This is a genomic window from Bacillus sp. EKM202B (assembly GCF_011066025.1).
Classification (GTDB): Bacteria; Bacillota; Bacilli; order Bacillales; family Bacillaceae_G; genus Bacillus_A; species Bacillus_A toyonensis.
In genome coordinates this window covers 1-57,671 of sequence record NZ_JAAMNK010000011.1, presented here as the reverse complement: position 1 = coordinate 57,671, position 57,671 = coordinate 1, and the positions used below count along the sequence as shown (strand labels likewise).

Here is a 57,671-nt window from a genome sequence, read left to right as displayed (position 1 = left end):
GAAAAGGGTTTTGAACCTTCATTACTTTCCCTCCTAAGACGAGTCAAAATGAAACAAATAAAATCCATTATAACATACTCATAAGGTTCAGATGGAAGGGACACACTAAAGGGGAATTGAAGCAAGGAGGGACAATTATGGCAGAGCGTCAATCACTTGAATCGTATATTACACAGGCGGAACAAGCGGTGGAATATGCGAAAGAGCAATTAGATCTTGGTATGAGACAAGAGCATTACAATACGATGGAGTATTCAGATGCACAGTTACAATTAGAACAAGCATATAACGATTTACAAACGATGCAACAACATGCGAATGATGAGCAACGTGAGCAGTTAAATAGAGCACGTATGGCAATTCGCCAATTGCAACACCAAATGATTATTACACCGCACTAATAAGGAGTGAATGTAATGGCGAAACGTTCAGATCAAAATAACCCAGAGCAAAAAACACAAAATGGACATAACGCTGAGTTTTCGAATGAGCTTGATCCAGTTGTGCAAGTGAAACAGCGCAACAGTAAAAAAGGACAACCTCAAAGATCGAAGCAATCAGAGTAGACCAGGTCGCAATATGACCTGGTTTTATTTTATTATATTACAATAATGTAAGATTCCTGTAAGGTTAACCGATAGTTACGATTGTCCTTTTCCAGTAGAGTAAGGAAGGATTAAATTTTATACAAGGAGTTGCTTTATGGGGAACAATATTACAAACAAACGAATTGATGAGTTAGATTACATTCGTGGTTTCGCACTACTGGGGATTATTTTAGTAAATATTCTTGCACTACTTAATATTAAAATTCCAGACCCTAATACAGTGGATGCAAGTTATCAAAGGTTTCTATACTTATTTGTAGAAGGTCGTTTCTTCTCAATCTTCTCATTCTTATTTGGAGTAGGATTCTATATCTTTATAACGAGAGCAATTGCGAAAGGGAAGAATGGATATGTTCTATTTCTACGCCGAGTAGTTGCACTATTTATTTTCGGTTTGATTCATTACATGTTTCAGCCAGGAGAGGCATTAACGTTATATGCAATTTGCGGGTTAATCGTTTTACCATTTTATAAAGCGAAAAAAGAAGTGAATTTAGTAATTGGTCTTATTCTTACAATAGCTTTTAGTATTATGGCTTTTAAGGAACTATTACCATTAGGATTAATTTTATTAGGCCTTGCTGCAGGGCAGTATAAAGTATTTGAAAACCTTTCAGCGAAAATTAAACAAGTCGCTATTTTTACAGGCATTATGTTTGTATTAAGTGTTGCAGCGTTATGGTATCAATATGGGCACGTTCCTGCTGAGCCATTCGTAAATATGATAATCATGAATGAAGATGGAACAATAGATGCTACAGGTCAATTCTTAAAAATTGGTGTTACAGTCGGACCGATTATTTCAGCTTTCTATGTCGGAGCATTAATTTTATTACTTCAGCTAAAACCAGTTCAAACATTGTTAGCACCACTGAAATACTACGGTCGTATGGCGTTAACAAATTATATTGGACAAACTGCAATGATCTTAATTGCAGGTAGTGTATTTAACTTTGTAGGAAACTTAACATACATGCAGACGTTATATGTTTGTATCGCAATTTATGCAATTCAAATTGTTTTTAGTGTAATTTGGATGAAAATCTTTAAAATGGGTCCACTAGAATGGATTTGGCGTGTTATTACGTATTGGACGGTAACACCTTTAAAGAAATAAAGAGAGAAGTCGGCTGTTCCTTTTGTGGAACAGCCTATTTTTATTGTTATCTTTTGTCGGTAAGTCGATATATTTTGAAAATCACTGATAAAAATTCATTTACGAACGAACCTTACACACGCCCGTTTTTTATATTACAAAAGTGTAAGGTAAATGTAATGTTAACAAATAGCAGTTCCCCTCCAAAAAGCGCAAAATAGGTAATGGAAAAACAAGCATAGGAGGATATATATGACGAAACCAGTTGTAGACGTGAAAAACGTTCAAAAAGTGTACGGTAAAAAAGGTGAGAACCAATCACACGCGTTAAAAGGTGTATCATTCTCAATTCAAGAGGGTGAGTTTGTAGGAATTATGGGACCATCTGGTTCTGGTAAAACGACATTATTAAATGTAATTTCAACGTTAGATAAAGCAACAGGCGGCGTTGTTGAAATTGCGGGTACGGATATTACAAAAATGAAGCAAGGTGAGCTTTCAGATTTCCGTTCACAAAAGTTAGGATTCATCTTCCAAGACTTTAACTTATTAGAGAACTTATCTATTTACGAAAACATTGCACTTCCACTTTCACTTCAAGGTGTTTCATCACGTAACATTGGACCGAAAGTAGAAAAAGTAGCAGATATGTTAGGAATCACAGAAATACTTCAAAAGTATCCATCTGAAGTATCTGGTGGACAAAAGCAACGTTCGGCAGCAGCGCGCGCTTTAGTACATGAGCCAGCAATTATTTTAGGGGACGAGCCAACAGGAGCGCTTGATTCTAAAAATGCAGCGAGTTTACTTGATGCGATGACAAACTTAAATGAAGATCAAGGTGTATCTATTATGATGGTTACACATGATCCGTATAGTGCAAGTTACTGTCAGCGTATTTTATTCATTCAAGATGGTGAGCTATATAAAGAAATTCACCGTGGTGGTACACGTGAAGAGTTTTATAAAGAAATTTTAGATGTGCTTGCAGACTTAGGCACACAAAAAGCGTAGGAAAGGAGACTTTGGCATGTTATTCAAACTTTCCATGTCAGGGCTAAAAAGTAAGCTGAAAGATTATATCGTCTTACTGGTTGGTCTTGTCATGTCGATTTCAATTTTTTATATGTTCCAAACGTTAGCGTTAAACGAGGCCTTCCTTAAGGAAAATTCTACTATTGGTCAAATTGGATTTGTATTCCAAGCAGGTTCATTTTTACTAGCTATTATAACGTTCTTCTATATTTTGTATGCGAACTCTTTCTTACTATCTCTTCGTCAAAAAGAGTTTGGTATGTATATGATGTTAGGAGCAAAAAAACATAAAGTTACATTACTTATGTTTATTGAAACAATCGTATTAGGTGCTGCGTCTCTTGCGATTGGTATTATAGTTGGTGTAGGACTTGCAGAAGGTATCGGACAGTTATTAATGAAACAATTAGAATTTGCTGGTGAAGGCTATAAAGCATTTTATTTACCATCTATGACTGTTACTTGCATCTTCTTCTTTGCACTATTTGTATTATCAGCAATTATGAATAGTATTAAATTATCTCGTATTTCTGTATTACAACTTGTACATGCAGATGCACAAACAGAACGTGTTGCGGTAAAAGGGAAAATGACAGGTTTAGTTGCATTCCTTGCGGTTATTTTATTAGGTATTGGCTATGCATCAATGATTTATATGGAAAAACTAAGAGAAATGGGAATCATTATTGCATTAATTACAACAACAGCTGGTACTTACATGCTATTTGGATCGCTTCTTCCTGTTATTATTAAAAAGTTAAAAAGTAATAAAAAACGAAGCGAAAAAGGGCTTAACGCTTTTACTTTTGCACAATTAAACTTCCGTATTAATAGTTTAACGAAAGTGCTTGCGACAGTAGCAATGTTAGTTGCTCTTGGAGCGGGTGCAATTTCAGGTGGTATGGCGTTTAAAAATAATGTTATAAAAATGGTAGATGGTTTAGTAATATATGATTCAGTAGTTCATAACCCAACAGCTGAAGAAAAGAAAATTTTAGACGGTATTACATTTAAAGAGAAAAACGAATATCGTTACAAAGTAGATGATAAATACGTTTACTATATAAAAGAGGATTTAGAGAAAAATCGTCCTTTAGTAAAAGATATGGCAAACATGAAATCGATGAAAGATTTAGTGAATACGAAGAAAGCTTCAGAGGAACTACCAGTAGGTGCAGTTTCTAGAGACATGAATGAAACAGATGCGAACGCTAAAGAACTTCCAAAAGAATGGGTTGATGCTTTTAGTACAATCCATCCATATTATATATACGAAGATCATGCGATTAAAATTGTAGATCAAAAAATGTACGATGGGATAAATGGTAAAGAAGGTATAGCATTTATCGGAAAAGTAGATGATTTCTTAACATATACAAAAGAATGGAAAAAACTTGACGAGTTGCAGCTAGATAAATATAAAAATGTAACGGCTGAAAGAATGAACAGTAAATATCAAGCTTACGACATGTTCTACGGTTTTGCGAGTGGAACAGTGTTTATGGGCTTCTTCCTTGGCATTGCTTTCTTAGCGATGATGGCAAGTTGCTTAATGTTTAAAATTCTGTCTGGTGCATCAAAAGATATTACGCGTTATCAAATGCTTCGTAAAATCGGGGTGCGCCGTGAATTATTAACAAAATCTATTTATAAAGAGTTATTCTTAGTATTCTTATTCCCGGCAATTGTCGGTATTGCTCACGTATTAGTTGGTATGAATATTTTCGGATTTATTTTACTTGATCCGTACTTCCGTATTTGGGTACCAATTGTAATTTTCGTAGTTATTTATGCGATTTATTACTTCATTACAGTTCAATTGTATAAAGGAATTGTTCTTCCGAAAGAGGACTAATAACAAAAATACCGAGCGTAGGGTGCTCGGTATTTTTGTTATTTTCAGAAAAAATAACGAAAAACATTGATATGTTACTTAATTATGTTATAAAATATAATTAAGTAACATAAACTAAACATATAAAGTAGCAGGAAATGAAAGGAGGAATCCAACTTGCAGAAAGAAGATGGATCTTTATTTGAAGTTATAAGTATAGCGCTAAGGTCCAAAGAAGTTTTACTATTTTCATCTTTATTCCTCGTTATTTTTCTAACCGCAACGTATTTTTACAATAGTAAGTTTCCAAATCATAAATATCCAGAATTTTTAGGTGCATTAAAGTATATCGCTTCAATTGTATAGCGTAAAAAATTTAAAAGGAAATGGATAATACATGGAATTCCCATAGCATGATAAGGTAAAATGGACAACATGATGAGAAAATTACCGTTCATAAGATGAGGAGAATACATGTATGGAAGTTGTAGAGGCATTAAAAGATATAAGCCAAATTGAGGCTATGAAAAAATATTTGAAAGAGCATTCCCAGCGAGATTATCTTTTATTCGTTATTGGAATTAACACGGGTTTAAAAATTACTGAGCTCCTTAGTATGAAGTTTGAAGATGTATTAAATGAAGATGGAACTGCTAAAGAGTTTTATTCTCTTCCTGTGAAAGATGAAAAATTTAAACAAGATATTTATTTAAATACAAAAGTAAAGGAAGCGCTTTTAGCGTACGTACAATCTTTTGATGCTCAAAGAGAAAACTACGTATTTCAATCTAATAAAACGACAAATTCAATTACGCGTCAACAAGCTTATCGGGTGATTCATAATGCTGCGGAAGCAGTTGGAATTGTTGGGAAGATTGGAACGAATTCAATGAGAAAAACATTTGGGTTTCACGCGTACAAAAGAGGAATAGCGATTGCGCTACTGCAAAAACATTTCCATCACGCAACGCCATCAGAAACGCTCAAATATTTAGGTATTTCAAAAGATGAAAAGTTTAAAACGGAGATCGATGTAGATTTGTAAAAGCCGTAACTAAAAATTTTAGGAGGCGGAAAATATGAATATTAGAGAAAGTGAACTTCCGGGTATTGGTTGTAAGTTTGAAGTAATTACGAAAGGTAATGAAAAAATGGTTATCGTTATTCATGATGATGGAAGAAGAGAAATGTATCATTTTGATGTGGATCATGATGAGAGTATTTCAAGCATTTCTCTTCGCGATTCTGAAGCGAGACAAATTGCAGCTATATTAGGTGGAATGGTCTATAGGCCACAAGCGTTAGACACGATTGAGATGGCTTTTGAAGGATTATCAATTGAGTGGTTTAAAATAGAAAATAACGCACCAGTCGTACAAAAGACAATTGGTAGTTTACATGTTCGAAAAACATATAACGTAACAATCATTGCTATTTTGAAAAAGAATATGAAGAAATTTTTCAATCCAGGTCCAGATTCTATCATTGAGGCTGGTGATATGCTCGTATTATCGGGTGAAAGACATGAAGTGAAGAGAATTATTAATGAGTTGCTTTCAGCGGGAGGTGACTCATAATCGATGGATACTTTAGTCTTTGAAGTTGGAACTGCGTTAGTATTAGTAGCTTTTGCAACAATTCTCGCTGCAAAGTTAAAGTTTTCGATTATTCCGTTTCTCATTATACTTGGTATGCTAGTGGGGCCTCATGCCCCAGATTTAGGGCTTATCGATTTAAGGTTTATTGAAAGCGGAGAAGTAATTTCCTTCCTCGGCCGTGTTGGCGTCATATTCCTCCTATTCTATTTAGGCTTAGAATTCTCAATAAAAAAATTAATTAAATCAGGAAAGTCGATTGCTTTTGGGGGAACTGTTCATATATCGCTTAATTTTATATTAGGTTTGCTTTACGGATATATAATGGGTTTCCCCTTATTAGAAACATTAATTATTGCCGGAATCATAACAATTTCCTCGAGTGCAATTGTCGCAAAAGTAATTGTTGATTTAAGGCGATCTGGTAATAAAGAGACGGAGCTAATTTTAGGAATCATTATGTTTGATGATATCTTTTTAGCTGTATATTTGTCAGTTGTTTCAGGGTTAGTACTCGGAGGTGCAACGTCATTTATAGGTGCTCTTACATCTGTTTTAATCGCAGTAGGCTATATGTTATTGTTCTTTATAATCGCTCGAAAAGCTACGCCGTTCCTAAATAAAGTATTAGATATTTCGTCTAACGAAATTTTTATTATCGTAATATTCGCTATTTTATTCTTTGTGGCTGGTTTTTCAGAAACGATTCATGTTGCTGAGGCGATTGGAGCGTTATTATTAGGGCTTGTCTTTTCTGAAACAGAGCATAGTGATCGAATCGAGCATCTTGTCGTTCCGTTTCGTGATTTCTTTGGAGCTATATTCTTTTTCAGTTTCGGTTTAAGTATAGATCCATTTTCTCTTGGAGGAGCCGTGTGGTTGGCCTTAGGAGCAGTTTTCATTACTCTCATCGGTAATTTTATCGCTGGAATGGCTGCGGGACGTAAAGCAGGGTTATCACATAAGGCATCTACGAATATCGGATTAACGCTTGTATCACGCGGAGAGTTCTCCATTATTGTAGCCAATATCGGTATTGCGGGTGGCTTAATGGCAGCGATTAAACCGTTCTCTGCACTGTACGTTTTAATATTAGCATCGTTAGGTCCGTTATTAACGAAAGAGTCTGGGAGAATATACTCTCTATTAGATAAGATATTTAAATGGAGTGCTAAAGAACGTGCGAAGCGAGAAAAAGAAGTTGGATAGTTATAAAAAAGGGGAGACTGCATGAACTTCATGTAGCCTCCCCTTTCTTATATATTGTTACTGATGTCCTTTTTTGTCGGTAAGTCGATATATTTTTAAGTGGCAATCAATATAATTTCATTTACCAACATACCGTTATCTGAATTTCATCAACTATTAATCAGTTGCCTTCCTATTTAAAAACGACTACAATTTTACTGTTATATATGAACGAAAAAAATAGAATAGGAGGGGAGAATATGCCAAGGAAAGTATGGCTATTAGTAGCTGGGATGATTATTAATGTCACGGGTGCTTCTTTTTTATGGCCTTTTAATACAATTTATTTGCATGATCATCTAGGGAAATCTTTATCAGTGGCTGGAATGGTATTAATGATCAACTCGCTTACTGGTGTAATCGGAAACTTGCTCGGCGGTGTTTTATTTGATAAATGGGGCGGTTATAAATCAATTTTAGTAGGAATTGTCATTACACTCGTATCGATTTTAGGTCTTGTGTTCTTCCATGGTTGGCCGTTATATGTTGTATGGCTAGCATTAATTGGCTTTGGTTCTGGAATGGTCTTTCCATCGATGTATGCGATGGTTGGTACAGTTTGGCCAGAGGGCGGAAGACGAGCATTTAATGCGATGTATGTTGGACAAAACGTTGGTATTGCGATTGGAACAGCGTGCGGTGGCTTAGTTGCGTCGTATCGTTTTGATTATATTTTCTTAGCGAACTTTATTTTATACTTTGTTTTCTTCTTAATTGCTTTTATTGGATTCCGTGGTATGGAAGACAAAAAAGGGTCAGAGGTACAAAAAGAAGTCGAAACGAAAAAAGGGTGGTCACTTACACCGGGATTCAAAGCACTTCTTATTGTGTGTGTAGCATATGCTTTATGCTGGGTTACATACGTACAGTGGCAAGGGGCGATTGCAACACATATGCAAGAATTAAATATTAGCCTTCGTCACTATAGTTTATTATGGACGATAAACGGAGCGATGATCGTTTGTGCGCAGCCGCTCGTTAGTATGCTAATTCGCTGGATGAAGCGTTCTTTAAAACAACAAATTATGATTGGGATTTTCATTTTTGCGGCTTCATTCATTGTGTTAAGTCAAGCGCAGCAATTTACGATGTTCCTCGTTGCGATGGTAACATTAACGATTGGTGAGTTATTCGTATGGCCAGCGGTTCCGACCATTGCAAATATACTTGCGCCGAAAGATAAATTAGGATTTTATCAAGGGGTCGTAAATAGTGCGGCGACTGTAGGGAAAATGTTCGGACCAGTCGTCGGCGGAGCAATTGTTGATTTATACAATATGGAAGTATTGTTTATCGCGATCATGGTAATGCTTGTAGTAGCGCTTATAGCAACGAGCATTTATGACAAACGAGTAAAAGTAGAAGAAACAGTTGAAGAAAAAATTGCAGTTTAGTTTGACGGAACATGTAACATGTTTTAGAATATATTTAATTAACTCATATTTGTAATAACAGTGAAAAGGAGTAGTAGTAATAGAAGCGGGTTTAGAGAGTTGACGGTCGGTGCAAGTCAATCCACGTTTCGTTATGAACTCGCCTTTGAGTTGCAGTTGTGAAACTAATAGTAGCAATTGCCGTTAATCCACGTTACGGATCTAAGCGAATGTATATTTTACATTAATTTAGGGTGGTACCGCGGGAATCTATAACCTCTCGTCCCTTTCTAGGGATGAGAGGTTTTTTGTATTTTGGGCGGTGAAAATAAATAGAATTTCAAGGAGGGTATCTCATGAGCTTTAATCATCAAGAAATTGAGAAGAAGTGGCAAGGATATTGGGAAGAGAATAAAACATTCCGTACGCCAGATGAGACAGAAAAACCAAAATTTTATGCACTAGATATGTTTCCATATCCATCAGGTGCAGGCTTACACGTAGGACATCCAGAAGGTTATACAGCGACAGATATTTTATCTCGTATGAAGCGTATGCAAGGATATAACGTTCTTCATCCAATGGGATGGGATGCATTCGGTCTTCCAGCAGAGCAATATGCACTTGATACTGGAAATAGCCCGGCAGAATTTACAGAGCTTAATATTAATACGTTCCGTAATCAAATTAAAGCATTAGGCTTCTCTTATGATTGGGATCGTGAAGTAAATACAACGGATCCAAACTACTACAAGTGGACACAATGGATCTTCTTAAAACTATTTGAAAAAGGCTTAGCTTACGTTGATGAAGTACCTGTAAACTGGTGTCCAGCGCTTGGTACAGTACTTGCAAACGAAGAAATCATTGATGGTAAGAGTGAGCGCGGTGGGCATCCGGTTGAGCGTCGTCCGATGAGACAGTGGATGTTAAAAATTACAGCTTACGGAGATCGTCTATTAGAAGATCTAGATGAGCTTGATTGGCCAGAAAGCTTAAAAGATATGCAACGTAACTGGATTGGTCGTTCTGAAGGTGCAGAAGTACACTTTAACATCGACGGTACAGATGAAAAATTCACAGTTTTCACAACGCGTCCTGATACACTATTCGGTGCAAGCTACTGTGTACTTGCTCCAGAGCATGCACTTGTTGCTGACATTACAACTGCTGAGCAAAAAGAAGCTGTAGAAGCTTACATTAATTCTGTAAAAATGAAGAGTGATTTAGAGCGTACAGAACTTGCGAAAGAGAAAACTGGTGTATTCACTGGTGCTTACGCAGTTAACCCAGTAAACGGTGAGAAATTACCAATCTGGATCGCTGATTACGTTCTTGCAACTTACGGAACAGGTGCTGTAATGGCGGTTCCAGCTCACGATGAGCGTGACTATGAATTCGCATCAACGTTCAATCTTCCAATGAAGGAAGTTGTAAAAGGCGGAGACATTACGAAAGAAGCATACACAGGTGATGGTGCACACGTAAACTCAGCATTCCTTGATGGTTTAAATAAAGAAGAAGCAATCGCAAAAATGATTGAATGGCTTGAAGTGACGAGCGCAGGAAATCAAAAAGTAACGTACCGTCTACGTGACTGGTTATTTAGCCGTCAACGTTACTGGGGTGAGCCAATTCCAGTAATCCACTGGGAAGATGGCACAATGACAGCTGTGAAAGAAGAAGAATTACCATTAGTTCTTCCGAAAACAGAAAACATCCGTCCTTCAGGTACAGGTGAATCACCACTTGCTAACATTGACGAGTGGGTAAATGTTGTTGATCCTGAAACTGGTAAAAAAGGTCGTCGTGAAACGAACACAATGCCACAATGGGCTGGTAGCTGTTGGTACTACTTACGCTACATGGATCCAAATAATAACGAAGCACTTGTAGATCCTGAAAAAGTAAAACAATGGCTTCCAGTTGATATTTATATCGGCGGTGCAGAGCACGCTGTACTTCACTTACTATATGCTCGTTTCTGGCATAAAGTATTATATGATATCGGTGTAGTTCCAACGAAAGAGCCGTTCCAACAATTATTCAACCAAGGTATGATTCTAGGTGAAAACAACGAGAAAATGAGTAAATCAAAAGGTAACGTTGTAAACCCTGATGATATCGTAGCGAGCCATGGTGCAGATACACTTCGTCTATACGAAATGTTCATGGGACCATTAGATGCTTCAATCGCTTGGTCTGAAAATGGTCTTGACGGAGCTCGTCGTTTCCTAGACCGCGTATGGCGCCTATTCGTTCAAGATAACGGTGAATTAAGTGAGAAAATTACTGATGCACCAAATAAAGAGCTTGAAAAAGCTTACCATCAAACAGTGAAGAAAGTAACAGAAGACTATGCAGAGCTTCGCTTCAACACAGCGATTTCTCAAATGATGGTATTCATCAACGATGCATACAAAGCTAATACACTTCCGAAAGAATATGTAGAAGGTTTCGTAAAAATGATTGCACCAGTTGCACCTCATATCGGGGAAGAACTTTGGAGCAAGCTTGGTTACAATGAAACAATCACATATGCAAGCTGGCCAACATTTGATGAGTCTAAACTTGTAGAAGATGAAGTTGAAATCGTTGTTCAAATTATGGGCAAAGTTCGCGCAAAATTAACAATGAGTAAAGACGCATCAAAAGAAGAAATGGAACAACTTGCACTTGAAGCAATTAAAGAACAAATCGAAGGAAAAACAGTTCGTAAAGTAATTGTCGTTCCTGGCAAACTTGTTAACGTTGTTGCAAACTAATGAATGAAAGAAAAGCTCAGAGCCTTTATGCTCTGAGCTTTTTTATATAGAAAATAATTTCTGGATCACCTTCATCTAAGTTTTCAATTATTCCACTACGCATAAATCCATTCGCTTTAAAAACTTTTTGCATATTTGCATTCGATTCGTTCGTTGAAGAAAAAATTTTTTGCGTAGGAGAATTACTTAACATATAGGAGATTAATGAGCTTGCATGGCCTTGTCTTCTTTTTGTTGGCGAAACAATGATTAATGAGAGGAACGTGTAGCTAAAGAAGTTCGTATCATACGTCAGAAAACCTAAAATAGAATTGTCTTCTTTTACAATGATGCATTTCTCCTCATCAATAGCGTGTTTAATATAATTTCGTCTACTATCGTCTCCGATTACATCAATATCTATATGTAAGATTGAATCTAAATCGTCGTTTGAAGCTTTTGTAACGTTTCTCAATAGAAATGCCTCCTTTTAAAGTGGTGAAAGAATAATCAGTCAATTGATTCTATCACGAATGAGGAAAAAGGTTAGGAATTCTTATGCAGACAAACACCTATTTTTAACTAGGAAATATGATACAAAAGGTAGGTTAAATTGAAAACAAGGGGTGAAAGGAATGAAAGGGATGGACAATAATGCACCGCATGGCTTCTTCGGAGGTGGATCGGATAGTTATGAACAAATGATGTTAATGGGAGGAGCAGGGCAACAAGGATACGGTGGAATTCCGAGCTGGATGGGTGGAGCACATGGAGGATTTCCAACATCAGTAGCAGGCATGCAAACTGGAATTCCAACGTTAACGGGAGGATTTCCGACATCAGTAGCTGGCGCACAAACTGGAATTCCAGTAGGAGTACCAACTACATTTCCTTCTTTCGTTGGAGGGGGACAGACAGGATTCCCTGTACCAGGAGTAGGTGTTGTAGCAGGAGGAGTAGGTGGGTATCCGCAAGTCATACACGGTCATCACCACCATCAAGGTCAACATGGCCATCACGGTCATCACCACCATCAAGGTCAACACGGCCATCAAGGTCAACACGGCCATCAAGGTCATCACCACCATCAAGGTCAACATGGCCATCACGGTCATCACCACCATCAAGGTCAACACGGCCATCAAGGTCAACACAGCCATCAAGGTCATCACCAACAACAAGTACATCACCAAGGTCACCACCACATTCATCCGCAAGCTGTTCTTTATCAAACTCACCAAGGCCAACACGGTCATCAAGGCCAACATGGTCACCATGGACATCACCACCAAGGCCAACATCATGGACACCAAGGCCAACATCATCACCAAGGTCAACACCACCACCAAGGTCAACACCACCACCAAGGTCAACAGCATCATCAAGGTCAACAGCATCATCAAGGTCAACACCATCACCAAGGTCAACATCATCACCAAGGCCAACAGCATCATCAAGGCCAACAACAATATCAGCAATATCAACAACAGCAACAATCGTCTCCTTGGACAGGGGGAATTGGAGCAGGAGGAGCAGGGGCAGCAGCAGGAGCAGCTAGTATTAGTGGAGCAGCAGGACACGCGGGGCACGTGGGTCATTAATGAGCTGCAGAAAAAAAGACATAATAAAAAACTGCTAGGAAATCCTAGCAGTTTTTTTCAGCTTCTTGGCGCTGACGTTCAATTTCAGCACGAAGTTGTGGTTCTGGTGCTTGCCAGCCTTCTGGTTTTAAAATTTTGCCGTCGCCTTCACGGAATCGAGGTTTCCCATCAGGGAATAGTTTTGCCATGTTTGCGTTGTTTACAATCTCGAATCCTTTATCTGGACGTACGCCCATTTCTGCAAACGTTCCGAATGCAAAGTAAATAAGGTCAATAAGTGCATCGTATTGATCTTCAACAGTAGTTGCTTCTAGAAATTCTTCTAGCTCTTCTTGCATAAAACTTGCACGGATTTTTGCGCGCTCTTCTGTTAGTTTTGTTGGAGTATTTGTTACAGGATGTCCGAAATCTTCATGCATTTTTGCAACAAGCTCGTACCCTTTATCTAAACCTTTTTCGTTTGTCATGTTGTTTCATCCTTTCTCACTTTGTGCCGAATTTCATTGTAACATAAGGTGATTATTAAATAAAAAAGGATGTTCTAAAAATATATTGAAACATTCTCTTCTTAGTATGGGTTGTTACTATTGTCAATTTTTGTAGGTAAATCGATATTTTGTGTCGAATCGTTGATATATTTTGAGTTATGGTAGATATATTTGAAAAATCGTTGATATAAATTCATGTACTGTAGCGCTGATTCCAAAATAGAAAATAAAAAGGATGTCATCTAGTCAAAAATCTCGACTTATGAGACATCCTCGCTCGTTATTCTTCTTTTTTTATTAAAATGGATAAAATAAGGTCGATGCCGAACATACCAACGAGTAACATCGGTATAACGACAAGTAAATAACGTGTGAAGGAAACATTTTTTAAGTATGTATGAGCAAATAAAAAGACGCCGAGAAATAAAATACCGTTTAAAATAGGCTTTACTAATTTTTTAGACATAAGCTCCCCCATAAATATCTTCTCTCTCTATCTAAAATAAAAACTCCTCTATCCGTTGTATCATGCCGGAGAGAGGAGTTCAATCATTTCTCATTCAATTACACCAGAATTTGTAATGTTTACGGTGTATTTTATATGAATCGGAACATCTTTGTACATTTGTCTCCACTCTTCTAATTTGAAGGGGCGATAATGGTGTTTATATTTTGCTCCTAGCCCGAGGGGATCGACGCCTAAAGATTTGAACTGCTTAATTAATTTGGCAGCCTGTACGTCCAATTGTTTTTGTACATTTTTTTCAATGTTTTTTGTGTTCTTGTTATTTTCTAAGTTAATTTGTTTTGATAATTCTTGAATACGTGCATCAAGATGAACGTGAATGAAAAAAGAAGGCTTTCCGTTTTTAATCTTTATATCGTAAGTTGGAACAGAACGAATATTATTAATCATTACGTACGCAGAATCTGTTTTAAATTCATGTGAATCTAATTTATGTTTTTCTAACAGTCCTTTAAATATGAACATATCTTTTTGCGCAATTTTACCGATATATTTATCTTTTTTAAAAAGACCAATTCCGGTGATTTTTATTTTATCACCATGTTTCTTTAAAATTGGAATATAGTAGTCTTGCCCTTCTTGATAATAACGGAATGCTCCTACATGCAGATTATCCGTTGGTAAAGGACCGGTCTCCATATTATGTTCTAGCAACTTTTTTATATAAATTGCAACGTTATATGAAGTTGTATATTTGCCTTTTAAAAGTTCGGTACCATTCCCCTCTAATAAAGCAACATATAAAGCGTTTCCTATATTCACATCTCGAAGTAATGTATCGAATGAAGTAGACATTCCTTTTTTTGCAAGTCTTATCGTATATAGAGCGACACGCATTTGTCCGCTAGCAAACGGTTGAGAAGACTCTAAAGATGTGTCTGCTTTTACTTGTTTTACCGCATTTGCGCTGCCTTCAAAAACTTGAACTTTATTTCCTTTTTTCTGAATGGGACAAACGAATGTCACTTTTAATTTATTATCTTTTGCTACATCAAAAACGCTTCCTTGAATAAGTTGTACATCATCGATAATATTTTTTTGTAAACATCCAGTTAAACTGAAGAATGTTATACAAGAAATAAGTATTAATTTGCTTTTGATTTTTTCCATTTTCTTTTCACCCACACAATAATAAATAGAATTGGGATGTATACATAAATGAGCCAAAAACTAACTTTTGATGCATTACTAATAAAGTTATTAATATCGTGTCTGTTTGTTAAAAGTTGTGAAACAATGAGGGTGATAAGGATGAAAGCAATTAAAACACCTCTTTGTTTTACGCGAAATATTTCGTGAGTTCCTCTCACTGCAGCCCATAAGGGGAGGATGAAACTAGTGACAATAACGAGTGCATAAGCTGAAATTGCAATATATTCTAGTCTTTCTATAAATGGTAATTGGATTACTTGGGTCATAGAAAGTTGCGACCATATCGTTTTTAACAATTGTTTTTCACTAAAAAATGCAAAGGCTAAAAGGGTACTAAATAAATATAGAAGATTTGAAAATAGTGCCCCGTATTGAGCGTATTTATGAGATTGCATAGGTTTTTTCACAAATGGATAAACCATGAGGTAAATCTCAAAACCGGTCATACTGTAGATGGACAGTTGAGAGGCTTTTAAAATATCTGAAAAAGAATGTGTGAATATAGGAAGTAGATTATCCCAATGTGAGTATTTCAAAACAAATAGGCTAAGCAATAAATATCCCAATGTACCACCAACAGATATAACACAAATACCAGTAATGACACGAAAGCCAGAAGAAATAATGTAGTAGCTAACTAAGCATAAAAAAAGTGTTAACATCCAAGTTGAAGCGGTAGGAAACATCCACACTTGAATAATTTCAACGTATGTTCGAATGACGGAAATACTGACGATTAAAAAATAAGCAGCAAAGATGATATTAATACAGTCCCCAAGCCATTTTCCAAATGTTTGCCGATGTAAATCAATTAAATTACCGTTTGTTTCTTTTAATAAGACATACATCATCCATATAAGAATATGGATACAGAATCCTGTGATTAAAACTCCCATCCAGCCGTCGTATCCAGCAGCTTTTGCAATAATTCGAGCGAATCCGAGAACTCCGGCACCAAATTGTGCACTGTGAATTAAGAAGAAAACAAAGACAGGAGATATTTGATATTTTTCTTGAACTTTACTCATCAATGCACCTCATTTCTTAATCATCAAAGTCCGATCTATGTTTTGTTGAAATTCCTTTCGCTGCTTTTTTTACATGTTGTGGTCTTGCTTGCACATCTCTTGTATCAATCATTGTTAAAGGGAAACGAATCCAAGAATCTTTAACGGATTGTTGTCTTGTCGGATAAAACAAAGCGTACGGCTTACGTAAGGACGTAAGCCTGAATAGATGAGTAAATAAGAAGATAAATCCAAGAGAAATCCCGAAAAGTCCTCCTATTTCTGCAAACATAAGAAAAGGAAAGCGTAGTAATCGAACAGCGTTACCCATTTTATAAATAGGTGTAATAAAAGAAGCGAGTGCTGATAATGCAACAATAATTAATAAAATATTACTCGTTAAACCAGCTTGTACAGATGCTTGTCCGATTACGATACCGCCTACAATACCGAGTGTTTGACCGACCTTCATCGGTAACCTTGCACCAGCTTCTCTTAATAAATCGATTGCAAGTTCTAAAAAGAGCGCTTCAATTAAAGGTGGAAACGGTACTTGTGCCCTTGATAAAATCAAAGTTTCAAGTAAGTCACTTGGAATGAGTTCATAATGATAATTTAAGACTGCAACGTATAACGGTGTAGCGCAGATTGAAAATAGAACGGCGATTAATCTTAAAATCCTTGAAAATGTAGCGTACATCCAGGAGACGTTATAGTCTTCTGGTGAAATGAAAAAATCGAAATAGGATACTGGAGTAAGTAGCACGCTTGGAGAACCATCAACAAAAATAGCGATTTTTCCATCAATGAGTGCTTTTGTAACTCTATCAGTGCGTTCTGTATTGATATAGAGAGGGAAAATCGATTTTTCACCCATCAATTCTTGTATATAAGCACTATCATTAATTTGATCATATTCAAGAGCGCGTAATGATTCCTCGAGAAAATCTACATTATCTTTTTCAGCGAGGTTGTCTAAATACATCATGACAACTTTTGTTTTGGAAAACTCGCCGATAATCATTTCTTTTGTTTGTAAATCTAAAACAGGAAGACGTTTTCGAACTAAATTAATGTTTGTATCAATATCCTCTACGAAACCTTCTTGTGGTCCAATAACAGTTGATTCGTTTAAAGGAGGGGTTGGTGCACGATAATTATCAATTGCAATGTTTGCAAGCATACATTTTTGATCTTGCTGCTTCAATTGAATAATTGCATGTCCTTTTAAAACCATGTCCTCAATTTTTTGTAAGTCATTCGTAATTGTGATACCACTCATCGGAATATGTTCCTTCAGTTCTTCTAGTGAAGCATTAGGTCGTTCCAAAAGAGTAGGCATTAAATACTTTTGCAATTTCTCCCCATCAAGTGAAGGACGATAGTAAGAAATCCAATATGGCATCGTTTCATCATCAGATGTGTGATAATTAACAAAATCACTAGACTTCTTGAGCTTCTCTATTAAATCTTGTAGTGAATGAATACGGTCTTTTTCTGGCTTCGAAAAATCATAAATACTATTACTTCCAGAGCTTTGTTGTTTATTCTGAGAAGAATCATTTTGTTTCGAGTTTTGCTGTTTCTCATGAGAAGCTTCGTCTTGTTTAGAATTTTGTTGTTTCTTATGAGAGGAATCGTCTTGTTTCAAGTTTTGCTGTTCCTCATGAGAAGAGTCGTCTTGTTTAGAATTTTGTTGTTTCTCATGAGAAGAGTCGTCTTGTTTAGGATTTTGTTGTTTCTCATGAGAAGAGTCGTCTTGCTTAGAATTTTGTTGTTTCTCATGAGAGGAATCGTCTTGTTTCGAGTTTTGTTGTTTCTCATGAGAGGAATCGTCTTGTTTCGAATTTTGCTGTTTCTCATGAGAAGGATCATCTTTTTTAGAATTTTGCTGTTTCTTATGAGAGTAATCATCTTGTTTCGAGTTTTTTTGCTCGCTACTATCACCTTTATTATGTTTCATACTTCTAGTCTGATCTTTGTTCACAATCTCTTGATTACTAGGCTGCTGCTTCGGGTTATCTGCTTCTTTTGTCTCTGTTGAATTTGATTTTTTTTTCTTACGTAGCCAATTCCAAATCATATGTATGCCCTCTTTGATTTTTGTAATATAGTGCTATTTTGTGGCTAATTTTGTATATTATTCATTTATTTATGAAAAGAAGAAGGAGATTGATTTGCATAGAAAAAAACCTTTAGTAAGCAGTTCATACTATAACGGGAAGAGGGAGAGTCTGTGCAAATTGTAAAAAAAGAGAAGTTTGCATTAAATGAGTTTACATTTGAAAATGGTAGGGAAATTCCTGTTCAAATGGGATATGAGACGTATGGTATTTTAAATAGAGAAAGGTCAAATGCCATTTTGGTTTGTCATTATTTTAGTGCAACAAGTCATGCAGCAGGAAAATATACTGTGCATGATGAGGAGTCTGGTTGGTGGGATGGGCTAATTGGACCTGGAAAAGCGATTGATACAAATAAATATTTTGTTATATGTACTGATAATCTTTGTAATGTACAGGTGAAGAACCCGTATGTAATTACAACGGGACCGAAGTCGATTAATCCAGAAACAGGGGAAGAGTATGTTATGGATTTCCCTGTGTTTACCTTTCTTGATGTAGCTCGTATACAATATGAGTTAATAAAAAATATGGGAATCTCAAGGTTACATGCTGTAATAGGGCCGTCGGCGGGTGGAATGATTGCGCAGCAATGGGCTGTTCACTACTCTCATATGGTAGAGCGAATGATTGGCGTTATTACGAACCCGCAAAATCCAATTATAACGTCAGTAAATGTAGCGCAAAATGCGATTGAAGCAATTCAACTAGATCCAAGTTGGAAGGGCGGGAAATATGGAGAAACACAGCCAATGCAGGGGCTTCATTTAGCAAACAGAATGATGTTTATGAACGCTTTTGATGAGCATTTTTATGAAACGGAATTTCCTCGTAACAGTATTGAGGTAGAACCTTATGAAAAGTTTTCTACATTAACATCATTTGAGAAAGAGATAAATAAAGTGACATACAAAAGTATAGAGTTAGTAGATGCAAATTCGTGGATGTACACTGCGAAAGCAGTTTTATTGCATGATATTGCGCATGGATTTTCTTCTTTGGAAGAGGCTCTTTCTAAAATAGAAGCGAATGTACTTATGATTCCGTGTAAACAAGATTTACTTCAGCCGTCTCGTTACAATTATAAAATGGTAGACATTTTGCAAAAACAAGGGAAGTATGCGGAGGTCTATGAAATAGAAAGTATAAATGGGCATATGGCGGGAGCGTTAGATATCCATTTATTTGAAAAGAAAGTTTATGAATTTTTAAATCGGAAAGTGTCTAGTTTTGTGTAGAAAATAAATGATGTGAAAAAGGTGCAATATGTGTAGTAGGCACCTTTTTTTACATGATTTGTAGACGGAAAATATATGTAGCGATTGCTATACCGAAGAACGCTATACTAAGTAATAGAAATAAGAATGACATTTCTTGGGGAGATTTTAACTTTTTATTATTTTTCATGCTGAGTACAATAATTGCGGCGGTTAAAAAAATAATGCTCATAATGAAAAGAAAAAGTGTCATTTTAATCGACTCCTTTCATAAAACAAGTATATTGAGGATACAATGCGATAGAGATGTTTGTAAAGAATAAGTTTTACGGAGAAATTGAGAAATAAATTCTCCATTCTTTGCGTTCCTTCTTTTGCATGCTAAAATTGATTAGAAATGGTTGTTTAAAGAAGAAACGAAAGGTTTTATTGTATATAAGGAGGAACGACATATGACAGAAGTAAAAACAATTACAACAGAAGAAGTACAAGAACGTTTAGAAAATGGAGAAACGTTATTTTTAGTAGATGTAAGGGAAGATGAAGAAGTAGCAGCAGGGAAAATTCCAGAAGCGGTACATATTAAAATGGGTGATATCCCAAATAAAGTAGACTTCTTTAATAAAGAGAATGAATATATCTTTATTTGCCGTTCGGGAATGCGCAGTGAGAATGTATGCCATTATTTAAATGAGCAAGGATTTAAAACAGTGAATATGGTTGGCGGTATGCTTCAATATGAAGGCGAAATGAAATAGTTAATTACTAAAAACTTGAAACGAGTCTGTTTCAAGTTTTTTTCTTTTGCATACAGTATACAAAAGGAGGAGGGGGAAATGGGGATTAATTTGCGTAAAGTAAAAATTATTAATAATACAGGAGCTGTTAATGTCGGCGACTGTTATGATATCTCACCTTTAGCTGTAGCGAAAATATACGCGGGTGCTGGAGGATCGAGTGCGGCTATTTTTTTAAATGGAAAAAGGCAGCCAGAAGCGGTGATTAGAACATCAGTATTCCTTCCGCCATTAGCAACGAGCACACGTACATTAGGTTCGTAGAGGAAAGGTAGAGTGTAATTATGCCTGCGCATATAAAAGAGTTTGTTATTGTTAATAATACTGGGAATATATTTACAGGTGACAATTTGAGTGATACTTCATTTACTGCTACGAAATCGTATAGTGGTTCAATGGGGTGTACTTGGATTGATGTTGTTACAGTAATAGGAACAGAGACGAAGCTTTGTTTACAGCCGGGTGATTCTGTGACGACAACATATACACGAGGTACTCCTGCTGGTACTGTAACAGGAACAAATATGGGGCAAAGTGTAAATGCATCGAGTATAGCGCAAGCTGTCCCGAATACAGATAATATGGATTCAATTGCTGGACTCCCTTAAGGAATTAAGGGAGTTTTTATTATTTAAAATAAAAATAGTCTTGGGGATTATTTTTGTAAATAGATTAAGAAGAAGAGGTTTATTTATTATGAAAAAGTTGGTTTTTAGGTGGTGAAAGTGTGAAAAATCGTGATAATAAAGGGAAACAAAATTCATTAAACTCTAATTTCAGAATTTCACCAAATCTTATTGGCCCTACTTTTCCTCCCGTTCCAACGGGATTTACTGGCATTGGGATTACTGGCCCAACAGGTCCACAAGGTCCGACTGGCCCACAAGGACCAAGAGGATTTCAAGGCACAATGGGGGAGATGGGCCCAACAGGACCTCAAGGTGTGCAAGGAATTCAAGGTCCAGTCGGACCAATAGGTGCGACTGGACCAGAAGGACAGCAGGGGCCACAAGGATTGAGAGGACCACAAGGAGAAACTGGAGCGACAGGTTTACAGGGTGTGCAAGGATTACAAGGGCCCATTGGTCCAACAGGTCCGACTGGAGTACAAGGGATACAGGGTGTACAGGGATTACAGGGGCCGATTGGAGCTACCGGACCTGAGGGTCCTCAAGGAATCCAAGGCGTGCAAGGGATACCGGGAGTAACTGGTCCTCAAGGGATCCAAGGAGCGCAAGGAATCCAAGGGCTACAAGGACCGAGTGGAAGTACGGGTCCGACTGGAGCAACAGGACAGGGACTAACTGGCCCGACAGGAATAACAGGTCCAACAGGGATAACTGGACCTTCAGGAGGCCCTCCAGGTCCAACTGGCCCGACAGGAGCAACAGGTCCTGGGGGTGGACCGAGTGGAAGTACAGGGGTGACAGGACCAACAGGAGCAACTGGAAATACTGGAGCAACAGGTCAGGGGCTAACCGGTCCGACAGGAAGTACAGGAGAAACAGGTGCGCAGGGGCTACAAGGAATACAAGGAATTCAAGGGCCAATTGGCCCAACAGGTCCAGAAGGGCCACAGGGAATTCAAGGTATCCCTGGTCCGACGGGAGTAACTGGTGAGCAAGGGATCCAAGGTGTTCAGGGGATTCAAGGAATAATGGGAGCAACCGGAGATCAAGGCCCACAAGGTATACAGGGAGCTATAGGACCTCAAGGTGTAACAGGAGCAACAGGAGATCAAGGTCCACAAGGTATACAAGGAGTACCAGGTCCATCAGGAGCAACGGGACCACAAGGAGTTCAAGGGATACAAGGTCCGATGGGTGAGATAGGCCCAACAGGTCCAGAAGGCCCAGAGGGACTTCAAGGCCCGCAAGGAATACAAGGAGTGCCAGGTCCAGTTGGAGCAACGGGTCCAGAGGGGCCACAGGGGATACAAGGCATACAAGGACCGGTAGGAGCAACGGGCCCACAAGGCCCACAAGGAATACAGGGAATACAAGGTGTGCAAGGGATAACGGGAGCAACAGGAGCACAAGGAGCAACCGGAATTCAAGGGATACAAGGGGAAATAGGAGCAACCGGTCCAGAGGGCCCGCAAGGAGTGCAAGGTGCTCAAGGGGCAATTGGTCCAACAGGTCCGATGGGGCCACAGGGAGTGCAAGGAATTCAAGGGATTCAAGGAGCAACAGGTGCACAAGGAGTGCAAGGACCACAAGGAATTCAAGGGATACAAGGTCCGACGGGAGCGACAGGAGATACGGGAGCAACTGGGGCGACAGGGGAAGGAACTACAGGTCCAACAGGGGTAACGGGACCTTCAGGAGGACCAGCAGGACCGACTGGCCCAACGGGACCATCAGGTCCGACAGGAGTGACAGGTCCATCCGGTGGGCCACCTGGACCGACCGGAGCAACCGGTTCGACAGGGGCAACCGGAGATACCGGAGCGACAGGGCCGGTTGGAGTGACAGGAGCGACAGGAGAAACGGGAGCAACCGGAGTGACGGGTTTACAGGGTCCACAAGGAATACAAGGTGTGCAAGGAGAAATAGGTCCAACAGGCCCGCAAGGAATTCAAGGTCCACAAGGGATACAAGGAGTAACTGGGGCGACGGGAGATCAAGGTCCACAAGGAATACAAGGTCCTCAAGGAATTCAAGGGCCAACTGGACCACAAGGAATTCAAGGAGAACAAGGTCTACAAGGGATACAAGGAGTAACCGGGGCGACGGGAGCACAAGGACCACAGGGAATTCAAGGGATACAAGGAATCCAAGGTCCGACCGGTCCACAAGGCCCAACTGGAATACAAGGAGTGCAAGGGGAAATAGGTCCAACAGGTCCTCAAGGAGTGCAAGGCTTACAAGGTCCACAAGGCCCAACCGGGGACACGGGTGCAACAGGAGCGCAAGGCCCACAGGGAATTCAAGGACCAACGGGAGTCACGGGAGCGACCGGAGCAACCGGAGCAACAGGGCTACAAGGAATTCAAGGCCCGCAAGGAATTCAAGGTCCAACCGGAGCCACGGGAGTAACCGGTTCACAAGGAATCCAAGGTCCAACAGGCCCAACCGGAGCCACTGGAGCGACCGGGGCGACTGGAGTTAGTACAACTGCAACGTATGCATTTGCGAATAATACATCAGGAAGTGTTATTTCTGTTTTATTAGGCGGTACAAATATCCCATTACCAAACAATCAAAATATTGGACCAGGAATAACCGTTAGTGGTGGAAATACTGTATTTACAGTTGCCAATGCAGGGAATTATTATATAGCCTATACAATTAATTTAACAGCAGGATTACTTGTAAGTTCGCGTATAACTGTAAATGGAAGTCCGCTTGCGGGAACGATAAACTCCCCAGCAGTGGCTACTGGTTCATTTAGTGCAACAATAATTGCTAATTTGCCTGCTGGAGCTGCCGTTAGTTTGCAATTATTTGGAGTAGTTGCACTGGCTACATTATCTACGGCAACGCCAGGAGCTACTCTAACGATTATTAGATTAAGTTAATAAGTAGAAAACCTTGGAACTTTTATGTTTCAAGGTTTTTTTATCCCAGTATTTGAGAGTAACTCTCGCTAATCAGAGGGGAATGGATAACTTCCTATTGTTTAAAGTTTCACTTTATTCACCTTAGCAAAAACATCGCAGTTCGAAAATATATTATAATAGAATGAAAAGAAAGAAATTTGGCAGAAAGGGAGGGTGGCGATGCAGGAGATGGTTAAAGACTTTTTTGGACGCCCACTTCAAGATTTACGCATATCTGTCATTGATCGTTGCAATTTTAGATGTACATATTGTATGCCAGCAGAAGTATTTGGGCCTGATTATGCTTTTTTGAAAGATGAGTTTTTACTGACGTTTGATGAAATTGAACGTTTGGCAAAAGTGTTTGTTAGCATCGGTGTACGAAAAATTAGACTTACTGGTGGCGAACCACTGCTTCGTAAAGATTTAACAAAACTTATTGCACGTCTCGTGAAAATTGACGGGCTAGTAGATATAGGGTTAACGACAAATGCAATTCATTTAACGAAGCAAGCGAAGGCATTAAAAGAAGCTGGATTACATAGAGTGAATGTTAGTTTAGATGCGATAGATGATGATACATTTAGAAATATTAATGGTCGAAATATTAATACGAAACCTGTGATTAAGGGCATTATAGCAGCAAAAGAGGCAGGGCTTGAAGTAAAAGTAAATATGGTTGTGAAAAAAGGGATGAACGATCATCAAGTACTACCGATGGCTGCATATTTTAAAGAACAAGGAATCACGCTTAGATTTATTGAGTTTATGGACGTTGGTAGTACGAATGGATGGAATTTTGATCAAGTAGTTACGAAGCGGGAATTAATTGAGACAATTCATGGAGTGTATCCGCTTGAGCAAGCTGAAGCGCATTATTTTGGTGAAGTTGCGAAACGATATCGGTATGTTGGAACAAATGTAGAGGTCGGTTTTATTACTTCTGTTTCTGAGTCGTTTTGTTCTTCTTGTACGAGAGCGAGAATTTCGGCGGATGGAAAGTTCTATACTTGTTTGTTTGCGACGGAAGGATTGGATATAAGGGAACTTCTTAGAGATAATCTTTCGGATGAAGAGCTATTACATGTTATACAAGATGTATGGATGAATAGAAAAGATAGATATTCAGATGAACGGACAGAAGAAAGTGCAAAAAATCGTCCGAAAATTGAAATGTCTTATATAGGAGGATAAGGAAGGGGGCTATCGTATGCAGGAGCGATATTCAAGACAAATATTATTTCCTGGTGTTGGAGAAGAAGGGCAGCGAAAAATAAGAGAGAAGCATGTGCTTATTATCGGCGCTGGTGCCCTAGGTGCGGCAAATGCAGAAGCGATTGTTAGAGCAGGTGTTGGAAAAGTAACGATTGCAGATCGCGATTATGTAGAATGGAGCAATTTACAAAGACAACAATTATATACAGAAGAAGATGCAAAGCAGTATAAACCGAAGGCGGTAGCGGCAGCAGAACATTTAAAAGCGATTAATTCTGAGGTGGAAATTAATCCAGTTGTAACTGATGTAACGGTGCAAGAAATGGAAGAACTAGTGAATAGTGTAGACTTAATATTAGATGCGACAGATAATTTTGAAACGCGTCTTCTCATTAATGATATTTCACAAAAGTATAATATTCCGTGGATATATGGTGGTTGTGTCGGAAGTTACGGAGTGACTTATACAATTTTACCAGGGAAAACACCGTGTTTCCGCTGTTTAATGGAGCATCCGGCGAGTGGAGCAACATGTGATACAGTTGGTATTATACAGCCAGCGGTGCAGTTAGTAGTTGCGCATCAAATAACAGAAGCGTTGAAAATATTAGTAGAAGACTTTGGTGCGCTTCGTGAAACGATGCTATCGTTTGACCTTTGGAATAATCAGCAGATGGCATTTAAAGTGAATAGGCAGAAAAAAGATACGTGTTTATCTTGTGGAAGATTACGTACATATCCGAGTTTAACATTTGAAGCACAAACGAAAACGGAAGTGTTATGTGGGCGGAATACAGTACAAATTCGTCCAGGGATGCGGAAAGATTTTAATTTAGAAGAAATTAAAAAGCGCTTACAAAAAAGTGTAGAGGTAAAGGCAACACCTTATTTATTATCATTCCCGATAGAAGAATATCGATTTGTTCTATTTACAGATGGTAGGGCGTTTATTCATGGGACAAATGATATGAATGTAGCGAAAAGTTTATATGCAAGATATATAGGTTGAACCTAAAGGAAATCCTTTAGGTTCAACGGAGAGGATTACGAATTTCTCGTATAATCGCCACTTTTTCCACCTGTTTTTTCAAGTAAGTACGTTTCACCAATAATCATACCTTTATCAACAGCTTTACACATATCATACACGGTAAGAGCCGTAGCAGAAGCAGCTGTTAAAGCTTCCATTTCAACGCCAGTGCTACCTTCTGTTTTAACTTTTACTTCAATAAGTAATCGATATTGTTCATTTGATTGTTGCCAATCGAAAGAAACGTCAACACCTTTTAATAATAAAGGATGGCACATTGGGATAATATCAGAAGTGCGTTTTGCAGCCATAATGCCTGCGATTTGGGCAACTGCTAATACGTCACCTTTCCCAATTTCATTGTGAGAGATTTTATCGTAAATTTCTTTCGTAACTACAATGCTAGAGCACGCAATTGCTGTTCGAACGGTTGTTTTTTTGTCGCTTATATCAACCATCTTCGCGCGTCCTTGGTCATTAAAGTGTGTGAATGAAGACATGGAATTCCTCCTTGAAGTAATTTCTGTTTAATATATAAAGTTTAATCGAGATAAAAAAAATTGCAAATATGAGGTGAGAAACGATGGTAGAAAAACGAATTCCAATTCAAGTTGCTGAGGCAGTAGAGCGGGTAATGAAATATGCGAAGCATGGTGAAGTAGAAGAAGTTTCTATTACGGAAAGTTACGGGAGAATTCTTGGGGAAGATGTTGTCTCAGATCATGACGTTCCTCATTTTGATCGTTCTCCTTACGATGGTTTCGCAATTCGAGCAGAAGATACGAAAGAAGCGAATCAAGAGAATCCAGTTGAATTTGAAGTGATAGGAGAAATTGGAGCGGGGTCTGTTTTTGTAGAAGAGGTAGGTTCTTTTGAAGCAGTTCGTATTATGACGGGAGCAGCTATTCCAGAGGATTGCAATGCAGTCGTAATGCTAGAACTGACAGAAGGATTTGAGAAGAACGGAAAAACATATATGAGGTTAAAGCGTCCTTTTAATAGTGGTGACAATGTGTCATTTAAAGGAGAAGATATAAAACAAAATCAAGTTCTCGTTAAGAAAGGTGTTGCAATTAATCCAGGTGTTGCTGCGCTATTAGCGACGTTTGGATATAGTACTGTGAAAGTTGTAAAACAGCCTGTTGTCGGTATTGTAACGACAGGGAGTGAATTACTAGAAGTACACGAGTCGTTAGAACCAGGAAAGATTAGAAATAGTAACTCTTATATGATTGCCGCTCAAATTATGAAAGCTGGTGGAAAGGTCCGATATTATGGCCAACTGGCTGATGAGCTAGATGCATGTTTTACAGCTGTTCAATCGGCGATGGATGAGGTTGATATTTTAATTACAACAGGCGGTGTTTCGGTAGGAGATTATGACTACTTACCAGCTATATATGAAAGATTACAGGCGAATGTCCTCTTTAATAAAATAGCGATGAGACCAGGAAGTGTAACGACAGTAGCTGAAGTTGATGGAAAGTTACTTTTCGGTTTATCAGGGAATCCGTCTGCTTGTTATGTAGGCTTTGAATTATTTGTGCATCCGATTATAAAAACGTATTTGTATGCGAAGGAGCCTCACGTATATAGAGCTGATGCTATTTTACAAAAAGATTTTCCAAAGCCAAATCCATTTACTCGTTTCGTAAGAGCAAACGTGACGATCGTGGATGGGGCATTACAAGCGATGCCGGTCGGTTTAGATAAATCGAGTGCGGTATCTTCACTTGCGGATGCAAATGCGTTTATCGTGTTGCCCGGAGGAACAAGAGGATTTGAGGCAGGGATGAAAGTATCCGTATTATTGTTAGAGCATTCGGAGGGATGTGATTGGCCTTGGGCAAAGCCTCTTCAATCATACAAATAGTAGGGTATCAAAATAGCGGGAAAACAACATTTGTAGAGAAAGTTGTGCATGCTTTAGCCGAAAGCGAAATGAAAGTTGCTACAATTAAACATCACGGGCACGGAGGTTTTCCAGAAGTAGCACAAAAAGATAGTGAAAGACACAGAAAAGCCGGTGCTGTCGTAAGTAGTGTAGAAGGTGCGGGATTACTTTCACTTTCTTCGTTAAGAGAGGAATGGTCCTTACAAGAAATTATTCGCTTATATGAGTTTTTTGAAGTGGATACAATTTTAATAGAGGGCTATAAAAAAGAGAACTATCCGAAAATAGTGTTACTTCGTTCTGCGGAAGACGTTGAACTTGTACATAAAGTAGAAAATGTAGTAGCGGTCATTACGTGGTATAATGCGCCGGTAAATTTACGAGAAGAATATAAAGTATTTCATATAACAGAAGAAAAGTTGTACATAGACTGGTTTTTACAAACGGTTAGGAGTGCGAAATGATAAATACATATTATGAAGTAATTGATACAGAAATCTCGATTGAAGAGGTAGCGAAGAAAGTAATTCGCCGTGAATGCGGTGCTGTTACAACGTTTATTGGAACGGTTAGGGAGTTTACGAAAGGGCGTCGTACATTATACTTAGAGTATGTCGCTTATAAGACGATGGCAGAAAAGATGCTACAGAAAATAGGCTTAGAAGTGAAGGAGAAATGGCCAGATACACACGTTGCGATTACGCATCGCATCGGTACATTGCAAATTTCTGATATCGCGGTTGTTGTGGCTGTTTCAACACCGCATCGTAAAGCGGCCTATGAAGCGAATGAATATATTATGGAACGCATAAAACAAATTGTTCCCATTTGGAAAAAGGAGTTTTGGGAAGATGGTGACTCGTGGATTGGTGACCAATTAGAAAAAACGCCATATCCGGCGGGAGAGCCTGGGAAGGAGTTATAAGTATGATTCGAGTATTGTTATTTGCGCACTTGCAAGAAGAAGCAGGAACAAGTGAATTACGAATAGAGAAAGAAAATATTACGGTTGCAGAGTTAAAAGATATTGTTGCCAATGAATATAATGTACCAGTATCAGCGCCAATTATGGTTGCAATTAATGAAGAATACGCAAATGAAGATGATAAAATTCAATCTGGTGATGTTGTTGCACTCATACCGCCAGTGAGCGGTGGTTAATATTGGATTCATTAAAACGACTTTCCTGAATAGGGGAAGTCGTTTTTTTATGGTATTTTTGAGAACACTAATTTATAGAACAAGGAGGGCATTATGAAAAAAATATGTGTAATGATGACGATGATATGTTCTATCTTTCTCTTTTCTCCAAGCGACTCTTTGGCGACAGAATCGAAAGAACAACTTTTAGAGAGTGCGCTCTTAAATCGATATTACTCCGTTATAAGGCAAGCGACAGAAGATCAATATGAATGTGATTCAGTTATAAATATAAAGCGTCTCGGCAAGAAAGATGAATTCGTTCCTCGATTTGAAGTGACGCTACAATTTCTTACTTTTCAAGGTGCACATAATCCGCCAAATGACAAAGTTACACTTACTTTGGAAGATAATTTAGATCACATAAAGATCAAGAAAGTGGAAAGAGAAAAAAATGTTTCTAGTGCGATCGCAGAAAAGGTTTGCGCACAAGCGAAAGAAAAAATGAAAGCACACTCTAACAGTGTAGAGCGGTAACTGATGACATTTCGTAAAGAAAGGTAATGAGCCATGGATATATTTTTAGCGATTTTACCAGCTATATTTTGGGGAAGTATTGTGCTATTTAACGTGAAACTGGGCGGTGGCCCGTATAGTCAAACGCTTGGCACAACGCTTGGTGCACTTATTTTCTCGATTGTTGTTTATATTTTTGTAAAGCCAGTATTAACTCCTACCGTTATTGGAGTTGGAATTGTGTCAGGTTTATTTTGGGCACTTGGTCAGGCGAATCAATTGAAAAGTATTGATTTAATGGGTGTTTCGAGGACGATGCCAATTTCAACAGGACTGCAATTAGTTGCGACGACTTTATTTGGCGTTATCGTATTTCATGAATGGTCCACGACAATTTCAGTCGTCCTTGGAATTTTAGCGCTCGTTTGTATTCTTATCGGTGTTATTTTAACGTCACTTCAAAGTGAAGAAGAAAAAAATGCAGAGCAAGCAGCAAATTTTAAAAGGGGCATCATAATTTTATTAATTTCAACAGTCGGTTATTTAGTTTACGTAGTAGTTATTAGGCTATTTAACGTAGATGGTTGGTCGGCTTTATTACCACAAGCAGTTGGTATGGTGTTAGGAGGTATTTTACTTACGTTTAAACATCATCCATTTAATAAATATGCGATACGAAATATTATTCCAGGATTAATTTGGGCAGCTGGAAATATGTTTTTATTCATTTCGCAGCCGCGTGTCGGAGTCGCAACAAGCTTTTCACTATCGCAAATGGGAATTGTTATTTCGACGCTTGGCGGGATTCTTATATTAGGCGAAAGAAAAACGAAACGTCAATTAACAGGTATCGTTGTTGGGATCGTTTTTATTATTGCAGCTGGAATTATGTTAGGAATTGCAAAAGGTTAAGGAGGTATTGAAATGTATAGTGATTTAGAAGGGAAAGTCGTCGTTATTACAGGATCAGCAACGGGTCTTGGAAGAGCGATGGGAGTAAGGTTTGCTAAGGAGAAAGCAAAGGTCGTTATTAACTATCGCTCACGAGATTCAGAAGCGAATGATGTGTTAGAAGAAATTAAAAAGGTAGGCGGAGAAGCGATTGCTGTAAAAGGTGATGTGACGGTCGAGGCAGATGTTATGAATCTCATTCAATCTGCTGTGAAAGAGTTTGGTACGCTCGACGTTATGATTAATAATGCAGGAATAGAAAACGCGGTACCGTCGCATGAAATGCCGTTAGAAGATTGGAATAAAGTAATCAATACAAATTTAACAGGCGCTTTTTTAGGAAGCCGTGAAGCGATTAAATATTTTGTGGAACACGACATTAAAGGATCTGTCATTAATATGTCTAGCGTTCATGAGAAAATTCCGTGGCCACTATTCGTGCACTACGCAGCAAGTAAGGGCGGTATTAAACTTATGACAGAAACGTTAGCGTTAGAATATGCACCAAAAGGTATTCGAGTAAATAATATTGGACCAGGTGCAATTAATACGCCAATTAATGCCGAAAAGTTTGCTGATCCAAAACAGCGGGCTGACGTAGAAAGTATGATACCGATGGGCTATATTGGGAAACCGGAAGAAATTGCAGCGGTAGCAACTTGGCTTGCTTCATCAGAGGCGAGTTATGTAACGGGAATTACGCTATTTGCAGATGGTGGAATGACGTTATATCCATCGTTTCAAGCTGGGCGTGGGTAATATAAAAGGACGAAGAGATAAAACTCTTCGTCCTTTTTTTACAAAAAAAATAGCGGCCAGCTATTTTAAATTTAGTGATTAATTGTATCTTGAAGAAATTCTGTTGCTTGATGTTCAGTAACATTTTGTACGAGCGCGACTTCGCTGATCATCATTTTTCGTGCATTATCTAGCATTTGTTTTTCGCTCGCATTTAATGTTCTCTCTTTATTACGGCGAAGTAAATCCCGAACCACTTCTGCGCTATCTTGTAAATTGCCATTTTTCATTTTTTCCATATTCATTGTATATCTTTGTTTCCATGAGAGTGATGGGTCTGACTCCCCGTTTTGAAATTCAAGAAGTATATCATCTAACGTACCTCGATCAACGATATAACGAATACCTGATTTTTTTAATTGTTCCATCGGAAGCATTACTTGCATATCTTTACTAATGATGCGTATCACACAATATTGACGTGAAGTACCTAATATTTCTTTCTCTTCAATTGCTTCGATAATTCCTGCACCGTGCATTGGATAAACGATTTTATCACCAATTTGAAACAAATCATCCACCTCCATATGTGGTAACCACTTTTAATGATAACATAAGTTCGTAAAAATGTCAAATTTTATATAATACCATATTAAATATATTTGAGTCAATATGTAAAAGGTCTTTTTTTATGTATTTTTTTATGGTTTTATGTGAAATAAATATAGGTGACTTTTTTAGAAAAATAGTACAGGGTGAAGAAGGGGCATATCCACTTATTTTTAAGCATAAAATGTAAAATCGCTAATACAATATACCTAAATCCGTTCTTTGCAAAGGAGGGAGAGAAGGTGGGGCACACAATAAAAATTGATATTACAAATAAAGTTGTAGCTAAATTTAGATCAAATTATTTGGAATTATATACGAGTAAATTTATGATAGGTAAGTTTTATGTCTATACTGAAGATAAACAATATGTGTTAGAAGACGGATATATATATGAAAATGGAAAGTTTTATCGCATCATAGATACGCACCGTGGCAATAATCAAGCGGCGGAGGGCTGCGATCTAGGATGGTGTTAACATGATTCGTGTGAAAGTGTTTGATGAAAGTCACGAAAAAGACTTAGAAGACGCTGTAAATGTGTTTTTGAAAAAGATTGATGATAGTCACTTTGTAGATATTAAGTACCAAGTTGGTGTTTCTATTAACGATGATGAAAACCAAATTTATTGTTTTTCAGCAATGATTGTTTATAAAGCATAAAAAAGAGCTGGGTGAGCCAGCTCTTTTTTATGCTTTATGTTGGGACAACATGGGTTGGTAATACGTTCATAATAGATTGGGGTGCGCCTAATTTCTTTGTCGTTAAAAGGTTTGCCTCTGTTTCATGATCTTGGGCATCTTTACACATACCAAGGTGATAACGATCACCTAAAAATGGATCAATATAAAAACCGTTTTTGAATACTTTATCATTCGGATGTTTTTCATGGTGAATGTCAGAACAGTTAATGCAATAGAACATAGCTTTCATCCCGATACGATAAACTTAACTAAATCTATATAATTCAATCAAATTTACACAAGTTAGTGCTTCATCGTGTTCTCGCAACCCCGAAGGGACGAGGGGTATAACACTCCACACGAGGCAGTATCGTTACCTCCTATTATCAAGCATTTATTTTACCCATCTTGATAAATTTATCGCAGCATTTACATCCCTATCGTGATGGCTATTGCATGAAACACAACACCACTCTCGTATTTTTAAACTCCACTGTCCTTCTGGTTGAACTGAATGGTCGTATTTTACTCCGCAACATGAACAAATCTTACTTGAGGCGAACCATTTATCAGCTTTTACATACTCAGTGCCGTACTTCTCACACTTGTATGATAAACATTGAAAGAAGAAGTTTAATTTTTGAAATGAAAATGCTTTTGATAGTTTTTTGTTTTTTAACAGGTTTGAGATAGATAAGTCTTCCACAACAATCCTCATTGGTTTGGTTTTCACCAATGTAGCTGTTGCTTGATGGATATGGTTATTTCGGATATTCGTAATTTTCCTAGATAACCGCAGGTGCTCAGCTTTAGCTTTTTCATATCCGACAGATTGAATTTTTACACCTTTTTTAAATCTCCTAGACATATCTCTTTGTGCTGACTTTTTCCTTTTCAAAAGTTTTTTAACCTTAGCATCTTTGTTTATATTTCGTTCTTTCATACCATTAGAAGCTACAAAAAGCTCTTTTAAACCGACATCCACACCAATCGACTCATCGGTTAGTTCTTGTGATTCAAAGTCTTCTTGGAACCCTACACTCATCCACCAGTGACGACCATCAAATGTAACTCTTGGATTTGATGGTTTTTTATTTCTTGGTAGTTGTTGGCTTGTTTTCACTTCTCCAATAGACTGAATATGAACTACTTTCTTTCCTATAACCAGTCTTTCATAATTGGCATAAAATCCTTGGATTAAATCTTTTTTGGATTTATAAGAAGTGTGATAACCATTTTTGTACTTTTTGAACGAATTTTTTCTCGCCTTATCAAAATCTTTTGAAGCCTGTTTGGGAACTTGTGCATTGATGTCTTCTAACCACTCATATCTCTTTCGCTTCTTGATCTTTGTAAATCGTTTCTGTAAAGCTAACTGTGAAACAGATTTTCCAAATAGCTTATAGTATCTATCACTCATTCTTTTACAATAGTTATAAGCAAATCTTGCAGCACCAGCATGGTTTCTAAGCACTTTTTCTTGTTCAGGCGTTGGAATTAGTCTGACTTTCTTCGCCAATATCATCAGAATTTAACTCCTTTAATGAAAGATTTGTTCTTCTGAATAGTAGCGTGTTCCACTAGCATTCTCCTGAGAGCACTCGGATGCAAACCTGTTAATTCTGATACTTGACTAACTCGTAAAAATTTCATTATTATCCTTACCTCATTGAATTTAACATAGCACATACGTTCGATAGATTCAATGAGGTTTGATAGATTTAATTAAATGTATCTTGTTCAACTAAGGGCGCAATTCCTTAGCCAGTTCTCTTATGAACTTCTCATGTTTTCACATGAGCGCAGACTATATGTTTATCTCTTTAGAGATAGAGGATTTTTCCACCACCATAGGCTTGTGGTGTACTCTCGTCAGTTATACGAGATAGTCGTTGAACGTTCATCTTATCCATTTTGACTTAGATGATTCGAGGCGGAAGACCCATTGTTCTAATGTTTAGGATTTAACCTTGCATCATCTGATTGATTTTTTCTGCTTTCGCAACATTCACGCTCGCCATTTCTAGCCACGTTGTAGTTCAATCAGCTTTAGGGATTGCCCGCAGTTAACCCTCACTACTAGCCAATCACTTGACTAGCAGGGCTTACTGATATATTTAATTAACTTTGGTTATAATTGGTTAAATAAATCGTAACAGTTAGTTACCCTTTTTATTTTGTTTGAAAAAAGTGAGTCGGTAGTCATTTCGCTCCTAAGGAAATGTTGAGGAGAAGAGAAATAACTACCTACTCAAATGGTGGGCATATTCCTTCTGATTTTTTATATCTTGCGTATTGCCTCTTGAGGGAAGGAGGAGAGACGATGTACGCATGATATAAGTAAGGCACTTCTTTCAATATGAATGATGGAGTTTCATGTTGAGAGAAGTTTTTATTTTTTATTGCCTTTGTGAGTATATTATGAGGGAATGCTGAGAGGGTGTTTGTCCTGTTGAAAAAATGTTGAGAATTTCTCAACGGTAAAAAGAATTAGTGTTGACATGAAACTAAAAGGTGTTATATTATTCAAATACAACTAAAAGGTGTTATGTTTTAATGCTGGATAAAGGGGCTAAAAAAATGACTCAACAAAATACATTAAACGATATTAAACAAACAATCGTTTTTAACGCGTCTATTCAAAAAGTATGGAATGTAGTGTCAACTGCAGAAGGAATTGAATCATGGTTTATGCCGAATGATTTTGAATTAGAGGTAGGACATGAGTTTCATGTTCAATCACCATTTGGACCGTCACCATGTAAAGTGTTAGAAATTGATGAACCAAACCATTTATCTTTCTCATGGGACACAGATGGCTGGGTTGTTTCATTCCATTTGAGAGACTTAGGAGAAAATAAAACAGAATTTACATTAATTCACGGCGGTTGGAAACATCCTGATGAAATTCTGCCGAAAGCGAATGCGAAGAGCTCTATTATTCGCGATAGAATGAATGGCGGCTGGGTAGCGATTGTAAATGAAAAACTGAAAAAGGTTGTTGAAGGATAAATGTCTTCGTCAGCAGCGAAATATGATGTATTTCAAGCAATTGCTGATCCGACCCGCCGAGAAGTGTTACGGTTATTAAGTGATAAAGAGTTACCAATTTCAAAAATAACGGATCATTTTCCGATGAGTCGTACGGCTGTTGTGAAGCATCTTCATATTCTTTCAGAAGCGAATTTAGTAAGTGGAAGAAAGAGTGGAAGAGAGAAGATATATTGTTTGCAGCCGGAGCCGTTAGAAGAATTAAAGCAGTGGCTCTCATATTATGAACGATTTTGGGATAATAAATTGTCCGTGCTTAAACATATTGTGGAGAATGAAGAATAAAAGAGGATGACCATTTGGGTCATCCTCTTTATTATTGCTCACTTGTTTGTGTAGCTGGTTTTAATAAGAGCCAAGCAATAATTAATGTAAATACTGCTAATACGAAAGTACTCATATAAATAACGTGTACACTTGCTGCTAATGCAGATTGTGATTCAGTTGCTACGTTTGCTGTAGTTCCGCCGTGTCCGCCAGATACAAGATCAAGGTTTTTAATACCACGTGCGTGAATCATCGTATTGAAGATTGTACCGAATATTGCAGCACCTAACGTTTGACTAAATGTATTAATAAATGTGTTTAAACCAACGGCTGTTCCGCGTGTATGAGCTGGTACGGCTGCTTGAATTGTTACCATGTAAATAGGTGTCACAAGCCCCATGCCTAAGCCGAATAATCCGACTGCAACATAAATAAGGAACGATGGTGAATTTGTTGACAATGTAAATAATAAGAAGGTAGCAACTGATAAAATGCTAGCTCCAAGTAAAATAATTTGTTTCGTTTGTAATTTGCCAACTAAGTTACCGGAGAACATAGCACCGAACGTCCACATAACAGGAATTGGCATTAAAATGAGTCCAGCTTCTGTCGCATTTTTTCCTAATACACCTTGGCTCCAAATTGGAAGGTACATTGTAATACTAATAATCATCGCACCGGCAATAAGAGTTAATATGTTTATCGTAGATAATGTACGGTTAGAGAAAAGTGCTAGCGGAATTAATGGTTCCGGAGATTTTTTCTCGATGTATAAGAAAATAATGAATGACACAGCCGAAAAGATTAATAGACCGATGATTGTAATGTCTCCCCAGTTTTGCTTACTGCTACCTGTTAATAATGCGTATAGTAAAGCAATTGTACTTAATGAGAAGACTGTCGCACCAAGATAGTCGATATGCTGCTTGGCGGCAGACTTAACAGATTCCTTATAAGAAGTGGCAAACATTAAGCAAGCGATAATTCCGAAAGGAACGTTTAAGAAGAAAATATAACGCCAAGAAAGAGAATCAACTAAAAAACCACCTACTAACGGCCCGACAACACCAGATACACCCCAAACGGCACTCATCCAGCCCTGTGCTTTCGCGCGGTCTTTCGCTTCGCTATATAAGTCTCCAATAATCGTCATTGTGATTGGCATAACAGCGCCAGCGCCTATACCTTGAAGAGCACGGAAGAAGATTAATTGTTCCATCGATGTAACGACACCGCAAAGTGCAGAGCCGATTAAAAAGATTGTAGCTCCGATAAGCAGAACTTTTTTACGACCGAATAAATCAGCCAATTTTCCGTATATTGGAGTCGAAACCGCTGTGGCAAGCATATAAATTGCGTAAACCCAGCTAACAAGTTCGACGCCTGACAAATCACTCGTTATACGAGGGATTGCTGTACTAACAATCGTTCCTTCTACGGCAGAAAGAAACGTCATTAGCATTAAAGACACCATGACTTTTTTTCTCATATGTTTTCCCCTTACCCTTTTTTAAATATTCAACAATATAAAATATAAAGGTACTAAGGTATATAAAGCAACAAATAAGTAATGGGAAGTTAGGAGGAGTGTATATTTGTCGCTTATTGTCGGTAAGTCGATATATTTGAGAAATCGCCGATATAAGTTGCAGAATCGCTGATATTTTTGAAACATCGCTGATATAAGTCGTGGAATCGCTGATATAATTTCGTGTACCTATAAAAAAGAAACAGGAATCCTGTTTCTTTTTTAATATTGCATTTTCGCATTTTCTCCAGCTGTAGTTCCAGCAATTCTACCAGTAACGAGAGCAGATGTAATGTTATAACCGCCCGTATAACCGTGAATATCAAGAACTTCTCCGCAGAAATATAAGCCATTCGTGAATTTAGAAGACATTTCTTTCGGATTAATTTCTTTAACAGATACGCCTCCGCCAGTAACGAATGCTTTTTCAATTGACTGCGTACCATTTACATTCACAGTAAATTCTTTAAAGTCTTTCACAAGTGCACGAATCTTTTCATGAGAAACTTGTCCAGCTTGTTCGCTACCGTCAATTTCATTTTTTTCTAATAAGAATAGGAAGTAACGCTCGGGAACGTATCCTTTTAACACGTTTTTAATTCCTTTTTTCGGATCTTCTTTCATTTGTTTCAGCATGCGCTGGAATAGTTGTTCACTATTTTCTTCTGGTAATGCATCAATACTCATTTGTATTGTATTCGTTTTAAACTTTTTCAGTGCTTTCACGACGAATTGACTACAGCGAAGAGCAGCAGGACCAGATAGGCCGAAATGAGTGAAGAGCATGTCCATTTTGTGAGAAATGATAGCTTTTCCTTTCGGGTTTAATACGCTTAAGTTTATATCACGTAAAGCAAGACCTTGTAATGAGCGATCACGTATAAACGGCTCGTTTGAAAGGATTGGTACTTCTGTTGGAAATAATTCTGTAATTGTATGACCACCTTTTTCAGCCCAAGCGTATCCGTCTCCAGTAGAACCAGTTTGAGGAACAGATTTTCCGCCAACAGCGATAACGACGTGATTCGTTTCTAACACTTCGCCTGTTTGTAATACAACTGCTTTCGTTTGACCATTTTCATATTCAATCGTTTCAACAGGTGTATTCGTACGGATTTTTACACCTAAATCTTTTAATCGTGTTAAAAGTGCGTCTACTACCGATTGCGCTTTGTTTGATACAGGGAACATACGGCCATGATCTTCTTCTTTCAATTTTACCCCGAGATTTTCGAAGAATGTAATAATATCTTCATTATTAAAAATAGAAAAAGCGCTGTATAAGAAGCGGCCGTTTCCTGGTATATGTTTAACGATTTCATCAAGTGGTAGACGGTTCGTTACGTTACAACGACCACCACCAGAAATCGCAAGTTTGCGCCCTAGTTTATTTCCTTTATCAAGAAGTAAGACATTTGCGCCTTCTTCTGCAGCACCGATTGCAGCCATTAGCCCAGAAGGCCCGCCACCGATTACAATAACATCATAATGCATAATATATCGACCTCATTTTCTACATTTCCTGCCTAAAAGAATAGCATGTTTTCCCTTAAAAGAAAAATAGAGTGAAGTACTGCTTGAGGGGAGAATTGTGGTACAATACAAAAGTTAGAGTTCAGCGTTATATAGGAAGTAGGAGGATTTTCGTATGTCCGATTCAAAATTTCTGCGCGGAACGCTTATTGTGACGTTAGGGACATTTTTAGTAAAGTTCTTAGGCATGATTTACGTCTTTCCGTTTCATGCATTAGTAGGCACAGAAGGCGGAACGCTCTATACATATGGATATATTCCATATACGATATTTTTAAGTATTGCAACGGCAGGGGTGCCGCTTGCTGTTTCAAAGTTTGTTTCCAAATATAATGCACTTGGAGATTATAAAACGAGCCGAAGAATGTTCCGCTCGGGAATGGTTATGATGATAGTAACAGGAGTTCTTTCCTTCTTAGTACTGTACATGACCGCACCATTATTTGCAGAAGCAATGCTTGGTAAACAAAGTTTACAAAATAAGGTAGAAGAAGTTACGACGATTATTCGCCTCGTAAGTTTCGCACTTATTGTTGTACCGGCAGCAAGTTTGATTCGTGGTTATTTCCAAGGTCACCAATCGATGGGACCGACTACGGTGTCACAAATTATTGAACAAATTATTCGTATCGTCTTTTTACTAGCGGGTAGTTTCATCGTTATTAAAATACTTGGCGGTACAGTAGCAACAGCAGTCGGAGTTGCGACATTCGCTGCATTCGTTTCAGCAGTTGGAGCACTCGGCGTATTAATTTGGTACTGGTTAAAACGTAAAAAATATTTGGATCAATATTTAATTGAACAAACTGTACCAGAATCGACAGTAAGTACCGTTCAATTGTTTAAAGAGTTATTTGCGTATGCAATTCCTTACGTTGTAATTGGGTTAACAATTCCTTTATATCAACAAATTGATACATTGACATTTAACTCTATTATGCAGGCAATTGGTCAAGGTGATATCGCAGAGCGAGCGCTCGGTATTTTCACAATGTGGACGCATAAATTAATTATGATTCCAGTATCGCTTGCAACAGCGTTTAGTTTAACGCTTGTACCAGCGATTACAAAATCATTTACGGAAAAACAATATCGCTATTTAAAATTACAAATTACACAAACATTCCAGGCGAATATGTTTTTAACATTGCCAGCAGTTGTCGGTATTTCAACACTGGCTTATCCAATTTACACTGCGTTTTACGATTCAGATCCATTAGGTGGACAAGTGTTAATGTGGTATGCACCAGTTGCATTGTTATTTGCTTTATTTACGGTAACAGCCGCGATTCTGCAAGGGATTAATCAACAAAAACATGCGATTGTCGCACTTGTTATGGGTGTTATTTTGAAATTTGTATGTAACGTAATCTTTATTCGATATTTCGGTACAGTAGGAGCGATTTTAGCTACTGCAGTCGGTTTTTTAGCTTCCGTATGGTATACGAATAGACAAATCCAAAAACATGCACACTATTCATTTGGTGTTGTATATAAGAGAACATTCCAAATTGCAGTATTAACACTTGTAATGGTCGTGGCGGTAAAACTATCACAGTGGATTCTATCCTTCATGATTTCGCCAGATGGCCGTATTGGTGCTTTAATTACAGTTGCGATTTGTGCAGGTGTTGGTGGTCTTGTTTACGGTCTGTTAGCAATTCGCACAGGAGTACTTGAAAGAGTATTTGGCGGAGAAGCGTTAGAGAAAATTCAGCGTAAACTTGGCAGTAGATTCAAAATAAAGTTGAAATCAAAAGGGGCGTAAATACGTCCCCTTTTCTATGATAAATAAAGAAGGTGAAAAACGTGAGATTAGATAAATTATTAGCGAATATGGGATACGGAAGTAGAAAAGAAGTAAAGAAATTATTGAAAGACGGCGTTGTGAAGATTGATGGAACGCCGGTGAAAGATGCAAAGGTTCATGTAAATGTAGAAGAGCAAGAAGTTATGATTCACGGTGAAGTTGTAGAATATAAAGAGTTTGTTTATTTAATGCTGCATAAACCACAAGGTGTAATTTCAGCTACAGAAGATGATAATCACGAAACAGTAATAGATTTATTAGAACTAGAAGATGCAATCTTTGATCCGTTCCCAGTTGGACGACTTGATATCGATACGGAAGGTTTCTTATTGATAACAAATGACGGGAAGTTATCACATCAATTATTATCTCCGAAAAAGCATGTGCCGAAAAAATACTATGCACACGTTGCAGGAGTTGTAACGGAAGAGGATGTAAAAGAGTTTGCTAAAGGTGTTATTTTAGACGATGGTTATGAAACGAAACCAGGTGCACTTACAATATTAAAAAGCGATGATGTTTCTGAAATTGAGCTTGTGATTACAGAAGGAAAATTCCATCAAGTGAAGCGCATGTTTGAAGCAGTAGGGAAAAAGGTTGTTTACCTAAAGAGAACAGAGATGGGTCCGTTAGTATTAGATGAAGAACTAGAACTTGGAGAATACCGAGAGCTAACAGATGAAGAAGTAGAAATGTTAAAAACATATCAAGTAGATACTGAGAAGTAGTCCTGTTTTTAGGCGCAGAAAAGACCCCTTTCTAATGAGTTAGAAAGGGGTATGTATTTATTTACATACAATTATTTTTTCGTTATGAGGTCATTCTCACTTTCTTTCCTGTTGTTGTCCACTTACCGCGGCAAGGGCTATACACGAGTTCATTAAACTGCAACACATTTAGATCACGTTGTATCGTTCGCGGTGTGATCCCGAACTCATCTACAAGGTCTTTCGTCGTTACCGTTCCGTTTTCATTGATGTACATATAAATTGATTTAATGCGTGTTAGCATACGAGTAGTTGTAGGTTTCAAGAGAAAACCACTCCTCTACTAGTTTTTTTGACCCCATTCAGGAAAGAAGGTCGTTACTACCATTGTACTCTACATGATAAAATTCATGCTTTAATCTACTTAAATTTTACAAAAGTTTAACAAAATTTCATATAGAAAAATATTGGTAGTTGACATTGTATATATGATCAGTCAACTAACACATAAAATTCTACGTAAAACGCCAAATTCCTGCAAAATTTTTTGAAAAAATAAAAGAAAAACTAATGGGAAATATCTGAATTATTACAATTGTTCGGTATTGGACCTTCGTGTATGGCATAAGGGATTTCGGTTTGCTATGATGAAAGAGATAATATAGCGAAGGATGGATGCGTGATGTCAGCGATTAATTGGACAGAAGAAGTTGCAAAACGAAAAGATGATTTAATTCGTGATACACAACAATTTTTGCAAATTAAAAGTGTGTGGGAAGAAGAGTCGGCGAAAGAGGGCGCACCGTTCGGTGAAGGTGTAGAAAAAGCTTTATCTTTCATGTTACATAAAGGAGAATTAGAAGGTTTTTCTTCTAAAAATTTAGAAGGTTATGCAGGTCATCTTGAAATGGGAAAAGGAGAAGAACTAGTAGGTATTCTTTGTCATGTTGATGTTGTACCAGAAGGAGATGGCTGGACGACTCCTGCATATAGTGCAGATATTCGCGAAGGAAAGATTTTTGCACGTGGTGCAATTGATGATAAAGGCCCAACGATGGCAGCTTATTATGCGATGAAAATTGTGAAAGAATTAGGGTTGCCTCTTTCAAAACGCGTTCGTATGATTTTAGGAACAGATGAAGAAAGTAACTGGAAATGTGTAGATCACTACTTTAAAAACGAAGAAATGCCAACAATCGGTTTTGCGCCAGACGCGGACTTTCCAATTATTAATGCAGAAAAAGGAATTTCTGATATACAAGTTGTGCAAAATGGTAGTGAAGAGAAAAAAGGTGTATATGAACTCGTTTCATTTGAGTCAGGCCGCCGTTTAAACATGGTTCCTGATTTTGCAAAAGCGGTTATTACAGGTGAAGATGTAAATGCACTTACAGTAGCATATGAAGAGTATTTAAAAACGGCTAAAAAAATAGGGAACTCAACTATAGAAGGAAATACAGTGACGTTGCAAATAGAAGGAATTTCAGCACACGGATCTACTCCAGAAAAAGGAGAAAATGCAGGTTTACTATTAGCAAACTTCTTAACTACAGTTTCACTTGATGGAAAAGCAAATGCATTTGCGACATTTGCAGCAGAAACATTTACTGGTGATATTTTTGGTGAAAAAGCTACTATTGCTTATAAAGACGAAGTTAGCGGTCCGTTAACAGTGAATGTCGGTCGCCTTTCTTATACGAAAGAAAACGGTGGCAACTTAGGGTTAAACGTACGTTACCCAGTTACGACTAACTTTGAAGAAATGATTGCGAAGTTAAAAGAATACGTTAGTATTCATGGATTTGAAGTAGCGGATTATTCTAACTCTCGTCCGCATCACGTCGATAAAGACCACGTATTAATTCGTACGCTGCAGCGCGTGTATGAAGAACAAACAGGAGAAAAAGCAGAGCTATTAGCAATCGGTGGTGGTACTTACGCCCGTTCATTGAAAGCTGGCGTTGCATTTGGCCCGCTATTCCCTGGAAAAGAAGAACTTGCGCATCAAAAAGATGAGTACATTGAAATTGAAGACTTATTAAAAGCAACAGCAATTTACGCGCAAGCAATTCATGAATTAGCGAAATAAAGGATATATGAATAATGACCGCTCTCTACTTTAGAGGGCGGCTTCTTTTTAACTGAATGAGATAAGAAAGAAAAGCAACAATAAAAAGAAGGAGATGATATAAATGGAGCCGCATTATTTTGTCGCAATTACTTTACCAAATTATATAAAAGAAGTGCTCTCTAATTATAAAGAGGATATGGAGGAGGAATTACCATTTCGCTCGTGGGTACATAAGGAAGACTATCATATTACCCTTTCCTTTTTAGGAAGTGCGACAGAGGAACAATTAGAAGGAATAAAGAATGGATTACAAACACTTATAGAAAAAAAGGAACTACCTTTCACATTACAAGGATTTTCAACATTTGGCATGGAAGACAGGCCACGTATTTTTTGGGCGAAGGTAAGTGAGAATCATGAGTTGTTTCAGTTACAAAAGCAAGTGCATGCGATTTGTGAAGGGAATGGGTTTTCTTTAGAAACACGTCCGTATCATCCACATATTACTGTTGCTCGTAAATGGATGGGAGAAAGAAAGTTTCATTTGGAAAATATAAAAAAAGTGCCTGAAATATCATTTCAAGCGGATACAATTACTTTATACGAATCTCACGTGAAGGAAACACCGAAATATAAATCGATTGCTGAAATAAAACTACAAAAATAGAATGTATGAAAACGTTTTTTATACAGGTGAATATACTATAGAGAATAATGGAGTTACTGTATAGAGTCTTGCTAATAAGAAAAGCTTTATTATTTGCAGCTCGTATACTCACACAAAGGCCCGATTGGTGGGGGCTAATAATTAGCAGGGGATACCCTGAATTGATTAAAGATTCACTTTATTTTAATTTTGAGAATGATGGTGATTTTTTTATGTTGAAAGTAAAACGTCCATTTGATGCCTATTTAGATGAAATGAATAAAATTACAATTTTGCTCCCACATGCGTATGGAACAAGTCGGACATTTCGTTTGCAAGAAGGAAATAATGTGAAAGATTTACCGATTGCTCATACTATTGCGCTTCCAGATGCAACAAAGTATGAGTGCTTTATAGAAGAGTCACTAGATGTGGGGAAGTATTATACAGTACGAGATGAACGGAACGAAGAAACGGATTTACAAATAGGCGCTGTTATTCGAACGGCAATTTTCGATGAGAAGTATTATTACGAAGGCACAGATTTAGGTGCTGTATACAAAAAAGAAGCAACAACATTTAAAGTGTGGGCTCCAACTGCGAGGCTTGCAAAAGTAAGATTTTATAAAAGTGATAAAGAATATACCGATTATGACATGCATAGAGAAGAAAATGGTGTTTGGGTTCATGCATTACAAGGGGATCATGATGGGGCTCGATATACCTTCCTCGTCTGTATTAATTTAATATGGAATGAAGCGGTGGATCCATACACAAAGTCAACGACTGCAAATGGGAAATACGGTGTTGTTATCGATTTGGAAAAGACGAATGTAACGAGACGAGAGGAATTACCACCATTACAGTCAATGACAGATGCTATATTGTATGAACTGCATATTCGTGATGCGACTATTCACCCAAATAGTGGAGTGAATAAAAAAGGAACATATAGAGGGTTGATGGAAGAGGGAACGACGGGACGGAATGGGACGTTAACAGGATTGTCTCATATAAAAGATTTAGGTGTTACACATGTTGAATTATTACCGTTATCTTGTTTCGGTGGTGTAGATGAGGCAAATCCTTCCGGCGCATATAATTGGGGTTACAATCCATTATATTACAATACGCCAACGGGGTTTTATGCTACAAACCTTGCTGATCCGTATAACAGGATAGTAGAGTGTAAGCAATTGATTGAAACATTTCATGAGAACGGTATCCGAGTAGTTATAGATGTTGTATATAATCACGTTTATGAAAGAGAACTATCATCATTTGAAAAGCTTGTTCCAGGTTATTATTTTCGCCATGGCGAAGATGGTATGCCTTCTAATGGGACGGGAGTTGGAAATGATATAGCGTCTGAACGGAAAATGATGAGGAAATTCATTATAGAGTCTATTTTATATTGGCTGACGGAATACAATGTTGATGGATTCCGATTCGACTTAATGGGGATTTTAGATGTTGATACAATGAACATAATAGAAAAAGAAGTGCGAAACATAAAGCGAGACGCATTGTTATTAGGAGAAGGATGGGATTTACAAACACCGCTTCCTCTTGAGGAAAAAGCAACGTTAAATAATGCAAGAAAAATGCCACATATCGCGCAGTTTAATGATCAATTTCGTGATGGAATAAAAGGTAGCACATTTAATGTAAATAAACGTGGTTTTGCGTTTGGTGGGCATGTAGACTGTCAGCATTTACAGTATATAGCATCAGGTAGTCTTTTAAGTGTGAAAGAAACAGGATTATTTCTAGAACCGGTACAAAGTATTAACTATGTAGAATGTCATGACAACATGACGATGTGGGATAAACTAGTGCGCAGTAATGAAGAACCGGAAGAGATTTTGAAAAAACGGCACCTTCTAGCAAGCGCAATAGTTATTCTTTCGCAAGGAATTCCTTTCTTACACGCAGGACAAGAGTTTTATCGTACGAAGAATGGAAATGAAAATAGTTATAATGCAAATGATGAAATAAATCGATTAGACTGGGATCAAAAAGAGAAAGAGATGGAGACAGTTAACTATATAAAAGGGTTAATTGCGATTCGCAAAGAGCACGGGGCATTCCGATTACAAAACGCAGATCTTATAAAAAAGCATATGACTTTTTTGCAAACATCTACAGAAGTACTTGCATACCACCTAGAGCATGTAGAATTGTTTGGGCCGTGGAAAGAAATTGTCGTTTTATTTAATAGCGGTTTGGAAGCTAAAACGGTGCAGCTTCCAAAAGAAGGAACGTGGCATGTGTTAGTAAACGAAAAGCAAGCGAAAATAGAGCCAATTTCTTCATTTAGAGGAAAGGAACTTCAATTGGCTCCCATTAGCACGTATATATTGACGATAATGTGACAAATCGCTACTTGACGATGAGAATGTAATAAATGTAGAATTGACAAAGGTGACGATTTTGATAAGTTGTCATTCTATGAGTGGTTTTGTAAAATAAAATAGAGAGTTTTTGGCTTATGCCAAGTTTTCTTTTCATTTACAGTAAAATATATATGAATCCACAACATGTGTAGAAATGTTGCGGTTTTTCTTTTCATAACTATAAAAGATAAGGATTTGTTAACGGGTAATGAATATGGAATGGTTGGAACAATTATTAGGAAAAGAGTGGAGTCTTGTACCGGCTGGTGGAGTAACGGGCGATGCATATATTGCGCAAAACGGACAACAGAAGTTATTTTTAAAGCGGAATACATCGCCCTTTTTAGCGGTATTGTCAGCAGAAGGAATTGTTCCAAAATTACTTTGGACAAGAAGGGTAACGAACGGTGATGTGATTTCTGCTCAAAAATGGCTTCCGGGACAGAAGCTAGAGCCAGAGGATATGAAACTAGAACGTGTTGCGAAACTTTTGAAGAAAATACACTCCTCTAAAGCGCTTGTGCAGATGATTCAAAGACTTGGGAAGCAGCCGCTTCACGCCCAAGAGTTATTACAACAATTGCAACTTGTTTTAAGGGGAGATATAAGGGTAGATGAAACAATTCAGCAAGGCCTTCAATATTTAACGGATTCATTAAAAAGTATTGAATACAATGAATTCGTTGTATGCCATTGTGATGTAAACCATAACAACTGGATATTGTCGGACGAAGATGAGTTGTTTTTAATTGATTGGGATGGAGCTGTCATTGCTGACCCAGCTCTAGACCTAGGTATGTTATTATACTGGTACATTCCGCGTCATGAATGGAGTGAGTGGCTCGGGTATTATGATATTGAAATGGATGAATCATTGCTTAGGCGTATGAGATGGTATGTAATAGCACAAACGATTTTATCTATTCAATGGCACACAACAAAAAAACAGCAAGCAGAAGCTGAATATTGGCATCAATATTTACAGCAACTACTTGCTTCAGAATAATACTTAAGAAAAATTGTCCATTCCAGCAATCCACTGAGTAAGTTGTTCTTGATTATTGGAAATATGGTTGTCCAAATTAGAGGAAGATTTACCCGATTGACTATAAGAATATACATCGTTTAGCATTGTTTTAGCGTCATTACTTATATTATCGTTTGCGAGTAACGATTGAATGAGGCGCTCTAATTGCTCGCATTCAGAAACTGTCCCGCAGCAATCGCTTTGGTGATTGACTAAAATATCTTTCAGCACTTCTAATTGATGTTGTTGACTAATTGGCATGAACGGATCATCCTTTCGATTGTTTTTCTCTTCTCGGAATGTAAGAGAAAAAGCTACGTCGTCATGGAATGTTTAATGCTGTATGTAGTTTTTATCAAAATGGTACATCTTATACTTGAAAGAAACGGACCGAGTGCTCGTACGTACTTGGTTTTTTGTTTGGTAGATTGATTAAAACAGAAAAAAGGAATCATTCCTTTAAAATAGCTTTGTAAAGAGAGGGAGACATCTATGCGTTTAAGACATAAACCATATGCATTAGATCGAATTAATGAGTATTCACATATCGTAATTGGAAACCCAGAAGAGCGCGCGGGTAATTGGAAAGAAGTATTTGGAAATGAACAACCCATTCACATTGAAGTAGGTACAGGTCGTGGCCGCTTTATGTACGATATGGCAAAAGCAAATCCACATATTAATTATATTGGAATTGAAAAATTTACGAGTGTTGTTGTAGATGCACTTGATAAATTAATTGAAGAAGAATTACCGAACTTAAAGTTAATAAATAAAGATGCTGAAGATTTAACAGTTTTCTTTGCAAAAGGTGAAATTGATCGTGTTTATTTAAACTTCTCAGATCCATGGCCGAAGAATCGTCACACGAAGCGTCGTTTAACGTATAAAACGTTTTTACGCAATTATGAAGAAGTGTTAGTAGAGGGCGGAGAAATTCATTTCAAAACAGATAACCAAGGGTTATTTGAATACTCTCTAATGAGTATGGCTGAGTATGGTATGTTACTAACTTACTTAAGCCTAGATCTTCATAACAGTGATTTTGAAGGTAATATTATGACTGAGTACGAAGAGAAGTTCTCTAGTAAAGGTCATCGTATTTATCGAGTTGAAGCGAAGTATCGCACAGAGCCTATGCAGTAATGCATAGGTTTTTTTATAACTAAAATAATCAGAATTTTATGTTAAAATTAATGTAAAAGGGGGATGTGTGATGGAAGAATTACGAATTGGAGATATAAAAGTGATGTGGTTAAAAGGTGGGAACACACATTTAGATGGCGGGGCAATGTTTGGCGTTGTGCCGAAAGTACTTTGGTCACGAAAATATAAACATAACGATACAAATCATATATATTTACGAACAGATCCGTTACTTTTGCAAACGAAAGATGGAAATATGCTTATTGATTCTGGAATAGGAAACGGTAAATTGAATGAGAAAATGAAGAGAAATCAAGGAGTAACGGAAGAGTCATCGGTTTATGAATCTTTAGAAAAACTGGGATTAAAGCCTGAAGATATTCACTACGTCTTAATGACGCACCTTCATTTTGATCATGCATCTGGTTTAACGAAATGGGAAGGGGATCACCTTGTACCGGCGTTTCCGAATGCGAAAGTTTATGTAAGTGAAACAGAGTGGAATGAAATGAGGAACCCAAATATTAGATCCCGTAATACGTATTGGAAGGAAAATTGGGAGCCGATTGTAGAGCAAGTTGTTACGTTTCAACAAGAAATCGAAATTACGGATGAAATAAAGATGGCGCATACAGGCGGACATAGTGATGGACATGCAGTCATTGCTTTAGAAAGCAAAGGAGAAACGATGCTGCATTTAGCAGACCTATTGCCGACACACGCACATCAAAATGTATTATGGGTCATGGCTTATGATGATTATCCGATGACATCGATTGAAAATAAGCAAAAGTGGATGAAATATGGTGCTGAAAACGATGCGTGGTTTTCATTTTATCATGACGCATATTATCGTGCAGTGAAGTGGAATGAGGAAGGACATATTGTAGAAAAAATTGAGAGAAAAACGAGTATAGAAGCTTAAAAAAAAGGAGGTTGTTCCATCATATTTATTGGAGCAGCCTCTTTTTTATTGTCGGGTTTTGTCGGTAAGTCGATATATTTAAACAAACGCTGATATAATTTGAGTTGCGCCGATATAATTGGGAAATCGCTGATATAAATCGAGTTGCGCCGATATATTCGGAAAATCGCCGATATAATTTTAATCACTATCCGCAATTTTTCAAAAAAAAGAGGTTCACCTAATGGGAAACCTCTTTTTATGCTGCTATTACCTCTAAAACAGTACCTGTTTTAGCATCAACTAAAAATTCAAATCGTTCTTGTATATCATCTAACATTGTTGTAAGACCGCCGCGATAAACTTCATACGCAACATCATATTTTTCAAATGTCTCTGGAACCATATGTACCCAAGAGCCAGTAATTTCACCTTTATGATTTAATGCTTGTTTCACCATTTTCAATGCTTTTTCTGAAGAAATATGGGATTGTTCTTGTACTTTGTTTGCAACGAAATAACCAGCTGCAAATCCAACGCCAAGACCTGCTACTAAACCTTTCCAGCTCATATATTCACCTCAATTCTATAAAATAAAAATAGTGTACCGATAATAATTATAAAGCAAATGCAGCTAAAAAAGAAGAAACTAGAAACATTTCGAAAATTTCGTTACAATAAAAAAGGTATTCTACTAAGGTTTGAAAGAAGGGGACTTCGTGAATAAAGAGACATTACAATTATTTCGTACGTTAACAGAATTACAAGGTGCGTCAGGTTTTGAACATGATGTACGCCGTTTTATGAAGCAAGAATTAAGCAAATATGCTGATGAAATTGTGCAAGACGGTTTAGGTAGCGTATTTGGTCTGAAAAAAGGGGACGAAACTGGCCCACGTGTTCTTGTAGCAGGTCATATGGATGAAGTAGGTTTCATGGTTACGCAAATTACGAAAAACGGAATGCTTCGTTTTCAAACGTTAGGCGGCTGGTGGAGCCAAGTGCTATTAGCGCAGCGCGTACAAGTGATGACGAAGAATGGTCCTGTTATAGGGGTTGTTGGTTCTATCCCTCCTCATTTATTAAGTGATGCGCAACGTGCAAAAACGATGGATATAAAAAATATGCTAATCGATATAGGTGCAGATAGTTATGAAGATGCGATTGAAATTGGTGTAAAACCAGGACAACAAATCGTGCCAATCTGCCCGTTCACACCGATGGCAAATGAGAAGAAAATTATGGCGAAAGCTTGGGACAACCGTTATGGATGTGGCCTGGCAATCGAGTTATTAAAAGAATTAAAAGATGAAACATTACCGAATACATTATACTCTGGTGCTACTGTACAAGAAGAAGTAGGTCTTCGCGGAGCACAAACAGCTGCTAATATGATTCAACCAGACATTTTCTATGCGCTTGATGCAAGTCCAGCAAACGATGCTTCTGGTGATAAAACGCAGTTCGGTCAATTAGGAAAAGGTGCTCTTCTTCGTATTTACGATCGTACGATGGTAACTCATCGAGGAATGCGCGAATTCATTTTAGATACAGCAGAAACACATAATATTCCGTACCAATACTTTATTTCACAAGGTGGGACAGATGCGGGCCGTGTACATACAAGTAACTCAGGTATCCCATCAGCAGTAATTGGTGTTTGTGCTCGCTACATTCATACGCATGCTTCTATTTTACATGTTGATGATTATGCAGCAGCAAAAGAACTTATTACAAAGCTTGTAAGAACAACGGACAAAACGACGTTAGAAACAATTAAGAATAACGCGTAAAGAGGAAGGGCTGCAGAGCTCTTTCTTTTTTTAGGTAGGAGAGATGACCCAGCGATGTGTAGTAGCGGTCAGTGCTTAATTAGTGCTCGAATAATGCATGAAGACCGCGGAAGAATGTTTTTGTGTTCGGGACCAAAAATATTGTGGGAAGTCACCTTCTACTATAGGTAGAAGGGATTCCTTGGTGGTGTGTGGTAGTGGTTGGCACTTCATTTGTGCTGAAGTGGATATTAGAACAGAATAATGAATTCTTATAGAGGTGAACGAAATGAAGGTAGTAGTTGGATCGAAGAATAAAACGAAGGTTGGGGCTGTGGAGAAGGTATGGAAAGATGCTGAAATTACATCTCTTTCTGTCCCATCGGGAGTATCGGCACAGCCATTTTCAGATGAAGAGACGATGCAAGGAGCAATTAATAGAGCGAAGCGAGCATTGCAAGAAGGAGAAGCTCAAATTGGTATTGGGTTAGAAGGCGGCGTGATGAAAACGGATCACGGTTTATTTATGTGTAACTGGGGCGCACTCGCAACGAGTGACGATAAGATATTCGTTGCCGGAGGAGCACGTATTAAGTTACCAGACGATTTTTTAACGCCTCTTGAAGATGGTAAAGAGTTAAGTGAAGTGATGGAAGAGTTTGTAGAGCGGAAAGATATTCGTAGTCACGAAGGTGCTATCGGTATTTTTACAGACGATTATGTCGATCGAACGGAATTATTTGTACACGTTGTTAAGTTACTCGTTGGGCAATATAAGTATGATAAAAAGCAAGCATAAACCTTGCACCGTGTACGATGTATGGTAGTATAAAGAAAAGATTATAGTGTGAAAAAAGTGCACGCATTAGAGGAGGAAATATAGATGAAATCATTAGAAAGCATGGAACAATTCCAAGAATTAAAAAATGAAGAGAATGTAGTCTTCATGTTCTCAGCAGAATGGTGCCCAGATTGCCGTTTCGTTGATCCATTTATGCCAGAAGTAGAAGAGAAGTATAGTGATTTCTCATTTTACTATGTAGATCGTGATGAGTTTATTGATCTATGCGTAAAATTAGACGTATTTGGCATTCCGAGCTTTGTAGCGTACAATAAAGGTGAAGAAACTGGACGCTATGTAAACAAAGATCGTAAAACACAAGAGCAAATCGAAGAGTTTATTGAAGGTTTAAAATAAAACAATTAGCCAATTGAATTGTAAAAACAACCTCTACCTTCGCGGGGGAGGTTATTTTTTTGGAAGGGAGGAAAAAGAGATGAAAATGACAAGTAAAAAGATGAAAGACGAGTTAATGAAGAAATTATCTCGACCAGAATGGGATTTTCATTATGATAGCGAGAAAGAAGTTCTTCGTATTGAACAAACAAACTCGAAAAAAGGTATTAACGTATCACTTCCAGGAGTAGTAGCGAAATGGGAAGTGAACAAAGAAAAGGCGATTGAAGAGGTTGCTTATTATGTACAAGAAGCGTTAATTGCAATGCATAGAGAAGAAAATAGCACGGCGAAAATTTTACCTGTTATTCGCTCTACTTCTTTCCCAAAACAATCAGAAGAAGGAAATCCGTTTATTATGACGGATCATACGGCGGAAACACGTATTTATTACGCGCTAGATTCTAATAAAACGTATCGCCTAATTGATGAGCGCTTATTACAAAAATTAGAGCTTACAGAGCAGCAAGTGCGCGAGATGGCATTATTTAATGCTCGCTCATTAGGTTATGAATTTAAGCAGGACACAGTAGCGGATAATACATTCTACTTTTTAAACACAAATGATGGGTATGATGCGAGTCGTATTTTAAACGAAACGTTACTACAATCGATGCGTGAAAAGATCTCTGGTGACATGGTTGTTGCTGTTCCTCACCAAGACGTATTAATTATTGCTGATATCGTCAACGAAATCGGTTATGATATTATTGCACAAATGACAATGAAATTTTTTGCCGAAGGGCATGTTCCGATTACATCACTTTCATTCGTTTATGAAGATGGGGACTTTGAACCAATCTTTATTTTAGCGAAGAATCGGAAGAAGACAGATGGAAAAGAGAAAGGATGAACGAAGTGAACGTTTTTTATAACCTTGAAGGAATTGGTGACACTTTAATTGTTGCCTTACAAGATATTACTTTAGAGAACCGTACTTTTGATCGCAAAGGAGATGTTGCACGCGTATACGATCGTGAAAGCAATGTAACAGCAGGATTCAACATCTTTAATGCATCTTCTTACTTAGAAGTAAAAGAAACAGGTAACCTGACATTAACGAAAGAGCTTGTAGAAACAATCAACGAAATTTTAGCGAAGAACGGCTTTGAAGAAAAAGTAGAAGCGGATCTTTCTCCAAAATTTGTTGTAGGTTATGTAGCTGAAAAAGAAAAGCACCCAAATGCTGATAAATTAAACATTTGTACAGTAGAAATCGGTACAGAAACATTACAAATCGTATGTGGTGCACCAAACGTTGATGCAGGACAAAAAGTTGTCGTTGCAAAAATCGGCGCTGTTATGCCAAGTGGTATGTTAATTAAGCCAGCTGAGCTTCGCGGTGTTCCTTCTTCTGGAATGATCTGCTCTGCACGTGAATTAGAGCTTCCAGACGCTCCACAAGAAAAAGGTATTCTTGTATTAGAAGATAGCTTTGAAGTTGGACAAGAGTTTAAATTTTAATTGATATAAGAAAAGAGAGGTTGTCCTTTTGGACAGCCTCTCTTTTCTTTTTATCATTCTTTGTCGGTAAGTCGAAATTTCGTATTGAATCGTTGATATATTGAGAGTTGTGATAGATATATTTAAAAAATCGTTGATATATTGAGAGTTGTGATAGATATATTTAAAAAATCGTTGATATATTGAGAGTTGTGATAGATATACTCAAAAAATCGTTAATATGATAAGGGTGTCACCTTTTTTAAAAAAATCTATATTGTATTTTATAAACAATCTAGTTAAAATTTAGAAAAATAGAAGGGGATAAACGTATGAAACAACAACCAAAAATCGCAGAACTTCTAAAACGAATTGAAACTTCAAAACAGCAAGATGTTGAGCTAGGTACTTATGAAATATATGTATTTAGTGAAGATGAACTGGAAAAAGGGCAAATCGGTTATCGATATGATAAACATAAAAATTCATTAATAAGCAATGAAAGTGGAAAATGGCAAGAAGAATGGATTGTTATTGGATATGAAACAGATATGGGTGATCCAGTTTTCGTGAATGTGGATGATGACGCTTATCCAGTCTATACGGCAGAGCGTGGTACAGAAACGTGGCAGCCTGTTTATATTGGAAATATGGATGAGGTTATAAAACAATTATAAGAAAAACTTTGAGTCCGGTGCAAAGTGATGGGAGAGAAGCATGAAGTATATAAAAATAATGGTCATGACTGCATTCATTGGAATATATATGGGAGGTTGTTCACAAGAACAGTCGAAAAAAGAAACATTATCTTCTACACAAGAAAATAGTAAAGATGATAAGAAAGAAGCACCGGTAGAAAAGCAGCAAGAAGAACAAGAAAAAAAAGAAGAATCGCAAACAATTCAAACGAATGAACAAGTAGAAACTAAGCGGGAGGAAGTATCGGCCGAGGAAAAGAAAGAGGAAAATACGCCGGTGAAGCCAACTGAGCAACTTATGCAAAATAATGAACAAAAAGTAGAGAGTAATGAAAAACAAGGAAAGTTTCTCGTCGTTATTGATCCAGGGCATCAACAAAAAGCAAATTTAAATTTAGAACCGATTGGACCAGGGGCAACGACGCAAAAATATAAAGTGACAGATGGTACAACGGGTATTGTGACGAAAAAGAGAGAGGCTGTACTTGTATTAGAAATGTCTTTTTTATTAAAAGAAAAGCTTGAAGCAAAAGGGATACAAGTAGTAATGACGAGAACGTCACAAGATGTTGATATAAGCAATAAAGAACGTGCGACATTCGCAAACGATCATAAGGCAGATTTATTTTTACGCCTTCATGCAGATGGTTCTGAAAATCCAAATCAAAGTGGGTTTGCTGTATTGACGCCAGCAGAAGGAAGTCCCTATACGAAAGAGATTTATGCAGAAAGTCTTCAAATCTCGCAAAAGATAGTAAATAAAATGAGAGAAAACAATCAGGTGAAAGTAAATGGGATTAAATTTAGGGATGACCTTTCTGGATTTAATTGGGCGAAAGTTCCTGGCGTACTATTAGAGCTCGGGTTTATGTCCAATCAGGATGAAGATAAAAAATTATCTGACCCGCAGTATGTAAATTCTTTACTGCAAAGTGTAACAGATAGTGTAGATGAATATCGGAAGAGTAAAGCTTAAAAGCAGTCTTACATGGAAGGCTGCTTTTTTCTATATGAAAACAATCGTAAATTAGAATGTTATGGATAAATATGACATGCTTAATTTTACCTGCACTTTTTGCCGAATGCTGATACAATAAAGGATGTTACTATTTAGTAGAAAGAGTGGTAAGCATGTTAGATTGGATGAAAAAGCTGTTTAACAAAGAGGAAGAACAAACAGCGATGAATAAAGAAGCAATGAAACAAATTGAAAGTCAGCCGAAAATTCCTCGTGTAAACCACTACACTGAAGCAAGAGAAGCACAAATGGCAAGCAGAAATGCAGGTAAATGCCGTTTTCCATTAATACCAGATGATGGATTTGATGAGGATGACGTAAGAGAATTACCTCACTTTGAAGAACAACCTGTTCAAAGAGGTATATACGAAGAGCAGCCTACTCAAAGAGGAATAAAAGTGGAGAGAAGTAGACGGCAGTATGTGGAGAATGCAGTTTCTACATACGAAGAGCCGGAAGTGCAATATGAACCGGATCCAGAGCCAGTCGTAAAAAAAGTATCTGTATCGCCGCAAGAAAGTAGCCGTAGACCATTTCGTCCAACAGAAATGATTTCGCCGATTTATGGATATAATCGTCCTTCAGTAGAGAAAAAGGAAGAAAAGCAGGAGGAAGAAAAGGAAAGAGAAGATCTTGAAATATCTGTAGAGGGCAAATCAGTCGTTGATGCATGGTTAGAGAAAAAAGGGTATACATTATCTTATTTCTCAGAAGGAAAAGCACCGACTTCTTCTAGTCATCAAGACGTTGATCAGCAAGGTCAACAGAGTAAAAAGGAAGAAAAGTCAGTTGTTGATCAATGGCTCGAGAAAAACGGTTATGAAATTGAGCGCCAAGAGCCAGTAGTAGAAGAAAAAGAAGTAATTCAAGAAATAAATACACCGCAGGAAGTTTCAGCGGATGAATTACTTCATAAAACGGTAGCTGAGCGTATGGAAGATGCAGAGCAAGAAAAAGATGTAGTGGTGCTAAATGAAAACATTTTACAAGAGGAATTAGTAGATTCCAAAGTAGAGCACGAGGATACAATATTATCAGAAGAAATTAAATGTAATACAGAAATAGAACAACCTATTATGGAAGTAGAAAAGCAAGCTCCAGAAGAATCAGTGATTGTCAAAGCAGAAGAAAAACTTGAAGAAACAATCATTGTGGAAATACCAGAAGAGCTTGGAGAAGTTGCAGAAGTAATGGCGGAAGCAGAAGTAGTGGCGGAAGCAGAAGTAGTGGTGGAAGCAGAAGAAACTGAAGAAGCAGAAGTAATGGTGGAAGCAGAAGAAACTGAAGAAGCAGAAGTAATGGCGGAAATGGAAGAAACTGAAGAAGCAGAAGTAATTGCAGAAACAGAGGGGTCTGAAGTAGAAGCAATTGTAGAACTTGAGGAAACGCAGCAAGAAATGGTATTAGATGAAGCAATTGAACAAAAAAATGAATTCATACATGTTGCTGAGGCTGATGAACAAACGATGGAAGATGTCCAAAGTTTTGCGAATGTTTTAATTGCAGAAACAGAGGAAAGTAAACCAGTTGCAGAAGAAGGGCCAGCCGCTGAAGAACAACCAGTTGCAGAAGAAGGGCCAGTCGCTGAAGAACAACCAGTCGCTGAAGAACAACCAGTTGTAGAAGAAGGGCCAGTCGCTAAAGAACAACCAGTT

Annotated in this window: 62 protein-coding genes, 1 pseudogene and 1 other annotated feature (1 of these 64 running past the window's edge); of the genes and pseudogenes, 46 read left to right on the top strand and 17 right to left on the bottom strand. The window is 37.7% G+C overall.

Features of this window, described 5'->3' with window-relative positions:
• Positions 1-22, bottom strand: the start of a protein-coding gene (mnmL, locus tag G9F74_RS15225) for a tRNA modification radical SAM protein MnmL/YtqA (protein ID WP_000868008.1). Its footprint begins 938 nt before the window's first position; 22 of the gene's 960 nt are visible here — the first part of the coding sequence; its start codon is at positions 20-22; its stop codon lies beyond the left edge, outside the window.
• A gap of 115 nt (positions 23-137) precedes the next feature.
• On the opposite strand from mnmL, the gene G9F74_RS15220 reads away from it, so the two are divergent.
• The 11 genes from G9F74_RS15220 to leuS all read left to right on the top strand — a co-directional run bounded on the left by G9F74_RS15220 (position 138) and on the right by leuS (position 11,554).
• Positions 138-401 (top strand): YtzC family protein, encoded by a 264-nt coding sequence (locus tag G9F74_RS15220; protein ID WP_000840865.1) that lies wholly within the window; start codon positions 138-140, stop codon positions 399-401.
• 15 nt (positions 402-416) lie between these two features.
• On the top strand, positions 417-566 hold the full coding sequence (locus G9F74_RS15215; protein WP_001129345.1) for a hypothetical protein: 150 nt from the start codon (positions 417-419) through the stop codon (positions 564-566).
• A gap of 136 nt (positions 567-702) precedes the next feature.
• A complete protein-coding gene (locus G9F74_RS15210) occupies positions 703-1,725 on the top strand; it encodes a DUF418 domain-containing protein (RefSeq protein ID WP_016109235.1) in 1,023 nt (340 codons plus the stop codon).
• A 231-nt stretch (positions 1,726-1,956) separates the two neighbouring features.
• A complete protein-coding gene (locus G9F74_RS15205) occupies positions 1,957-2,718 on the top strand; it encodes an ABC transporter ATP-binding protein (RefSeq protein ID WP_000165849.1) in 762 nt (253 codons plus the stop codon).
• A 16-nt stretch (positions 2,719-2,734) separates the two neighbouring features.
• Complete coding sequence (locus G9F74_RS15200; protein ID WP_000897747.1) at positions 2,735-4,594, top strand: FtsX-like permease family protein; 1,860 nt, start codon at positions 2,735-2,737, stop codon at positions 4,592-4,594.
• Between the two features lie 156 nt (positions 4,595-4,750).
• Positions 4,751-4,939, top strand: a complete 189-nt coding sequence (locus G9F74_RS15195; RefSeq protein WP_001168330.1) for a hypothetical protein — start codon at positions 4,751-4,753, stop codon at positions 4,937-4,939.
• A gap of 112 nt (positions 4,940-5,051) precedes the next feature.
• Positions 5,052-5,618, top strand: a complete 567-nt coding sequence (locus tag G9F74_RS15190) for a tyrosine-type recombinase/integrase (protein WP_000454203.1) — start codon at positions 5,052-5,054, stop codon at positions 5,616-5,618.
• A gap of 34 nt (positions 5,619-5,652) precedes the next feature.
• Positions 5,653-6,150 carry a cation:proton antiporter regulatory subunit gene (locus G9F74_RS15185; protein WP_001026058.1) on the top strand — a complete coding sequence of 166 codons (498 nt, stop codon included), beginning with the start codon at positions 5,653-5,655 and terminating at the stop codon, positions 6,148-6,150.
• Positions 6,151-6,153: 3 nt separating this feature from the next.
• Complete coding sequence (locus tag G9F74_RS15180; RefSeq protein ID WP_000380436.1) at positions 6,154-7,377, top strand: cation:proton antiporter; 1,224 nt, start codon at positions 6,154-6,156, stop codon at positions 7,375-7,377.
• Between the two features lie 239 nt (positions 7,378-7,616).
• Positions 7,617-8,810 (top strand): MDR family MFS transporter, encoded by a 1,194-nt coding sequence (locus G9F74_RS15175; RefSeq protein ID WP_001137542.1) that lies wholly within the window; start codon positions 7,617-7,619, stop codon positions 8,808-8,810.
• Positions 8,811-8,861: 51 nt separating this feature from the next.
• Positions 8,862-9,080: a binding site (T-box leader), on the top strand.
• A gap of 65 nt (positions 9,081-9,145) precedes the next feature.
• Positions 9,146-11,554, top strand: coding sequence for a leucine--tRNA ligase (leuS, locus tag G9F74_RS15170; RefSeq protein WP_000009469.1), 2,409 nt, complete (start codon positions 9,146-9,148; stop codon positions 11,552-11,554).
• Positions 11,555-11,579: 25 nt separating this feature from the next.
• Here leuS and G9F74_RS15165 read toward each other — a convergent pair whose 3' ends face one another.
• On the bottom strand, positions 11,580-12,008 hold the full coding sequence (locus G9F74_RS15165) for a GNAT family N-acetyltransferase (RefSeq protein WP_001246766.1): 429 nt from the start codon (positions 12,006-12,008) through the stop codon (positions 11,580-11,582).
• A 151-nt stretch (positions 12,009-12,159) separates the two neighbouring features.
• Here G9F74_RS15165 and G9F74_RS15160 point away from each other — a divergent pair, with 151 nt between their 5' ends.
• A complete protein-coding gene (locus G9F74_RS15160) occupies positions 12,160-13,134 on the top strand; it encodes a hypothetical protein (protein WP_131202372.1) in 975 nt (324 codons plus the stop codon).
• A 44-nt stretch (positions 13,135-13,178) separates the two neighbouring features.
• Here the strand turns inward: G9F74_RS15160 and G9F74_RS15155 are convergent, their stop codons facing one another.
• From G9F74_RS15155 to G9F74_RS15135, 5 genes are all read right to left on the bottom strand, one after another.
• Complete coding sequence (locus G9F74_RS15155; protein ID WP_000180546.1) at positions 13,179-13,601, bottom strand: pyrophosphohydrolase domain-containing protein; 423 nt, start codon at positions 13,599-13,601, stop codon at positions 13,179-13,181.
• A 301-nt stretch (positions 13,602-13,902) separates the two neighbouring features.
• Positions 13,903-14,088: a hypothetical protein gene (locus G9F74_RS15150; protein WP_000038783.1), complete on the bottom strand. Its 186-nt coding sequence runs from the start codon at positions 14,086-14,088 to the stop codon at positions 13,903-13,905.
• A gap of 90 nt (positions 14,089-14,178) precedes the next feature.
• Complete coding sequence (gene gerHC, locus G9F74_RS15145) at positions 14,179-15,258, bottom strand: spore germination protein GerHC (RefSeq protein ID WP_016109233.1); 1,080 nt, start codon at positions 15,256-15,258, stop codon at positions 14,179-14,181.
• The gene (locus tag G9F74_RS15140; RefSeq protein ID WP_000049091.1) at positions 15,234-16,328 is read right to left on the bottom strand and encodes a spore germination protein; all 1,095 of its coding nucleotides are present in this window, start codon (positions 16,326-16,328) and stop codon (positions 15,234-15,236) included. Before G9F74_RS15140 ends, gerHC begins: the two co-directional genes overlap by 25 nt.
• 16 nt (positions 16,329-16,344) lie before the next feature.
• On the bottom strand, positions 16,345-18,390 hold the full coding sequence (locus tag G9F74_RS15135) for a spore germination protein (protein ID WP_098180488.1): 2,046 nt from the start codon (positions 18,388-18,390) through the stop codon (positions 16,345-16,347).
• 153 nt (positions 18,391-18,543) lie between these two features.
• Between G9F74_RS15135 and G9F74_RS15130 the strand changes: the two genes are divergently transcribed.
• Complete coding sequence (locus tag G9F74_RS15130; RefSeq protein ID WP_001167600.1) at positions 18,544-19,668, top strand: homoserine O-acetyltransferase family protein; 1,125 nt, start codon at positions 18,544-18,546, stop codon at positions 19,666-19,668.
• A 49-nt stretch (positions 19,669-19,717) separates the two neighbouring features.
• Here G9F74_RS15130 and G9F74_RS15125 read toward each other — a convergent pair whose 3' ends face one another.
• Positions 19,718-19,900 (bottom strand): hypothetical protein, encoded by a 183-nt coding sequence (locus tag G9F74_RS15125; protein ID WP_000171892.1) that lies wholly within the window; start codon positions 19,898-19,900, stop codon positions 19,718-19,720.
• A 199-nt stretch (positions 19,901-20,099) separates the two neighbouring features.
• Here G9F74_RS15125 and G9F74_RS15120 point away from each other — a divergent pair, with 199 nt between their 5' ends.
• From G9F74_RS15120 to G9F74_RS15095, 6 genes are all read left to right on the top strand, one after another.
• Complete coding sequence (locus tag G9F74_RS15120; RefSeq protein ID WP_000141215.1) at positions 20,100-20,405, top strand: rhodanese-like domain-containing protein; 306 nt, start codon at positions 20,100-20,102, stop codon at positions 20,403-20,405.
• 78 nt (positions 20,406-20,483) lie between these two features.
• Complete coding sequence (locus G9F74_RS15115; protein WP_000512461.1) at positions 20,484-20,708, top strand: spore germination protein; 225 nt, start codon at positions 20,484-20,486, stop codon at positions 20,706-20,708.
• Positions 20,709-20,728: 20 nt separating this feature from the next.
• Positions 20,729-21,052, top strand: a complete 324-nt coding sequence (locus G9F74_RS15110; RefSeq protein ID WP_001110863.1) for a hypothetical protein — start codon at positions 20,729-20,731, stop codon at positions 21,050-21,052.
• 119 nt (positions 21,053-21,171) lie between these two features.
• Entirely contained in the window at positions 21,172-23,964 is a 2,793-nt protein-coding gene (locus G9F74_RS15105) for a BclA-related collagen-like exosporium protein (RefSeq protein WP_016109231.1), read from the top strand.
• A 201-nt stretch (positions 23,965-24,165) separates the two neighbouring features.
• Positions 24,166-25,179, top strand: a complete 1,014-nt coding sequence (gene moaA / locus G9F74_RS15100; protein WP_001157125.1) for a GTP 3',8-cyclase MoaA — start codon at positions 24,166-24,168, stop codon at positions 25,177-25,179.
• Between the two features lie 16 nt (positions 25,180-25,195).
• Positions 25,196-26,209 (top strand): molybdopterin-synthase adenylyltransferase MoeB, encoded by a 1,014-nt coding sequence (locus G9F74_RS15095; protein ID WP_001158076.1) that lies wholly within the window; start codon positions 25,196-25,198, stop codon positions 26,207-26,209.
• Positions 26,210-26,244: 35 nt separating this feature from the next.
• On the opposite strand, the gene moaC is transcribed toward G9F74_RS15095, so the two are convergent.
• A complete protein-coding gene (gene moaC / locus G9F74_RS15090) occupies positions 26,245-26,730 on the bottom strand; it encodes a cyclic pyranopterin monophosphate synthase MoaC (protein ID WP_000094154.1) in 486 nt (161 codons plus the stop codon).
• A gap of 83 nt (positions 26,731-26,813) precedes the next feature.
• Here moaC and moeA point away from each other — a divergent pair, with 83 nt between their 5' ends.
• From moeA to G9F74_RS15055, 7 genes are all read left to right on the top strand, one after another.
• Entirely contained in the window at positions 26,814-28,103 is a 1,290-nt protein-coding gene (moeA, locus tag G9F74_RS15085) for a molybdopterin molybdotransferase MoeA (protein WP_000229709.1), read from the top strand.
• Complete coding sequence (gene mobB / locus G9F74_RS15080; RefSeq protein ID WP_016109230.1) at positions 28,067-28,588, top strand: molybdopterin-guanine dinucleotide biosynthesis protein B; 522 nt, start codon at positions 28,067-28,069, stop codon at positions 28,586-28,588. Before moeA ends, mobB begins: the two co-directional genes overlap by 37 nt.
• The gene (gene moaE, locus G9F74_RS15075) at positions 28,585-29,049 is read left to right on the top strand and encodes a molybdopterin synthase catalytic subunit MoaE (protein WP_000611221.1); all 465 of its coding nucleotides are present in this window, start codon (positions 28,585-28,587) and stop codon (positions 29,047-29,049) included. The genes mobB and moaE overlap by 4 nt, the downstream gene beginning before the upstream one ends.
• Before the next feature lie 2 nt (positions 29,050-29,051).
• Positions 29,052-29,285 carry a molybdopterin converting factor subunit 1 gene (moaD, locus tag G9F74_RS15070; RefSeq protein ID WP_000621781.1) on the top strand — a complete coding sequence of 78 codons (234 nt, stop codon included), beginning with the start codon at positions 29,052-29,054 and terminating at the stop codon, positions 29,283-29,285.
• A 93-nt stretch (positions 29,286-29,378) separates the two neighbouring features.
• A complete protein-coding gene (locus G9F74_RS15065) occupies positions 29,379-29,801 on the top strand; it encodes a DUF3888 domain-containing protein (RefSeq protein WP_016109229.1) in 423 nt (140 codons plus the stop codon).
• A 33-nt stretch (positions 29,802-29,834) separates the two neighbouring features.
• Positions 29,835-30,692, top strand: coding sequence for a glucose uptake protein GlcU (gene glcU, locus G9F74_RS15060; protein WP_000350875.1), 858 nt, complete (start codon positions 29,835-29,837; stop codon positions 30,690-30,692).
• A gap of 12 nt (positions 30,693-30,704) precedes the next feature.
• Entirely contained in the window at positions 30,705-31,490 is a 786-nt protein-coding gene (locus tag G9F74_RS15055) for a glucose 1-dehydrogenase (protein WP_000286691.1), read from the top strand.
• Between the two features lie 71 nt (positions 31,491-31,561).
• Here G9F74_RS15055 and G9F74_RS15050 read toward each other — a convergent pair whose 3' ends face one another.
• A complete protein-coding gene (locus G9F74_RS15050) occupies positions 31,562-32,056 on the bottom strand; it encodes a CarD family transcriptional regulator (protein WP_000451446.1) in 495 nt (164 codons plus the stop codon).
• 264 nt (positions 32,057-32,320) lie between these two features.
• On the opposite strand from G9F74_RS15050, the gene G9F74_RS15045 reads away from it, so the two are divergent.
• Both G9F74_RS15045 and G9F74_RS15040 read left to right on the top strand, forming a co-directional pair.
• Positions 32,321-32,557 (top strand): DUF2553 family protein, encoded by a 237-nt coding sequence (locus G9F74_RS15045; protein WP_000510185.1) that lies wholly within the window; start codon positions 32,321-32,323, stop codon positions 32,555-32,557.
• A 1-nt stretch (position 32,558) separates the two neighbouring features.
• On the top strand, positions 32,559-32,741 hold the full coding sequence (locus G9F74_RS15040; RefSeq protein WP_000621749.1) for a sporulation protein Cse60: 183 nt from the start codon (positions 32,559-32,561) through the stop codon (positions 32,739-32,741).
• A gap of 34 nt (positions 32,742-32,775) precedes the next feature.
• Here G9F74_RS15040 and G9F74_RS15035 read toward each other — a convergent pair whose 3' ends face one another.
• Both G9F74_RS15035 and G9F74_RS15030 read right to left on the bottom strand, forming a co-directional pair.
• Positions 32,776-33,003, bottom strand: a complete 228-nt coding sequence (locus G9F74_RS15035; RefSeq protein ID WP_000498976.1) for a DUF3973 domain-containing protein — start codon at positions 33,001-33,003, stop codon at positions 32,776-32,778.
• A 153-nt stretch (positions 33,004-33,156) separates the two neighbouring features.
• On the bottom strand, positions 33,157-34,287 hold the full coding sequence (locus G9F74_RS15030; protein ID WP_016109228.1) for an RNA-guided endonuclease InsQ/TnpB family protein: 1,131 nt from the start codon (positions 34,285-34,287) through the stop codon (positions 33,157-33,159).
• A gap of 1,055 nt (positions 34,288-35,342) precedes the next feature.
• Here G9F74_RS15030 and G9F74_RS15025 point away from each other — a divergent pair.
• Together G9F74_RS15025 and G9F74_RS15020 are read left to right on the top strand one after the other, a co-directional pair.
• Positions 35,343-35,774 (top strand): SRPBCC family protein, encoded by a 432-nt coding sequence (locus G9F74_RS15025; RefSeq protein WP_000193760.1) that lies wholly within the window; start codon positions 35,343-35,345, stop codon positions 35,772-35,774.
• Entirely contained in the window at positions 35,775-36,098 is a 324-nt protein-coding gene (locus G9F74_RS15020) for an ArsR/SmtB family transcription factor (protein ID WP_000098843.1), read from the top strand.
• Between the two features lie 31 nt (positions 36,099-36,129).
• Here the strand turns inward: G9F74_RS15020 and G9F74_RS15015 are convergent, their stop codons facing one another.
• Together G9F74_RS15015 and G9F74_RS15010 are read right to left on the bottom strand one after the other, a co-directional pair.
• Complete coding sequence (locus G9F74_RS15015) at positions 36,130-37,569, bottom strand: MDR family MFS transporter (RefSeq protein ID WP_001228037.1); 1,440 nt, start codon at positions 37,567-37,569, stop codon at positions 36,130-36,132.
• Between the two features lie 261 nt (positions 37,570-37,830).
• Positions 37,831-39,102, bottom strand: a complete 1,272-nt coding sequence (locus tag G9F74_RS15010; RefSeq protein WP_000558865.1) for a BaiN/RdsA family NAD(P)/FAD-dependent oxidoreductase — start codon at positions 39,100-39,102, stop codon at positions 37,831-37,833.
• A 154-nt stretch (positions 39,103-39,256) separates the two neighbouring features.
• On the opposite strand from G9F74_RS15010, the gene G9F74_RS15005 reads away from it, so the two are divergent.
• Positions 39,257-40,909 (top strand): putative polysaccharide biosynthesis protein, encoded by a 1,653-nt coding sequence (locus G9F74_RS15005; RefSeq protein ID WP_001284037.1) that lies wholly within the window; start codon positions 39,257-39,259, stop codon positions 40,907-40,909.
• Positions 40,910-40,950: 41 nt separating this feature from the next.
• Positions 40,951-41,679: a pseudouridine synthase gene (locus G9F74_RS15000; RefSeq protein ID WP_001234943.1), complete on the top strand. Its 729-nt coding sequence runs from the start codon at positions 40,951-40,953 to the stop codon at positions 41,677-41,679.
• An 82-nt stretch (positions 41,680-41,761) separates the two neighbouring features.
• Here G9F74_RS15000 and G9F74_RS14995 read toward each other — a convergent pair whose 3' ends face one another.
• Positions 41,762-41,983, bottom strand: coding sequence for a DeoR family transcriptional regulator (locus G9F74_RS14995; protein WP_000805512.1), 222 nt, complete (start codon positions 41,981-41,983; stop codon positions 41,762-41,764).
• A gap of 357 nt (positions 41,984-42,340) precedes the next feature.
• Here G9F74_RS14995 and pepV point away from each other — a divergent pair, with 357 nt between their 5' ends.
• The 4 genes from pepV (at position 42,341) to G9F74_RS14975 (ending at position 47,777) form a co-directional block, all read left to right on the top strand.
• The gene (pepV, locus tag G9F74_RS14990) at positions 42,341-43,747 is read left to right on the top strand and encodes a dipeptidase PepV (protein WP_001274244.1); all 1,407 of its coding nucleotides are present in this window, start codon (positions 42,341-42,343) and stop codon (positions 43,745-43,747) included.
• A gap of 103 nt (positions 43,748-43,850) precedes the next feature.
• On the top strand, positions 43,851-44,396 hold the full coding sequence (thpR, locus tag G9F74_RS14985) for an RNA 2',3'-cyclic phosphodiesterase (protein WP_000433245.1): 546 nt from the start codon (positions 43,851-43,853) through the stop codon (positions 44,394-44,396).
• Between the two features lie 212 nt (positions 44,397-44,608).
• Positions 44,609-46,750, top strand: a complete 2,142-nt coding sequence (gene pulA / locus G9F74_RS14980) for a type I pullulanase (protein ID WP_033668610.1) — start codon at positions 44,609-44,611, stop codon at positions 46,748-46,750.
• Positions 46,751-46,979: 229 nt separating this feature from the next.
• On the top strand, positions 46,980-47,777 hold the full coding sequence (locus G9F74_RS14975) for a phosphotransferase family protein (RefSeq protein WP_002039786.1): 798 nt from the start codon (positions 46,980-46,982) through the stop codon (positions 47,775-47,777).
• 3 nt (positions 47,778-47,780) lie between these two features.
• On the opposite strand, the gene G9F74_RS14970 is transcribed toward G9F74_RS14975, so the two are convergent.
• The gene (locus tag G9F74_RS14970; protein ID WP_001122853.1) at positions 47,781-48,059 is read right to left on the bottom strand and encodes a YtzH-like family protein; all 279 of its coding nucleotides are present in this window, start codon (positions 48,057-48,059) and stop codon (positions 47,781-47,783) included.
• 231 nt (positions 48,060-48,290) lie between these two features.
• Between G9F74_RS14970 and trmB the strand changes: the two genes are divergently transcribed.
• Both trmB and G9F74_RS14960 read left to right on the top strand, forming a co-directional pair.
• Entirely contained in the window at positions 48,291-48,944 is a 654-nt protein-coding gene (trmB, locus tag G9F74_RS14965) for a tRNA (guanosine(46)-N7)-methyltransferase TrmB (protein WP_001239372.1), read from the top strand.
• A gap of 70 nt (positions 48,945-49,014) precedes the next feature.
• Positions 49,015-49,869 (top strand): YtnP family quorum-quenching lactonase, encoded by an 855-nt coding sequence (locus tag G9F74_RS14960; RefSeq protein ID WP_016109226.1) that lies wholly within the window; start codon positions 49,015-49,017, stop codon positions 49,867-49,869.
• A gap of 238 nt (positions 49,870-50,107) precedes the next feature.
• On the opposite strand, the gene G9F74_RS14955 is transcribed toward G9F74_RS14960, so the two are convergent.
• The gene (locus tag G9F74_RS14955) at positions 50,108-50,419 is read right to left on the bottom strand and encodes a PepSY domain-containing protein (RefSeq protein ID WP_000118536.1); all 312 of its coding nucleotides are present in this window, start codon (positions 50,417-50,419) and stop codon (positions 50,108-50,110) included.
• Positions 50,420-50,567: 148 nt separating this feature from the next.
• Between G9F74_RS14955 and G9F74_RS14950 the strand changes: the two genes are divergently transcribed.
• From G9F74_RS14950 to G9F74_RS14915, 8 genes and pseudogenes are all read left to right on the top strand, one after another.
• Positions 50,568-51,641 carry a M42 family metallopeptidase gene (locus G9F74_RS14950; RefSeq protein WP_001031519.1) on the top strand — a complete coding sequence of 358 codons (1,074 nt, stop codon included), beginning with the start codon at positions 50,568-50,570 and terminating at the stop codon, positions 51,639-51,641.
• A 268-nt stretch (positions 51,642-51,909) separates the two neighbouring features.
• Positions 51,910-52,419 carry a DUF84 family protein gene (locus G9F74_RS14945; RefSeq protein WP_000869945.1) on the top strand — a complete coding sequence of 170 codons (510 nt, stop codon included), beginning with the start codon at positions 51,910-51,912 and terminating at the stop codon, positions 52,417-52,419.
• Positions 52,420-52,503: 84 nt separating this feature from the next.
• Positions 52,504-52,818 (top strand): thioredoxin family protein, encoded by a 315-nt coding sequence (locus G9F74_RS14940; protein WP_000838192.1) that lies wholly within the window; start codon positions 52,504-52,506, stop codon positions 52,816-52,818.
• A gap of 79 nt (positions 52,819-52,897) precedes the next feature.
• Positions 52,898-53,710 (top strand): DUF1444 domain-containing protein, encoded by an 813-nt coding sequence (locus tag G9F74_RS14935; RefSeq protein WP_000784599.1) that lies wholly within the window; start codon positions 52,898-52,900, stop codon positions 53,708-53,710.
• Positions 53,707-54,321, top strand: a complete 615-nt coding sequence (ytpR, locus tag G9F74_RS14930; protein ID WP_001006772.1) for a YtpR family tRNA-binding protein — start codon at positions 53,707-53,709, stop codon at positions 54,319-54,321. Before G9F74_RS14935 ends, ytpR begins: the two co-directional genes overlap by 4 nt.
• 311 nt (positions 54,322-54,632) lie before the next feature.
• A complete protein-coding gene (locus G9F74_RS14925) occupies positions 54,633-54,977 on the top strand; it encodes a hypothetical protein (protein ID WP_000813345.1) in 345 nt (114 codons plus the stop codon).
• 40 nt (positions 54,978-55,017) lie between these two features.
• Entirely contained in the window at positions 55,018-55,974 is a 957-nt protein-coding gene (locus tag G9F74_RS14920) for an N-acetylmuramoyl-L-alanine amidase (protein WP_000874075.1), read from the top strand.
• Positions 55,975-56,129: 155 nt separating this feature from the next.
• Positions 56,130-57,671 (top strand): annotated as a pseudogene (locus G9F74_RS14915) (DNA translocase FtsK); the annotation flags it as partial.

Bases quoted from the DNA above. Each gene is read 5' to 3' on its own strand.
- pepV (WP_001274244.1), top strand. From the start codon at position 42,341: ATGTCAGCGATTAATTGGACAGAAGAAGTTGCAAAACGAAAAGATGAT.
- G9F74_RS15040 (WP_000621749.1), top strand. From the start codon at position 32,559: ATGATTCGTGTGAAAGTGTTTGATGAAAGTCACGAAAAAGACTTAGAA.
- G9F74_RS15220 (WP_000840865.1), top strand. From the start codon at position 138: ATGGCAGAGCGTCAATCACTTGAATCGTATATTACACAGGCGGAACAA.
- G9F74_RS15190 (WP_000454203.1), top strand. From the start codon at position 5,052: ATGGAAGTTGTAGAGGCATTAAAAGATATAAGCCAAATTGAGGCTATG.
- G9F74_RS15005 (WP_001284037.1), top strand. From the start codon at position 39,257: ATGTCCGATTCAAAATTTCTGCGCGGAACGCTTATTGTGACGTTAGGG.
- G9F74_RS15150 (WP_000038783.1), bottom strand. From the start codon at position 14,088: ATGTCTAAAAAATTAGTAAAGCCTATTTTAAACGGTATTTTATTTCTC.
- leuS (WP_000009469.1), top strand. From the start codon at position 9,146: ATGAGCTTTAATCATCAAGAAATTGAGAAGAAGTGGCAAGGATATTGG.
- G9F74_RS15215 (WP_001129345.1), top strand. From the start codon at position 417: ATGGCGAAACGTTCAGATCAAAATAACCCAGAGCAAAAAACACAAAAT.
- trmB (WP_001239372.1), top strand. From the start codon at position 48,291: ATGCGTTTAAGACATAAACCATATGCATTAGATCGAATTAATGAGTAT.
- G9F74_RS15035 (WP_000498976.1), bottom strand. From the start codon at position 33,003: ATGTTCTATTGCATTAACTGTTCTGACATTCACCATGAAAAACATCCG.
- G9F74_RS14935 (WP_000784599.1), top strand. From the start codon at position 52,898: ATGAAAATGACAAGTAAAAAGATGAAAGACGAGTTAATGAAGAAATTA.
- G9F74_RS15115 (WP_000512461.1), top strand. From the start codon at position 20,484: ATGGGGATTAATTTGCGTAAAGTAAAAATTATTAATAATACAGGAGCT.
- moaA (WP_001157125.1), top strand. From the start codon at position 24,166: ATGCAGGAGATGGTTAAAGACTTTTTTGGACGCCCACTTCAAGATTTA.
- thpR (WP_000433245.1), top strand. From the start codon at position 43,851: ATGGAGCCGCATTATTTTGTCGCAATTACTTTACCAAATTATATAAAA.
- G9F74_RS15025 (WP_000193760.1), top strand. From the start codon at position 35,343: ATGACTCAACAAAATACATTAAACGATATTAAACAAACAATCGTTTTT.
- G9F74_RS15155 (WP_000180546.1), bottom strand. From the start codon at position 13,601: ATGACAAACGAAAAAGGTTTAGATAAAGGGTACGAGCTTGTTGCAAAA.
- G9F74_RS14940 (WP_000838192.1), top strand. From the start codon at position 52,504: ATGAAATCATTAGAAAGCATGGAACAATTCCAAGAATTAAAAAATGAA.
- G9F74_RS14925 (WP_000813345.1), top strand. From the start codon at position 54,633: ATGAAACAACAACCAAAAATCGCAGAACTTCTAAAACGAATTGAAACT.
- G9F74_RS15015 (WP_001228037.1), bottom strand. From the start codon at position 37,569: ATGAGAAAAAAAGTCATGGTGTCTTTAATGCTAATGACGTTTCTTTCT.
- G9F74_RS14970 (WP_001122853.1), bottom strand. From the start codon at position 48,059: ATGCCAATTAGTCAACAACATCAATTAGAAGTGCTGAAAGATATTTTA.
- G9F74_RS15055 (WP_000286691.1), top strand. From the start codon at position 30,705: ATGTATAGTGATTTAGAAGGGAAAGTCGTCGTTATTACAGGATCAGCA.
- G9F74_RS15180 (WP_000380436.1), top strand. From the start codon at position 6,154: ATGGATACTTTAGTCTTTGAAGTTGGAACTGCGTTAGTATTAGTAGCT.
- G9F74_RS15095 (WP_001158076.1), top strand. From the start codon at position 25,196: ATGCAGGAGCGATATTCAAGACAAATATTATTTCCTGGTGTTGGAGAA.
- G9F74_RS14975 (WP_002039786.1), top strand. From the start codon at position 46,980: ATGAATATGGAATGGTTGGAACAATTATTAGGAAAAGAGTGGAGTCTT.
- G9F74_RS15205 (WP_000165849.1), top strand. From the start codon at position 1,957: ATGACGAAACCAGTTGTAGACGTGAAAAACGTTCAAAAAGTGTACGGT.
- G9F74_RS15020 (WP_000098843.1), top strand. From the start codon at position 35,775: ATGTCTTCGTCAGCAGCGAAATATGATGTATTTCAAGCAATTGCTGAT.
- pulA (WP_033668610.1), top strand. From the start codon at position 44,609: ATGTTGAAAGTAAAACGTCCATTTGATGCCTATTTAGATGAAATGAAT.
- G9F74_RS15140 (WP_000049091.1), bottom strand. From the start codon at position 16,328: ATGAGTAAAGTTCAAGAAAAATATCAAATATCTCCTGTCTTTGTTTTC.
- G9F74_RS15200 (WP_000897747.1), top strand. From the start codon at position 2,735: ATGTTATTCAAACTTTCCATGTCAGGGCTAAAAAGTAAGCTGAAAGAT.
- moeA (WP_000229709.1), top strand. From the start codon at position 26,814: ATGGTAGAAAAACGAATTCCAATTCAAGTTGCTGAGGCAGTAGAGCGG.
- G9F74_RS15210 (WP_016109235.1), top strand. From the start codon at position 703: ATGGGGAACAATATTACAAACAAACGAATTGATGAGTTAGATTACATT.
- moaE (WP_000611221.1), top strand. From the start codon at position 28,585: ATGATAAATACATATTATGAAGTAATTGATACAGAAATCTCGATTGAA.
- G9F74_RS15185 (WP_001026058.1), top strand. From the start codon at position 5,653: ATGAATATTAGAGAAAGTGAACTTCCGGGTATTGGTTGTAAGTTTGAA.
- G9F74_RS14960 (WP_016109226.1), top strand. From the start codon at position 49,015: ATGGAAGAATTACGAATTGGAGATATAAAAGTGATGTGGTTAAAAGGT.
- G9F74_RS14945 (WP_000869945.1), top strand. From the start codon at position 51,910: ATGAAGGTAGTAGTTGGATCGAAGAATAAAACGAAGGTTGGGGCTGTG.
- moaD (WP_000621781.1), top strand. From the start codon at position 29,052: ATGATTCGAGTATTGTTATTTGCGCACTTGCAAGAAGAAGCAGGAACA.
- G9F74_RS15010 (WP_000558865.1), bottom strand. From the start codon at position 39,102: ATGCATTATGATGTTATTGTAATCGGTGGCGGGCCTTCTGGGCTAATG.
- ytpR (WP_001006772.1), top strand. From the start codon at position 53,707: ATGAACGAAGTGAACGTTTTTTATAACCTTGAAGGAATTGGTGACACT.
- G9F74_RS14920 (WP_000874075.1), top strand. From the start codon at position 55,018: ATGAAGTATATAAAAATAATGGTCATGACTGCATTCATTGGAATATAT.
- moaC (WP_000094154.1), bottom strand. From the start codon at position 26,730: ATGTCTTCATTCACACACTTTAATGACCAAGGACGCGCGAAGATGGTT.
- G9F74_RS15065 (WP_016109229.1), top strand. From the start codon at position 29,379: ATGAAAAAAATATGTGTAATGATGACGATGATATGTTCTATCTTTCTC.
- G9F74_RS15135 (WP_098180488.1), bottom strand. From the start codon at position 18,390: ATGATTTGGAATTGGCTACGTAAGAAAAAAAAATCAAATTCAACAGAG.
- G9F74_RS15050 (WP_000451446.1), bottom strand. From the start codon at position 32,056: ATGGAGGTGGATGATTTGTTTCAAATTGGTGATAAAATCGTTTATCCA.
- gerHC (WP_016109233.1), bottom strand. From the start codon at position 15,258: ATGGAAAAAATCAAAAGCAAATTAATACTTATTTCTTGTATAACATTC.
- G9F74_RS15175 (WP_001137542.1), top strand. From the start codon at position 7,617: ATGCCAAGGAAAGTATGGCTATTAGTAGCTGGGATGATTATTAATGTC.
- G9F74_RS15110 (WP_001110863.1), top strand. From the start codon at position 20,729: ATGCCTGCGCATATAAAAGAGTTTGTTATTGTTAATAATACTGGGAAT.
- G9F74_RS14955 (WP_000118536.1), bottom strand. From the start codon at position 50,419: ATGAGCTGGAAAGGTTTAGTAGCAGGTCTTGGCGTTGGATTTGCAGCT.
- G9F74_RS15125 (WP_000171892.1), bottom strand. From the start codon at position 19,900: ATGACACTTTTTCTTTTCATTATGAGCATTATTTTTTTAACCGCCGCA.
- G9F74_RS15120 (WP_000141215.1), top strand. From the start codon at position 20,100: ATGACAGAAGTAAAAACAATTACAACAGAAGAAGTACAAGAACGTTTA.
- G9F74_RS15030 (WP_016109228.1), bottom strand. From the start codon at position 34,287: ATGATATTGGCGAAGAAAGTCAGACTAATTCCAACGCCTGAACAAGAA.
- glcU (WP_000350875.1), top strand. From the start codon at position 29,835: ATGGATATATTTTTAGCGATTTTACCAGCTATATTTTGGGGAAGTATT.